Origin of the sequence: Ensifer sp. 2TAB8 (genome assembly GCF_052115125.1) — a bacterium.
In the GTDB taxonomy this organism is placed as follows: Bacteria; Pseudomonadota; Alphaproteobacteria; order Rhizobiales; family Rhizobiaceae; genus Ensifer.
The window spans coordinates 172,246-229,916 of sequence record NZ_JBFRGB010000011.1; the positions used below are offsets into that span (position 1 = coordinate 172,246).

The window sequence follows — 57,671 nt, forward strand, 5'->3', positions numbered from 1 at the left end:
GGCGCTTCAGCGCAAGAAGGATGGTGCGCCGGATGTCGAAACGGCCGTCAAATGGATGACGATCAACCCGGCGAAGCTGCTCAACCAGGACGACAAGACGGGCACGATCGAGCCCGGCAAGTTTGCCGACCTCGTCGTCATCGACACGGATATCTTCGACATCCCGGTCAAGGAGATCGGCAAGGCCGCCGTCGAAGCGACGCTTCTACAGGGCGAGCCAGTCTATGATGCGGAAGGTCTTTTCTCCGAACACTAAGCGCTAAAACGCCGTGCGTTCATTTGAACCCACGGCATCATGACTGTCGTTGCAGGGCTCTGCTTGCCGCGAGCCCTCGCGTGAAAGCAGCGTCTTTACCCGCCTGTACCGCCGAGYAGGAGCGAGAACAGCTCGCCCTGCGAGGAAATCTTGAGCTTGGAATAGATGCGCTTACGGTGGACCTTCACCGTCTCCGGGCTGTTGCCGAGAATGCGCGCAATGCTCTTGGTCGAATGCCCCTTCAGCATCAGCCGGATGATTTCGCCCTCGCGCGTGCTCACCTTCAACTGCGACAGCGTAGAAAAGACCATGTCGGCCGCGGGCTCGGTTGCGGCCGATCCTGTGCCCGGTTGCGGCCAGTGCTTGCGGCAAAGCTCGGAAACGACCGGCAACAGCCCATCGAGATGGGCGCGGGCCTGCGGCCCGGGACGGCAGTCCTCTGTCCGCTGGCCGAGCGAAAGCGCGATCGCAGTGCCCTCGGCGCTCGCGACCAGCATGACGATTTCGTCGTAGAGTCCGGTTTCGGCATAGAACATGCGATAGTATTCGCTCGTGCGAAAATCGTCCGGAGCACAGTCGTCGAGGCTCACCACCCGGTCGCCGGGATCGCTCAAATAGAGGCTGTAGAACGGATCGAGCAGATAGGCGAAGCTCAAGTAAGGCCCGATCGTGCGCCGGGTCGCCTCCGGATCGAGGTCGCTATAAAGCTGCAGCGGCGGCTGGTCTGTGGAAAAGACCGAAACGAACAGGCTGTCGAAGCCATAGACGTCGAGGCAGAGTTGCCTCAACGCATCGGGAAAGGCCGGGCTGCCGATCGCAGCCACGGCCTTGCCGATCAATGTCATCTGTTCAAAYGGAAATCCCGTCATTCCCCGCCTTGTCGTCAAGTTACCCTCGACGATCAAAGCGGTTCCTGCTGGGTAATGCAATGGATGCCGCCGCCACCGATGGCAATGGCATCGATGCGGACCTCACGGACCCGCCTTTCCGGAAACAGCGACCGGAACATCTGCCTTACGACCGTGTCGGACTCAATACCGTAGCACGGCATGATCACGCCGCCATTGACGAGGTAGGAATTGACGTAGGAGCGGCAGAACTTCGGATGATCCGACGGCGCATCGACGGCTTCCGGAACCGTGACGATACGGATCGGCCGTCCCTTGGCGTCAGTCTGGCCCTGCATCGCCTCCAGGTTCAGGCGGATGTAGTGGTTCCACTCATCCTCCTCCTTGCTCCCCCCCTCACCAGGTCTTTCCATCAACACGACGCCGGGCGCGACGAAAACGGCGATGCCGTCCACATGGCCGTCCGTCTCGTCCTCGATCGGATTGCCGGGCAGCCAGATCACCTTTTCGCCTCCGAGCATGTCGAGAAGCTCGCACTCGATGTCGTCGCGGCTCCAGCCGGGATTGCGGTTGCTGTTCGGGAAGCAGGTCTCGGTGGTGATGATCGTGCCTTCGCCGTCGACGCTGACGCCACCGCCTTCGGCAATGAGGTTCGACACGAACCCCGCAACATCAGCCTTCTCCAGTACCAGCCCGGAAAAAGCGGCATCGCCGTTGAACGGATGATACTTGCCGCCCCAGGCGTTGAACTTGAAGCGCGCGCCGGCACGCCGGCCGTCGGCCGCCATGAGGAAGCAGGGGCCGGCATCGCGCGCCCAGCTGTCGTCGATATCGGCTTCGACGAGATCGATCGACGGGTCGAGGATGGCGCGGGCTTCGGCCATATCCTCCGGCCGCGCAGCCATCGTCACCGGCTCGAACTCGCGGATCGCGTGGGCGACGGCGGCATAATCGCGGCGGGTCGCGGCGATATCGTCCCAGACCTCGTGACGGCACGGCCACATCATCCAGGTGCGGCGGTGCGGCTCCCATTCGGCCGGCATGCGAAACCCGGCTTCGCGTGGTGTCTGGTTTTTCATGATTTTATATCCTTCCGCTCGGCCCTGGCATCTGCGACATCGCAGACGACCGAAGACCCGGCTCTTCCTGTTGTCGTTGAGAAATTTGCAGGCGACCGTCAGCCAACCGCCGTCTGGCCATCAAGGGTGCGAATGGCGCCGTAAAGGTCCGGCCTTCGGTCGCGATAGATGCCCCAGCTGCGCCGGAAGGCGCGGACCGCATCAAGATCGAAACGTGCCGTCAGATAGGTTTCGTCGGTCCGGGTCGCCTCCGCAACGATCGCCCCTGTCTCATCGGCAATGAAGGACGTGCCATAAAACAGCGCCTCGCTGTTGCCGGTCGCCTCCCTGCCAACCCGGTTGGAGGCGATCACCGGCACCATGTTAGCGGCCGCATGCCCCTGCATCGTGCGACGCCAATGGCCGGAACTGTCGATCTCGACGTTCTGTTCGCTGCCGATCGCCGTCGGGAAGAACAGAAGTTCCGCCCCTTGCAAGGCGAGCGCCCGGGCGGTTTCCGGGAACCACTGGTCCCAGCAGATGCCGCAGCCGATCCGCGCGTATTTCGTATCGACGGCCCGAAAGCCGGTATCGCCGGGGCTGAAATAGAACTTTTCCTCATAGCCCGGCGCCTGCGGGATATGGGACTTGCGGTAGTTCCAGAGGATCTTGCCGTCGGCATCGATGATCGCGAGCGAGTTGTACTGCGCCGGCCCGGCCTTCTCGTAGTAGGAAATAGGCAGAACCACGCCGAGCTCTTTCGCAACCGTGCGAAAATGCCTGATGGCGCGATCCTCGCCGAGGCTCGCCGCCAGGTCGAGATGGTCGATCGTCTGCTCCAGGCAGAAATAAGGTGTCTGGAACAGCTCCTGCAGAAGGACGATCTGCGCGCCATCCTCGTGCGCAAGCCGCACCAGTTCCTCGGCCTTTTCAATGTTCTCGTCGATGTTCCAGTTGCAGGCCATCTGCGTCGCTGCGACCGTGACTTCGCTCATCTCAGATGCTCCTCAAGCGCGGGATGCCATGAAAGCGGCGATCGATTCCGACAGGGCAGAGACGATCGAGTCGCATTCGGCTTCCGTGACGATCAAAGGGGGCGATACGATGAGCCGGTTGCCGACCGGGCGGACGATGACACCGCGGGAAACGCAGCCCTGGAAGATCACCTCGCTCGCCCTCTCGTAAACCGGCAGCGGCTGCTTTGTTGCCTTGTCGGCGACGAGATCAATGCCGAGCATCAGCCCCGCGCCCCGGACATCGCCGACGATGTCATGGGCGAGAAGGACCTTTGCCCGGCTCTGCAGGTAGGCACCGGTTTTCGCCGCATGCGGCAGCAGCCGCTCCCGCTCCATGATATCGATGTTGGTGAGCGCTGCGGCACAGGCAACCGGATGGCCGAAATAGGTCAGCCCCATCGAGAACACCCCGCCCTCGCACTGCGGACGGCTGATCACGTCGTAGATTTCGTCCGAAATCAGCGTCGCGCCGAGCGGGATGTAGCCCGAGGTAATGCCCTTGGCCGAGACCAGAATGTCCGGCTGGGTGCCGTAGATCGCATCAGACGCGAACCACTCGCCGAGACGGCCGAAACCGGTCACCACCTCGTCAGCGATGTAGAGGATATCGTTGCGGCGGCAGACCGCCTGCATGCGTTTGTGATACCCTTTCGGCGCTACCAGAACGCCCCCTGCCCCCATGATCGGCTCGGCGATAAAGGCAGCGACGTTCTGCGGTCCGAGTTGCTCGATGCGCATCTCGAATTCGCGCACCAAAAGGTCGCAATAGACTTCCTCCGACATGCCGTCCGGGCGGGCGTAACAATCGGCAGCCGAGATGTGGTGGATGAAGTCCTCGCCGACCTGGGCAAAGCCGTACTTGGTGCCGTGGATGCCGGTCAGCGCCGCCGCCACGTAGGTTGCGCCGTGATAGGCATTATTGCGCGAAATAATCTTGCGTTTGCCCGGCTTGCCGCGCATCGCGAAGTAGTAGTGCACGATGCGTATCGCCGCATCGTTGGCCGTCGAGCCGCCGCAGGTGTAGTAGACGTGGTTGAGGCTGCCGGGCGCGAGCTCCGCGAGCCGCGCACCGAGCTCGGCTGCGGGCACGTTGCCCGACGCGCCGAAGGGATTGTAGTAGTCCATGTCGAGCACCTGGGCCGCAATGGAATCGGCCATTTCGCGGCGGCCATGGCCGATGTTGACGCACCAGAGGCCGGCGATGCCGTCGAGCAGCCGACGCCCGGTGCTGTCGACGACATAGGCACCCTCGGCCTTCTCGATGATCTGGCTGCCGGTCGCGGCGAAGGTCGAGAAATCGGTATAGGGGTGCWGGATGTGATCCCGGTCCTTTTCGAAGGCTGAACGGTTGTTCGGCCGGTCGGAGCCGACGGCGGCGACGGATTGAACGATGGTCATTGCTTTCTCCAGAATGGCATGAGGCGTGGTTTCCGCGGGACCCCGGTCAACGCAGAAGTTTGGTCCAGACGCGGTCGTAAAGTTTGGTGACGGCGGGCGTGCAGGCGGTCAGGAACTCCGGCGCCGGTGCACTCTCGGGCGGGCTGAGTTCGGGTGCACCGGCGAGCGCCTTGTCGACGAAGGCTTCGGAACCCTTGATGCCGTTGGCGTAGCGGGCGTAGTTGGTGATCATCGCCGCGTTCTCGGGATCCATGATGAAGTTGATCCAGAGCTTGGCGTTCTCGAGGTCGGGCGCGCCCTTCGGCACCGCGACATTGTCCATCCAGCCGGTGTAGCCTTCCTTCGGGTAGATGTATTCAATCGATGGTCTTTCGTCGCGGGCGCGCATGGCGTAGCCGTTCCAGCTCATGGAAACGGCCGCCTCGCCCGAAACCAGCAGTTCCTTGGTCTCGGAATTGTAGCTCTTGACGAACTGCTTCTGCGTCGAGAGCAGGTCGAGTACCGCCTTCAGGTCCTCGGGATTGTCGTTGCAGCGCGGCTTGCCCAGGTAGCGCAGCGCCATGTTGATGACGTCGTTGACGTCGYGCAGCATGTTGATCTTGCCCTTCACCGCGTCATCCGGTTCGAACAGGATCTTCAGCGAGGTGTCGTCGCCCTTGACGATATCGCGGTCGACGGCAAGACCGGTCGAGCCCCAGGCCCAGGGTGCCGAGTAAAGGCGTCCCTTGTCCCAGAAGACGTCCCGCCACATCTCATCGACATGCTGATAGTTCGGCATCGCCGCGACATTGATCGGCTCGAGCAGCTTCTCGCCGATCAGGATCGTCATCGTATCGTGACCGGGCACGATGATGTCGTAGCCGCCAGCCCCCGACTTCAGCTTGGCGAGCATGGTCTCCATGGAATCGTAGGTATCGATATGGACCTTGACGCCGAAGGTCTTCTCGAATTTCTCCACCATCTCCGGCGGCGTGTATTCGCCCCAAGTGTAGATGAAGAGGTCTCCCTCCGCGAAGGCGTGGGCTGGCAGGATCGAGGCAAGCAGGGCAGTAAAGGCGGCAGCTTTTTTCATCTGATGTTCCCTTTCTTGTTTGATTTTCGTTGAGTTTTCGCGATGTCAGTGCTTGCGGCCCGCCTGCCCCAGCAGTCCCGAAATCAAGACCAGCATGGTCGAGGCGGCGAGCATCAGCGTCGAGATCGCATTGACCTCCGGCGTCATGCCGAGCCTCAGCATGCCGTAGATGTGGAGTGGCAGGGTCGTGGCGCCGGGCCCGGCGACGAGCGCGGTGATGATGAAATCGTCGAGCGAGATGATGAAGGCGAGCAGCCAGCCGGAGACGAGACCGGGCACCAACAACGGCAGGGTGATGCGCAGGAACGCCCTGGCCGGCGACGCATAGAGGTCGGCCGCCGCCGACGGCAGTGTCGCGTCCATGCTTTCGAGCCGTGCCTTGATCGGCAGGTAGGCAAAGGGGATGCAGAAGACGGTGTGGGCAATCAGGATGGTGGCAAAGCCGAGGCTAATGCCGACCGCGACGAAGAAGACGAGCGAGGCGACGGCGGTGACGATTTCCGGCACCATCAGCGGGAAGGTGAGAACGACATAGGCGCCCTCGCCGCCGCCCTTCTTGCGGTTGACGGTCGCAATCGCGGCACCGAGCGCAAAGACCGTGGCGACGGTCGCTGCGATGATGGCGATCACCACCGAGTTGATGGCCGCCGTCTGGATGTTCTGGTTGGCAAAGACGGTTTGGTACCAGCGGAACGAAAAGCCGGTCCAGCGGGTGACCGAGCGGCCATCGTTGAAGGAGTAGATCGCCAAAACGACGATCGGCGCATAGAGGAAGACGACGCAGCCGACGGAAAGAAGGCCGAAGCCGGGAAAGACACGCAGGTCGCGCAAGCGGGCGATGGACATGGCGGACCTCTCTCAGTGCTGCTGTTGCTGCTGGGCGACGCGTCGCGCCAGCCAGAGAAGGACGATGAGGGTGATGGTGAGCAGGATCATCGACAGCGCTGCGCCGAACGGCCAGTTGCGCGCCGCCTGGAACTGCGTTCCGATCAGGTTGCCGATCATCAGCGTCTTGCCGCCACCGAGAATGTCGGGCGCCAGGTAGGAGCCAACCGAGGGAATGAAGACGAGCAGGCTGCCGGCGATCAGCCCCGGTCGCATGACCGGCAGCACGATGCGGAAGAAGGCGACCCTGCGGCTGGCATAGAGATCGTAGGCCGCCTCCAACAGGCGAAAGTCGAAGCGCTCGAAGGCCGAGTAGAGCGGCAGCACCATGAAGGGCAGGAACGAATAGATCAGCCCGAGCGAGATGGCGAAGCCGTTGTAGCTCAGCGCCAGGGGCTGACTGATGGCGCCGAGGTCGAGCAAAGCGCTGTTGATCGGCCCGTCGTCACGCAGAACGAAAAGCAGCGCGATGGTGCGGATCAGGAGGTTCACCCAGTAGGGGATCGTGATCAGGAAGAGCCAGATGTTCTTCACCCGGTCGGTGCGGGTGGCGATGTAATAGGCGGTGGGCACGCTGATCACGAGGCAAAGCGCGGTCGCGACGGTCGCCTGCATGAGCGAGCGGGCGACGATGATCAGGTAATCGGGCGTAAAGGTCAGGCTGTCGTCGAGGAAATCCCGTTCGAACAGGATCTGCTCGTAGGCGGCGGTGGTAAAGGTCCACTCGACGCCGCCATAGGCGCCCGGCACGAGGAACGAATAGGTGAGCATGATCGCGATCGGCGCGACCATGAACACAAGAATGATACCGAGCGACGGCCAGAGCAGACCGGCATGGGCAAGCCCCGGCGGGATGCGCGAGGAAAGAGCGAGAGACCGGGCGCTCATGACAGAAGCACCTTGATCGAGCCGGGCTCGAAACCGAGGCTGACGACATCGCCCGGCGCGAAATCCTGCCGGCCACGCAGGCCGYCGCGCGGCGAGCGGGCGGTGAGCGCGTGCTTGCCGACGCGCAGGTGGTATTCGACGGCATTGCCGAGATAAGTGCGATCGGCGACCTTTGCGGGTTCCTGTCCGTCGCCGTGGCCGGCCCCAAGGACCAGTCGCTCGGGGCGGATCGAGAGCCAGACCTGCTGTCCAACGTCCACGCGCTGGCCGATCGGCGCATGGACCTGGCCGAAGCCCTCGATATCGAGAGCCGCCTCGCCGCCGGCAGTGCCTGCGACCTTCGCCTCGATCAGGTTCGATTCACCGATGAAGTCGGCAACAAAGCGGCTCTGCGGTTGTTCGTAGATTTCCTCCGGTGATCCCACCTGCTGCAGGAGGCCGTTGCTGATTACGGCGACCCGGTCGCTCATCGCCAGAGCTTCTTCCTGGTCGTGGGTGACGAAAATGAAGGTGATCCCGGTTTCGCGCTGCAGCGACTTCAGCTCCAGCCGCATCTTCTGCCGGAGCTTCAGATCGAGCGCCGACAGCGGCTCGTCAAGCAGCAGAAGCTTGGGCTGCGGTGCGAGAGCGCGGGCAAGCGCCACGCGCTGCCGCTGCCCGCCGGACATCGTGTCCGGCCGACGATCCGCACATTCGCGCATGTGCACGAGATCGAGCATGCGCTCGACGGTGCGCTCCACCTCAGCCCTCGGCTTGCCGAGCATTTCCAGGCCGAAGGCGATATTGCGACGGACGGTCATATGCGGGAACAGCGCATATTGCTGGAAAACGGTGTTGACCGGCCGCGCTTCCGGCGGCAGGCGGCTGACGTCTTCGCCGAAGATGCGGCAACTGCCCGATGTCAGCATCTCGAAACCGCCGAGGATGCGCAGCAAAGTGGTCTTGCCGCAGCCGGAGGGGCCGAGAAGCGTGAAGAACTCGTTGGCGCGAATGGAAAGATTGACGTCCTTCAGCGCTTCATGGGCATGCGGCGTGCCGGCGTTGTAGGTCTTGCGGAGGTTGCGCACTTCGGCAGCGACGCTGTTTGGATGCTGTACCAGAAGGGAGCCGGACTTGCTTGCCAGCGCAACCTTGCTGTCGGCGGACGGTGTCGGATTGGGTTCTAGGACGGCGCGCTGCATGGTTCTCCTCCACTTGAGGCCGACGGGAGCGGACGGATACCGTTCGGCATGAAAGGACTATGCGTGGGGTCGGGAGGGGGCGTTAGTCCCCCAGAGGGGGTACCACCGACGGCAGCGGTTTTCGGATGCTCCGAAACGCCGAAGGCGGCCCGTTGGCCGCCTTCGCTGGGAGGGGCCGCCGAGGGCAGCCAGATTATGTCTTTGACGCGCAAGCCACTGCTTTCGCTACCGTATTGGCAAGCGGCGGCCGCCTGCGATCCTCATGCTTCCGACTTTCGGAAAAGAATGACCAAGGTGGTTGCCACGATCATGATGACCGAGATCGCGGCGACGGCCGGGTCGAGGTCGAGCCTCAGATTGTCCCATATGCGCTTCGGTAGGGTGACGATGTTGACACCGCTGACAAACAGGGTGACGGAACTCTCCTCCCAGGACATGACGAGGCTGACGAACCAGGCAGCAAAGAGACCGAAGCGGATGTTCGGCAGGATCACCCGGAAAATCGACTGCAACTGGCTTGCCCCGAGGTTTCGGGCGGCAAGCTCGAGGTTCCGGTCCAGCCGGCTGAGCGCACCGAGGATGGCGATGACGGAGAACGGCACGATCATCACCACGTGAGAGAGCACCAGCCCCGGGATCGTGTCGAGCAACCCGAGCCGCGCAAGCAGGAAGTAGAGCGCAACCGCCGAGGTGACCGGCGGAACGATGATCGGCAGCAGAACGAGACCAATCAGGAAGCGTCCGCTCGCCGGCCGGCGCAGCCAGATGCCGATGCCAAACGACGCTGCAAGCGCCGTTGCGATGAGGCTCGAAAGAAGCGCGACGAGTGTGCTCGTGCCGATGCTCGCCAGCCAGCTATCGGGATCGAATATCGCCAGGTAATGCCTGAGCGAATACTCGCCGTCGGGCATCGACAGGAAGCGCTTGGGAGTAAAGGAAAAGGGAATGACGGCGACGAGCGGCAGCAGCAGGAAGAGCCCGGCCACACCGGCAAGAAAGCCGCCAAGACGTGATTTGCCAAACATGGGTGCCTACCGCGACATGAGTTGTTCGATGCGCATGACGCGCTGCGACAGCCAGAGGATGGCAAAGACGACGGCGAGCAACACGACGCCGAGTGCGGCACCGAGCCCCCAGTTGGCCGTCTGGAACATCTGCACGAACACCGTCTCTGCCGTCATCACCACGCGCCCACCGCCGAGGATCATCGGGGTGACGAAGAAGCCGAGCGAGAAGATGAAGGTCATCGCCAGCGCCGAGAAGACGCCGGGCATCGACATCGGCAGGTAAATCCGCCAGAAGACGCCCAGCGGCCGGCATCCGAGGCCCAATGCTGCAAGCAGCACCCGCCTGTCGATCTTGCGCATGACCGAAGCCATCGGCAGCACCGCAAACGGCACCATGAAATGCACCATGCCTGTGATCACAGACCAGACGTTCCGGCCGGTAGGAAGCCCACTGAAGCCGAACGCGTTGGCGACGTCGCTTGCAAGGCCGTTGTTGCGCAGGATCACCACCCAGCCGAAGGCGCGCACCAGCACCGAGATCCAGAACGGGATGAAGATGCAGATCTCGACCAGCCGGCTGCGGCCCGCGCTGCCCATCACCCAGTAATAGGCGAGCAGATAGGCGATCGGGATGGTGATCGCTGTGCTGACCAGACATACCCAGGCAGTTCTGAAGAATATCGCCTGGAAGTCCGCACCGGTGAAGATGCGGACATAGTTTTCGAAGCCGAACTCGGGCCGAGTGACGCTCCAGAGCGTCACGCCGGCAAAGGGAAGCACATAGGCAAAGACCAGGATCGCCGGCAACGCCCAGAGCATGACGAGAGATCCGGTCCCGGCAAATCGTCTGACAGGGGTCGAACGCGCCTGCATCATGACGCGGTCATCGCCAGGTATTTTTCGAGCGCCTGGTCGCCGCGGGCGGCGTACCAGTCCATGTCCATCAGCACCTGCTGCGACATGTTCTCGGCCGAGCTGCAATCCAGCCGTTTCAGCTCCGCCGGCACCAGGTCGTGGGCAAGCGGATTGGTCGGTCCGCAACCGAGCGTCCGCAGCAGGTCGACCTGCCGGGCCGGGTCCTGGCAATAGCGGATGAAGTCCATGGCCCTTGCGGATCCCGCCGGGTTGCCCTTGATCACCGCCCAGCCCGACGGCGCGAGAATGCCTTGCGCATAGGTCCAGCTGACGGCGCCGCCAGTATCCTTTTCCACGAGATTGGCGCGGGTGTGCCACAACAGCGCCATCGACGCCTCGCCGTCGCGCATCAGTTGCTGGCTCTCGGCACCGGAATCCCAAAAGCTGACGATATGCGGCTTGATCTCGTTGAGCTTGCGGATCGCCCGTTCTTCGTCGAGCGGATAGAGCTGGTCCATCGGCACGCCGTCGGCGAGAAGGGCGGCTTCCATGCAGCCCGACATCCACTTGTAGAGCGACCGCTTGCCGGGATATTTCTCAACGTTCCAGAAATCCGCCCAGGATTTCGGCGGATTGTCGCCGAACTGCTTGGCGTCATAGGCGATGACGTAGCTCAGGAAATAGTTGGCGACGCTGTATTCGTAGGCAAAGCCTGCCTGCACCTTTTCGCGATCGACCACCTTGTAGTCGATCGGCTCGATCATCCCCTCCTTCCCGAGCGACTTCGTTGCGCCCGGATCGGCGTCGCACACATCCCAGGAGACGGCGCCGCTTTCAAACTGCGCCTTCATCGCGCCCTTGGTCGGTCCGGATCCGTCGATTTTGACCGCAATGCCCTGCTGCTCGGCGTAGCTGCCGGTCAGCGCCGCTTCGAAGGCACCGACCGCGTCGCCGCCCCAATTGGTGACCACAAGCTGGCCTTCTGCGGCACGGGCCGCTCGGCTGCCAATATGAGGTGCGGCGCCCAGCAGGACGAGGCCCGTGAGGAACGTTCGGCGGTCAATGCGGCCTGCAAGATGACCATCCCTCAGGAGTTCAAGGCATTCCGTCTTCAGATCGTTGTTCATTGCATTTCCCCTTGTTGTTGTTTGGTTCGCATGCATTTGAAGCGCCGTCATCCGGCGAGCACCCGGCAGTCCAGGTGGCCCCAGCGCACCCAGAGCTGTTCGCCGCGCGCTGGCGGCATGCCCAGCGCGTCGCGGGCGGTCGTCACGGTCAGTCCGGTTCCCTCCGGAGCGCTGCCTTTGACGATGGTCGTTCCACCCTGGAAGATGACCCCGTCGACAGTCATCGGCAGCAGGTTGTGATCCGCCTGCGGCTTGTCGCGGCAAAGGGTCAGTTTTTCCGGACGGATGGCCAGAATGGCAGGCTTGCCCTGCAGCTGCTCGGCATCGGGCAGCATAGCCCTTACGCCGAACTCGCCGACATGCGCATGAAGCTCGCCGGCGACCGCCCGTTGCCGAGAGACCGGCAGCGTGTTCATCGTACCGAGAAATTCGGCGACGAAACGGGTATTGGGTTCGTCGTAAAGCACGTTCGGCCGGTCGAGCTGGACAATGCGGCCGCGATCAAAGATCGCGATCCGGTCGGACATGGCCATCGCTTCCATCTGGTCATGGGTGACGAACAGGAAGGTCGTGCCGGTCTTGCGATGGATGGCGACCAGTTCATCCTGCAACTGCTCGCGAAGGTTCTTGTCGAGCGCCGACAGCGGCTCGTCCAAAAGCAGAAGCTCCGGCTCGAACACCAGCGCGCGCGCAAGTGCTACGCGCTGCTGTTGGCCGCCCGACAGCGCCGAGGGGCGTTTGTGCTCATGTCCCCTAAGGCCGACGAGGTCGACCATGCGGGCTACCCGCTCGTCCGCTTCCGCCCGCGCCACCTTCCGCACGCGCAGCGAAAAGGCGATGTTTTCGGCGACGGTCAGGTGTGGGAACAGCGCATACCCCTGGAACACCATGCCGAAATTGCGTTTGTCGGCCGGTGTGTCGCCGACGTCCTCGCCGTTTTTCAGGATCGCGCCCGACGAAAGCGGTTCGAAACCGGCAATCGCGTTCAGGAGCGTCGACTTGCCCGAACCGGAAGGACCGAGAAAGGTAAGAAACTCCCCCTTCTCGATGTCGAGAGAGACGTTTCTCAGAGCCTCGAACGCCCCGAAGGACTTGCAGGCTTTGCGAATGGAAATGTGGGCTGGCATGGTTGAACTCCGCTCAGTCGACGCTGTCGCGGATCAGTGGACTCGTCGAGCAGTGGATGCCACCACCGTTGAGTTGCACCTTGTCGTAGTCGATCTCGAGCACGGTGACGTTGTTGCGCTCGAGCGCCTCGCGCGTCCTGTCCGAAAGCCCGCGCGGCATGATTACCCGGCCGGGCGCGATCGCGAGGCCATTGACGATCCACGGATTGTCGTCCTCGTTCATTTCGATCGTACGAATGCCGAGCTGGCGCAGCTTTTCCAGGAAGACGAAGGAGAGGCCACGCGGCCAGATCAGCGCAAGATCGACGTCGATCATCAGGAAATGGCCGTCGATATGAATGTCGTAGCCGCAGAGGTCGACGACCAGAAGCTCGACGCCCTGATGGCGCAGAACCTCCGCGATCTGCGTGATCCCTTCGTCGTTGATGCGGATACCGCGACCGATCGCGGCGGTACGGCTGTTGAGCCAGGCAAAGCTGCCGCCCTCGGCCATGGCAGTTCCATGCAGGGTACGAAGCACCGGCATGCCGAGCTTTGCCAGCGTCCGCGTGACGGGAAGCTCCTCGCCATGGCGCATGCGGGGCGCCAACCGCGGGACGATCGCCCCGCCCTTGACGGCAATGCAGGAGTCGCGGGTATAGACAGACTTGAAGCGGCCACGATCGACGCCCTCGACATAGATCACCTCGACCCCTTCCGCGCGTAGCAGATCCGCAAGACCGTCATGCTGGGCCTGCAGTTCCTCAAGCGACGGGATGCTGTCGCTCTGCCAGTACCAACCCGCTTCGAGGTCGCCGTAGGTGCCGATCTCTTCAATGCGCTTGGCGCGGTCGATGACGGAGAATTCGTCGCCGGGACGGTGCATCAAGACGCTGCGCAGCGTTCCGACATCGTTGTCGCATCCCCAGTTGCGGCCCCAAAGGCGGGCAAGCCGCTCCGGTGCCTCGAAGGCCGGCTCGGGAACGGAGCCGAAATACTTGATCGTCGCGGAATAGAGATCCTTTTTCTTCGGCGGTGCGGCGTTCACGTGTGGTCCCCTTTATGCGAGCCGGTGGCGACAATCGGCCCGGCCTTGTTTCGATAAAGAAGATGCTAACGTATCGTTTTCCTCCCTCATAACGAATTGATTTCCGCCCATACTTGAGGTTTTCTCAATTAAGAATCCGGAACGGGAGAACCAGGTGACGAGATTGCCGCCGCTCAATGCCCTGCGCGCCTTCGAGGCGAGCGCCCGCAACAGGAGCCTGACGAAGGCAGCAAACGAATTGCATGTGACGCCCGGCGCGGTCAGCAAGCAGTTCCGGCAGCTGGAGGACCATTTCGGCTTCGCGCTGGCGACGAAATCACGCGACAGCTTCGTTCTGACGCCACAGGGACAGGAACTCTTCTCCAAGCTCACCCAGTCTTTTGAAGCGCTCAACGATGCGGTGCTCGGACTGCAGCGGAACCCGATCGCGGGTCGGCTCGCAGTGCGCTGCATGCCGGCCTTTGCAACCCGCTGGCTCGTGCCGCGGCTCGGCAAGTTCTACGAGCGCTACGAACGCGTCGAACTGCAGATCCTTTCGATGCCGGAATGGGGCGAACCTTTTCCAGACGGCCAAGCGGATCTCGCCATCATGTTCGGCGACCCGAGCGTCGCCAAAGGAGAAACGACGCGACTGAAGCAGATGGAGTTCTTTCCAGTCTGCAGCCCGATCCTTCTCAATCGTGACGGCGACATCAAGCGTACCAAGGACCTGACACGGCACGTCCTTCTCGATGGCGTCGGCTTAACGCACTGGAACGACTGGTTCAAGCATCACGGCCAGGAGATACCGCCTACAGTGCGACGCTTGAGCTTCGAGGATTTCAACCAGAATCTTGCTGCAGCGCGCTATGGGCTGGGCATTGCAATGGGCGACAACATCACTGCCGCCGAAGAGCTTGCCCAAGGCGCGCTCGTCCGCCCGCTCAAAGGCTTCATCAAATCCGCGGCCAAGGGCTACTACGTCATCACACAGAAAAACCGGGATCACTCTCCGCTTGCCAAGGTGTTCATCGATTGGGTGGTCAACGAAGCTCAGGCCACCGTCGAATTTACCTGAGATGTCGCGCCACGACCGCGCGAGGTCGGCGACCAAGCATCCGTGAGCAACCTAGCCGCTAGCGGCCGCAGGACGTTGCCTTTTTGCGTAGAGGGATCGCAGCAGCAACGATCATGCCGATACGCAAGAGCTTTTCGAGGGGATTTTCCTGGCCCTGCATCGTCAAACCTCGTTCTGCAAACGGTGTATTCGATAATCGCCAAAACCAATCGGCCTCAGACTGACGAAGCATGGGCGCGGATCAGACGGATGCACATCCGCACCCGTCCGCGACTTTTGATCGGCGACGGACGGGCCGGGAACTGGAGCTGACTAAAGGGCAGCGCGCTTGTCGCGTCTCGCGACACGGGCAAGGAGGTAATCCACTTCTGCCCGCGCTGCCGGAGTGAGCATCTGGGCTGGCTTGCGTTGCACGTCGGTGGCGATCACGCCACGACGCTTCAAAACGTGCTTGCGAATGGCAAGGCCGATCCCAAGCTGTTGCTCGTAACGGATCAAAGGCAGGTGCGCGTCAAAGAGATCGTGCGCTTCATCCCTCTTCCCGGCTGCAAACAGCCCCATCAGTTCGGTGAGCATGTCCGGAAAGCCATAGCCGGTCATGGCTCCGTCGGCACCTCGTTCGGGCTCAAAATCGAGGAACAGGCCGCCGTTGCCGCAGAGAATGGAGAATTCACGAAGTTCTCCCGCCTTCTGCATGGCGCGCAACTTCGATATCTTTTCAAGGCCGGGCCAGTCCTCGTGTTTCAGCATCAGGCAGGACGGATGGTCGGTGACGATCCTGGCGATGACACCGGGTGTCATGACGACCGTGAGGGTCAGCGGATAGTCCTGCAGCACCCACGGCACATCGTCGCCGACCGCTTCCACAGCGCCTGCAAAATAGTTGACGATCTGATCATCCGTGCGTAGCGCCGGTGGCGGAGCGATCATCACGCCGGCAGCACCCATCTCCATCGAGTCACGCGCCAGCGAGCGCATGCTGGCAAAACCCGGAGCGGAGACCCCGACGATCACCGGAATCTTGGACCGGGAGACCACCCGCTTGACGATGGCCCGGCTTTCCTCCGGTTCGAGCTTCGGAGCCTCGCCCATGATCCCGAGGATCGTGACGCCGGTGCAGCCGCTCTCCTCATAAAAGTCCGTCAGCTTGTCGATGGAGTTGAAGTCGATCGAACCGTCCTCAAGGAACGGAGTAGTTGCGATGGCGTAGACGCCCCTGGATTGCGTGCTGAACGTCATTTCTGGCTGTCCCTCCAGGCCTCAATACCGGGCCTTCGTTTCCGTGGATGCGCGATACCGAAGGAGTCTTGGCGAGCGGCATGAAGGTATGATGCAATGGCATTGCTGCACCGCCTTCCGTCGCGGGTCTGACCTTTGTCGGAAGGCAGGAGCCGCTCACCGTACTAATCGCGGCCCGCGACGAAACGCCAGACGAAGCTGTTTTGACCGCTATTTTGCAGCCGCCTCTAGCACGCCTTCCTGCAAACCGCCTCATCGGCAAGAATGGCGGCGGCCTCGTTCAGCAAGACGTCTTTTGCGTTCTTGCGGGCGTTCTCGATGGCAATGTCCGCACTCAGGCTACGCTCGTTTGCATTGAGACCGTCATCACTGTCAGCATCGTCTCCATCACCCGCCTGTGCACGAGCCTTCCGTCGATTTTCTCGGGCGGTCAATTCCTTGCGACGTTCGGCTTCATTGAGCGAGACCTCCCCTTTCTCGCGCTGTGCCTTCACCTCCGCAATGTCTTTCAGCAGGCGTTGGAAGTCGGGATCGCTCTCAACCCGCGCGTCATGGCGGCTTTGCAGTTTCGGCAGCAACGTCGAAACGGCGTCGGCGTGGGCATACTTCGCGGGCTTGATCTGCGCCCAAGGCAGGGCATTGTCAAAGCTGGTCTCACCAAAGCTTGTCGGGTCAGAAAGTCCCGGCAGGCTGATATCGGGCGTCACGCCACGCAGCTGCGTCGTACCGCCATCGACCCGGAAAAACTGGGCAATGGTCACTTTCAGTTCACCGAATTCAGGTTTGCTGTTGCGAACCACCTCGTCGAGATTGACGACGGTTTGTACGGTGCCCTTGCCGAAGCTGGGTTCGCCGATGATCACGCCTCGGCCGTAATCCTGGATTGCCGCTGCAAAGATTTCCGAAGCCGACGCCGAGCCGCGATTGATCAGCACACCCACCGGACCCTTCCAGACAGGCGCTGGAAAATCAGCGCTTCTGACTTCGACCTTACCGTCGCTATCGCGCTGCTGGACGACAGGACCTTTGCCGATGAACAGGCCGGTCAAATCAATCGCCTCGTCCAGTGAACCGCCGCCGTTGTTGCGCACATCGATGAGAACGCTTTCGACTTTTTCCCGCTTGAGCTCGTCGAGAAGCTTGCGGACATCGCGGCTCGCGCTTCTAAAATCCTTGTCGCCTTTGCGCCGGGCTTCAAAATCCTCGTAGAAGGCCGGCAGCGTAATCACACCGATCTTGCGCGTGGCGCCGCCCACTTTCACGTTGAGAACAGTCTTCTGGGCGGCCTGCTTTTCAAGGCTGATTTTGTCTCGCACCAGGGTGACGACGCGGTGGGTGGCATCTGCTCCGGCATCTGCGGGCAAAATGTCCAGGCGCACGACAGAGCCCTTTTTCCCGCGTATCAGCTGCACGACTTCATCGAGCCGCGTGCCGACCACTTCCTTGATCGCTCCATCCTTGCCCTGACCAACACCTGTAATGCGGTCTCCGACCGAGAGCTTGCCCGACAGCTGCGCCGGCCCGCCGGGTACGAGTTCACGGATCGTCGTGTAGTCGTCGCGTTCCTGCAGCACAGCACCGATCCCGACCAGCGAAAGCTTCATGGCGATGTTGAAATCTGCCGAAGCAGCCGCGCCGAAGTAGTCCGTGTGCGGATCGACAGACGTGGTGTAGGCATTCATGAACGACTGGAAAACGTCATCGCTCTTGTATTTGTAGGCGCGATCGAGCGCGTTCGTGTAGCGCTTGGCGAGCGTTTCGCGAATGGCCGCGTCGGTCTTGCCGCCCAGCTTCAACCGCAGCCAGTCGCTCTTTACGCGTTTGCGCCAGAGGTCATTGCTTTCGGCTTCGGATTGCGGCCACGGTGCGTTCTCACGCAGCACAGAATAGCTTTCCTGCGTGCGGAATTCGAAGTCCTGCTTGAGCAAGTCGCGCGCGTAGCTCATGCGGTCGACAACGCGTGTCCCGTAGACGTTGAAAATCTCAAACGGGATCGTCAAATCCTTCTGCCGGATGGCGTCGTCGATCTCGCTGCGTTCGGACATGAACTTGTCGATATCGGCCTGCAGGAAGAGCACACGATCCGGATCCAGCGACTTGATGAACCGATCCATGATCTTGGCCGACAAGGCATCGTCGAGCGCGACCGGCTTATAGCTGAAGCGCGTCAGAAACTGTGCACTCAACTGCGCAGCTTGTGCCTGCTGCTTCAGCGGTTCCAGGACTGGCGGTGGAGCGACTTCAGCATATGCGGACTGCACGATTGCAAGAAATGCACCAAGGAAGACGTATGATATGCGCATTCAGCTTTGATCCATTTCCTATTGCCGAGTGTCGATGCCAATCTAGGTGAAGCAATTACGGTTTTTTGGCAACCGCGTCGATCATGCGTGCCAAATGGTACGCCTCTTTGGCTCCAGAGCGGATGGCGTAACCCTGTGGGAGGCGAAGGACCAGCGAACGCCACTATCGGCAGTCGTCCCCCTTACCTTGCGCGACCAGTTCACCTTTGCGAAGCCTCAAGCAATCGATCGTGCTGCCTGCATTCAGAATGTGGACACGATATGGCGTCGACATGATACTGATCATCATTCCTCCAATGGGCCGATTACACAGGTGCGCCGAACCGGTCCACATGCAGTTCATCTCTTCGGCACTTTCGAAAATGGTGTAGCCATTGGCCTGAAGCGCGCGCTGAACGTTTTGCCGCACGTTTAGTGAAACAGAGTTTTCCGTCGGTCCGTTCGTGCCGCTCCCTTCGTCTGCGGAAGCCCTTGCCTCCGCCTGCTCCCGTTGCTGCTCCTTGAGAATTGCAATCTCTGCCTTTGCCCGCTCTGCCGCAGCTTCTGCCGCCACCGCTCGCCGCTCTGCCTGCTCTGCCCTAGCGGCTTCGCTTTCAGCACGGGCAACCGCCTCTCGCTGCGCGTTCGCTGCGGCCTCAAGTTCGTTGGCGCGGCTTGTCTCAATTCCATTGAATATCGTCTCGGCCGCGCTCGTTTGCACTAAGCACTCTTCGACAAGCGCCGACACTCGGGACCGAGCCTGCATCGGATTGTCCAAGAGATCTGCCGCAAAGTCGCGCTTCGCCGCCTGGGGATCATCCCCCACAGGTTCCGTCGGGCCACCCCTGTTGCGCATGAATTCGAGCGCACCACTCACAACTTCCTGTGCGTGGGCAAATCCAACGACATAGCTCTCGTAGCTGCTGGCTGCTTCCAGCCGGGCAGCGCAAGATTCAAGCTTGGCGACGATCTCCGCCTCTGCCGTTGAAGCCGATACCGTTTTGGGAAGGAGAAAGGCAGCCACGGCAAGTATTGCGACGCAGACGCGAGTACCACTGGTCGTCAATTCAGGTCACCCTTGTGGTTCCACACCGATATCGGAAAACCATAGTGTGTGAGGATAAGGATCTACAATCAAAATCGGAGCCTGGAGCCAAACACAAACGCGTGGATGCGGACGACCTGCTTCTGGCGCCCCAACCTGCATCCTGTTTCCGTCATCGCCCATCCGCACCTCACTTCCAGATTATATCGAGATCGGAGAGGACTGGGCCTCAGCCCAGTCATGGCGCGGCGGACCCTGGGGTATCGTGCGGGATCATGACGAAGCAAAATGACATCAAAACAATTTGCCATGCAGCAATTTATACAATTGTATAGCAATGGCCTTGCGAGGCGAACGCGCCCGGCTATGCTGGGCGCATCAAGCCCGGGCGGCCCGTGCCGCCTCAAACAGAATTCTATTCATGGTAGTGACGATGTCCCGAGACCCTCGCTTCGACATTCTCTTCGAACCCGTCAAGATCGGCCCTGTAACGGCGCGCAACCGCTTTTACCAGGTGCCGCACTGTTCCGGCATGGGCTACCGCTATCCGAACGCAGAGGCCCATCTGCGCGGCATGAAGGCGGAGGGTGGCTGGGCGGTGGTCTCGACCCAGGAGGCGGAAATCCATCCGACCTCGGACCTGACACCGGCCAACGAAGCGCGCCTTTGGGACGAGGGCGATCTGCCCGCACTCTCCGCCGTCACCGAGCGCATCCATCACCACGGGAGCCTGGCGGCCATCCAGCTCGTGCATAATGGCCTGCATGTCGCCAACCGCTTCAGCCGGATGATCCCGCTTGCCCCATCGCACGCCATCAGCGACAGCCTCGACCCTGTCCAGGCGCGTGCCATGGACAAGACGGATATCGCCGACATGCGCCGCTGGTATCGCAACGCCGCCTTGCGCGCCAAGAAAGCCGGTTTCGACATTATCTATGTCTATGCCGGCCACGACATGAGCGTGCTGCAGCACTTCCTGTCACGCCGCCACAATGACCGCAGCGACGAGTATGGCGGCTCCTTCGAAAATCGACTGCGGCTTTTCCGGGAAATCATGGAGGACACCCGCGAGGCGATCGGCGATACCTGCGCGCTTGCCGTGCGCCTCGCAGTCGACGAGTTGATGGGGCCTTCCGGCATTACCAGCGAAGGAGAAGGCAAGGACATCATCTCGGCCCTCGCCGAATTGCCCGACCTCTGGGACGTCAACCTTTCCGACTGGTCCAACGACAGCCAGACGGCCCGCTTCTCCGAGGAAGGCTATCAGGAGCCCTATATCCGCTTCGTCAAATCCGTCACGACAAAGCCCGTGGTCGGCGTCGGGCGCTATACCTCGCCGGACAGCATGGTGCGGGCAATCCGCCAGGGTATTCTCGACTTCATCGGTGCCGCCCGGCCTTCGATCGCCGATCCGTACCTGCCGAAGAAAATCGAGGAAGGTCGCGTCGACGACATCCGCGAATGTATCGGCTGCAACATTTGCACGTCCGGCGACAATACCAACGTGCCGATGCGCTGCACGCAGAACCCGACCATCGGCGAGGAGTGGCGCAAGGGCTGGCACCCGGAAATTATTGCGTCGTCGCCGGCGCTCGAGCCGGCACTCATCATCGGCGGCGGCCCGGCGGGCCTGGAAGCAGCGCGTGCTCTTGCCCAGCGCGGCGTCGACGTCGTGCTCGCGGAAGCCGGTGGTGAATGGGGCGGTCGGGTCGCGCGCGAATGCCGATTGCCCGGGCTTGCGACCTGGGGCCGGGTGCGCGATTGGCGCGTCGGCCAGCTGAGCACGCAGGTGAATGTCCAACTCTATCTGCACAGCCCGCTGAGCGCCGACGACGTTCTGCAATACGGCATTTCTCATGTCGCCATCGCCACCGGCGCGCGCTGGCGATGCGACGGCGTCGGCCGCACGCACCGACAGCCCCTCGACTTCCTCTCCGAGGGCGCCCTTGTTTCGCCCGACGCCCTTCTTGCCAACGGCGCCGCGGCCGTTTCCGTTGACGGACCGGTCGTCGTCTTCGATGACGATTGTTTCTATATCGGCAGCGTGCTCGCCGAGTTGCTGGCCAGGACCGGCAGGGCCGTGACCTTCGTGACGCCTGAGTCCCAGGTTTCACCGTGGAGCAAGAACACGCTGGAACAGGGGCGGGTACAAAGGCGGCTCATCGAGCTCGGCGTCGAGATCATCCCCGCGATGGCGCTTGCGGGCCGCACGAAGGACCGGCTCGAACTCTCATGCGTCTACAGCGGAAAGACGCGGCAAATCGCCTGCGGCACACTCGTCCCGGTCTCGGCGCGGCTACCCGATGAAATACTCTGGCTTGATCTCAAGGCGCGGGAAGCGGAATGGGCTGATGCCGGCATCAAGACCGTTACCCGCCTGGGCGACAGTCTGGCGCCCGGCCTGATCGCTGCCGCCGTCTATTCGGGCCACCAATATGCCCGAACCTATCAGGAGCAAGGCGATCGGGACCGCGCCCCCTTCCTGCGCGAAGACATCGCAATGCTTTACGGCACGTCGGCGCGATTGGAACCGGCTTCAGTCCGGCAAGAAGAGGCCGCCGTCTGAACGCGAAGCCAGGGAGGTGCGCCGACAACGGGTGCCAGAGCGCGGCGCGCCCGATCGTACGTGTGCGGTGCATTTGCGCTTGAGAAGGCTTGCTGTGTGCAGCTGAGCCCTGTGAGGAACGCAGCACCTTGGAGCGCGCTCCTGCCCGGCCGCGTCGGCGACCGGGCGATATCGTTCTTTGGCGGCCAGCGGTCGACCTTGAGATCGACGCCACCGGCGACCCATGGCGGGTATTGCCGAAGCCGGGCGACCACAAGCGAACTCATCATCGCCCGTGCAAAGCTAGGCAGCTTGCAGTTCCACCCGTGCATAACGCTCTTCGAGGAGGGCAAACAGCCGGTCGTGATCAACCTCCGTCATGACCAGGCAGTTCGGTGCGCGACCGGCGAGTTCCCGCTTGGTGACGCTGACGACACTCTGTCCGATTGCCAGGGGAGAGCTGCAGTCCACCTCGACGAAACCTTCGACGCCAGAGAAGATCTCAGGCTCTATAAGGTAGGCGATAACGCAGGGATCGTGCAGGCAAGGATCGCCCGCGCCGTAGGCGTTCAGCATGTCGGCGATTGTGCCGCTGATCTTCCCCAAACGCTTCAGCCGTTCCGTCCGTTCCTTCGTGATAATCGCCTTGTGGGTGACGTCGAGACCGAACATCACCATGGGAATGCCGGACGCGACAACCGCCTGCGCAGCGTGCGGGTCAAAGTAGAAGTTGAATTCCGCCCGTTCCTTTATGTTGCCCGGGCAGAAGGCCGCGCCGCCCATGAAGACAATGCGCCTGATCAGCGGCGCAATGCCCGGATCGATCGAAAGAGCCACAGCGATGTTGGTCATGGGGCCGAGCACCGCAAGCGTCACCTCGCCAGGCGCGGACCGCACCTGATCGATGATGAACTGGACGGCGCTGCGGTCCGCCGGCGCTGACGTGGGCTTTGGCAGGCCGATGTCCCCCAACCCGTCATTGCCGTGCACGGTGACGCCAGCGCGGTCGGGATAGAGCAGCGGCCGGCCGCAGCCCTGGAAAACGCGGATATCCGTCCGGCTGGCCAACTCGCAGATCAGCCGGGCATTGGCCTCCGTCTTCTCCAGGGGGATATTGCCGGCGACCGCAGTGATGCCGAGTATCTCGACTTCGCTCGACCCGAAAGCGAGCATGATAGCTGCGGCATCGTCAACGCCAGGATCGCAATCAATGATAATACGTTCAGTCATTCAACGCTCTTTCGTGTAAGGTATGCCGCCCGCTTTGGGGGGGATGGCGCGGCCCATGAAGCCGGCCAGCAGAACCACTGTGAGGACATAGGGGAGAGACTGTACGATCTGCGTCGAGAGCGCCGACCCCAGTCCGAAATCGAACGCCTGAAAGCGAATCGAAAGGGCTTCCAGGAAGCCGAAAAGAAGGCAGGCAAACAGGACGGGCACCGGGCGCCATTTGGCGAAGATCAGCGCCGCCAGCGCCATGTAGCCCTTGCCCGCGGACATTTCCCGGACGAAGCCTGCCGACTGGGCGATGGACAGATAGGCCCCGGCAATGCCGCACAGGATCGCGCCACAGAGCAACGCCCGATAACGAAGCCAATCCACGGATATGCCGGCGGTATCAACCGCAGCGGGATTTTCACCCACGGCGCGCAGGCGCAGGCCGAACCGCGTCTGGTGGAACACCCACCATGTGACCGGCACTGCCGCGAAGGCGACATAGACGAGGATATTGTAGCCGGAAATCAGGTCGGCATAGATCGGACCGATGACAGGAACCGAGCGCATCTCCTCGGCGAAGGGAAGCACCACCGTCGGGAAGCGCGCCTCGGGCTGAAGCTGTGGAGTCCTGCCGCCGAGCGCGAACCAGCCGACCGCCAGGAGAACCGTCAGGCCCGATGAAATGAAGTTGATCGCCACCCCGGAGATGATCTGGTTTCCCTGGTGCGTCACGGAGGCAAAGCCGTGAATGAGGCTCAGGAGAACGGCAACGAGGATCGCGAAGAACAACCCGACCCAGGCTGAATCGAACTGATAGGCGGCGGCAGCAGCAGCAAAGGCGGCAAACAGCATCTTGCCTTCAAGGCCGATGTCCCACACCCCAGAACGTTCGGAGTAGAGGCCTGCCAGTCCGCACAGGATCAACGGTACCGACAGGCGGAGCGTCGAACTGAGCAGAAGAATGGTCGTGGACATGAACTCTTGCATTGCTCAGGCCTCCGGTTTCGAGAAGCGCAGGAGATCGGCCAGCGAATAGACCGACTTCCGGAACATCAGGCTCAGCGCGCCGGCAAAGAGAATGACCAGTCCCTGGATGAGCATGATCAGCTCCCTCGTGACGTTCGGCATCCAGAAGGAGATTTCCGCACCGCCCTGATAGAGGACCCCGAAGAGGACCGACGCGATGGCGATCCCGACCGGATGGCCGCGCCCCATGAGGGCGACGGCAACCCCGACCAGGCCGATGCCGGCCGGGAAATCAAGCTGCAGCTTGCCCAGGTCGCCCATCAGGATGTTGATGCCAGCAAGCCCCGCGAGGGCGCCCGATATCAGCATGCAGACGATGGTGATCTTGACGTAACTGATGCCGGCGTTCCGGGCCGCGGCCGGATTGGCACCCGTCGCCCTGATTTCGAAACCGAGCTTCGTCTTCCAGATCAGGACCCAGACGAAGACCGCGGCCGCGATGGCAATGAACAGGCTGACATTGAGCGGTGCGGTGCCGATGTTGACCGGCAGGATTTCCCCGAGCTTCGGCACGAGACCGCCGCTGTCGAAGAGGCGCGTCTGCGGCGCCATGCTGCCCGGTTCCTTGATCAGATTGACCAGCACGTAGATCATGATCGACGAAGCGATGAAATTGAACATGATCGTCGTGATGACGAGGTGGCTGCCGCGCTTGGCCTGGAGATAGGCCGGGATGAAGGCCCATGTCGCGCCAAACAGCATTCCCGCCGCCGCCGCCGGAACGAGCGTCACGTACCATGGGACGATGCGGTCAAGCGACAGGCAGACGAGCGCGATACCGAGACCACCGAGATAGGCCTGTCCCTCGGCTCCGATCGTGAAGAGGCCGGCATGGGACGCCACCGCAACCGCAAGCCCCGTGAACAGGAAGCTGGTGGCGAAGTAGAGCGTGAAGCCGATCCCCTCACCCGATCCCAGCGATCCGCTGATCAGATAGCCCACCGCTTCCAACGGGTTCTGACCGACGAAGAGCACCACAAGTCCTGAAATCAGGAGCGCAACGGCGACATTCATGAGTGGCAGGACCGCGAAATCGACGATCCGCCTTACATTGAGAAAGCTGGCCACTTAGCCTCTCCCTTGATCTTCTTGCGTAATGCCAGCCATGAGCAGGCCCAGTTCGCGCTCCGAGGCGTCCGGACTTGCCTCCCCGACGATCGCGCCATCGAACATGACGAGAATGCGGTCGGAGAGCGCCCTGATCTCGTCAAGCTCCACCGACACGAGAAGGATCGCCTTGTTCTCGTCGCGCAGTTCGATCAGCCTTCGATGGATGAATTCGATGGCGCCGATATCGACCCCACGCGTCGGCTGGCCGACCAGCAGCATTGCGGGGTCGTGCTCGATCTCGCGCGCCAGCACGATCTTCTGCTGGTTCCCGCCCGAAAAAAGCGATGTGCGAAGATCGGGATTGGGCGGGCGGATGTCGTAGTCGGAAATGTAATCCTGCGCATTTTGCTGGAGCTGCGACCGCTTCAGCATCGGGCTCGTTCCGAATTCCGGACGCCGGTGATAGCCGAGGCTCGCGTTTTCGCGCAGCGGGAACGACAGGATAAGGCCGATTGCGTGCCTGTCCTCGGGCACATGGGCAACCCCTGCCGCCCGGCGTTTGAATGGGTCTGACGCAATCTCCGCACCGTTGAGGAGAACCGTGCCCGATTCCGGCACGCAGTTTCCCGCCAGCGCTTCGAGAAGCTCTGTCTGGCCGTTGCCGGCCACGCCGGCGATCCCGACGATTTCCCCCGCGCGAACCGAAAGGGAAACGTCCCTGACCATGCGCACGCCGCGCTGGTCGCGGACGTTCAAGCTCCTCACGTCGAAGACGACCTCCCCTGGCGTCGCTGGCGACTTGTCGACGCGCAGAAGCACCCGTCGGCCGACCATGAGCTCGGCAAGGCTCTCCTTCGTCATAGACGACGTCGGGGCGGTGGCGATCAGCTCTCCGCGCCGCATGACCGACACCGTATCCGTCGCATCCATGATTTCGCGCAGCTTGTGCGTGATGAGGATGACGCTCTTTCCTTCGTCGCGAAGGCGACGGAGAATGCGGAACAGGTGGTCGGCCTCGCTCGGCGTCAGAACGCCCGTCGGCTCGTCGAGGATGAGGATCCGCGCTTGGCGATAAAGCGCCTTGAGAATTTCCACGCGCTGCTGGACGCCGACCGGCAGGTCTTCCGTGATCGCTTCCAGATCGACCTGCAGCTCGTATTCCCTGGCAAGGCKCTGCAGTTCGAGACGCGCCTTGCGCCTGCTGGAGGGCAAGAACGCGCCGTCTTCTGCACCGAGAATGATGTTCTCCAGGACAGTGAAGTTCTCGACCAGCTTGAAATGCTGGTGGACCATGCCGATGCCGTGGGCGATCGCCGCCCGGCTGTCTGCGATCCCAACCTCTTTGCCGTCGATGCGTATCGCGCCGGAATCGGCCTGATAGAAACCATAGAGAATGGACATCAGGGTCGACTTTCCGGCACCGTTCTCGCCCACGATGCCGTGAATGCTGCCGGCCTTGACCGCGAGATTCACGTCCTTGTTCGCAACCACCGAGCCAAAGCTCTTGTTGATGCCGGCAAGCTCCAGCACGTTTTTCGGGGAGCTGTTTTCCGCTTTCATGAGCCTCCTCCAGGCAAGGCTTGGACTGGGCGAGCGCTCACGCACTCGCCCCACCGTCACTTAGAGAGGGCACTTGTCGTCGGACATGTAGTCGTGGACCTTGAGGGTGCCTGCGGCGATGTCTTCCTTCGCCTTCGCGGCGGCCGCCTCGACCTCCGGGCTGATCAGTTTGCGATTGTTCTCATCGAGCGCCCAGTCGACGCCGTTTTCGGCCAGGCCCAGCGACTGGACGCCGCCGGTGAAATGGCCTTCCTTGGCATCCTTGAGCGCATTGTAGACGGCGACGTCGACGCGCTTGACCATGGAAGTCAGCATCACGCCCGGATGCATGTAGTTCTGGTTGGAATCGACGCCGATCGCGAACTTCCCGGTATCGGCGACTTTCTGCAGAACGCCGATGCCCGTGCCGCCGGCTGCGGCGAAGATCACGTCCGCTCCCTGCCCCATCTGGGATGCGGCAATCTCACCGCCCTTGACCGGATCGTTGAATGCGGAATTCGTCGTGCCCGTCATGTTGCGGATGATGTTCGTAGCACCGCCAGCTGCCGCGCCCTGCGCATAACCGCAGCCGAACTTGCGGATGATCGGGATATCCATGCCGCCGATGAAGCCGACGGCCTTGCTCTTCGAGGTGAGCGCGGCGATCAGACCAACCACGTAGGAGCCTTGCTCTTCCTTGAAGGTGACAGACCGTACGTTGGGAAGATCGACCACGTCATCGAGCATCACGAAGTCGATGGCGGGAAATTCCTTGGCAACCTTGGCCAGCTGATCCTTGTAGCCGAAATTGGTGACGATGACGGGGCTAAATCCGCGGCTTGCGAAGTTGCGGATGCCCTGCTCGGCCTGCGAGTCAGCCTGCGCCTCGAAATCGCGATAGCCGGATCCGGTATCCGCCTTGAACTTCTCCGCGCCAGTATAGGCCATCTCGTTGAACGACTTGTCAAACTTGCCGCTCGTTCCATAGACGATCGCCGGATTGAAGTCGGCCGCTGCCGCACCGGCACTCATCGCCGCCAAAGCAACCGTCGCCATAAATAGTTTCCGCATTGTCATTCCCCTCCCTGGGTGCCGGAACACGCGGCGCCGGCCAATTGATCTTTAATGTCTATACAAATGACGACATGACGTTCCGCTGTCAATCGGAATTCCGTCGATTTCGCGTTAGTTAAACGTGTACCTAAGCGCAGGTAAACGTGTACCTTGGCGAAAACTGCCACGTCAAGCCTCATCACAGAGGTCGCTAAAAAACGTTGTCTCAGACAAAAAGAGGCCGCGCGATTTCACGCTCGCGAGAACCGCCAGGAGATCGGTAGAGCGGCTTGGCGTGAGACAAAACGCGCACGATGGCAGCGTCGCCATCGCATTCCAGTTAGGTCGTCGTGCGGCTGACAACCGTCGGCATGATCGTGATGGCAGTGCCCCTGCGATCCGCGTCCTCGAGGAAATCGATCAGGGCATTCGTCGCCACGCGTCCCGAATGGGCAATGCGCCGATCCACAGTGGAAAGTGGATGCTCCAGCAGAGGGGAGAGGTAGATATTATCGAAGCCGATCACGGCACAGTCTTCCGGCACACGCCGGCCGCGCTCCCGCAAGGCCACCATCGCGCCGATCGCCAGCATGTCATTCATGCAGCAGATTGCCGAAAAATCCGTGCGGTCGAGGAGGTCCAGTGTCGCCTCATGACCGAACCGGTGCTGGAATTCCTTGCACCGTATCAGTTCCGGATCGAAGGGAATGCCCGCTTCGGTCAGTGCATCCGTGTAGCCCGAAAGACGGATCTGGGTATTCGACCGATGCGGTGCGCCGCTCAGAAAGGCGATACGGGTGTGTCCCTTGCCGATCAAATGGCGCGTCGCCTGGTAGGCGCCGCTTCGGTAGTCCGTATCGACGGTCGCGACGAGTTGCGCCACCGCGCCGATCTCCCGATCCATACAGACGATGGGGATTCGCAGGGCATCGAGAAGCTCCGTGTCGGGAACGACGTCACTCGCCGCCAGCAATATGCCATCCACGCGGTGCCCCCCGAAGGAGGTCAGGTGCGCCGTCTCGATCTCCGGTATCCCCTCTGAATTGCAGACGAGCGTCGTATAACCGCGCAGCCGGGCCGCATCGTCGCACGCCCTTACGAGTTCGGTGAAATAGGGATTGAGGATATCGGGAACGATGATGCCGATGACATGAGATTTTCTCGTGACAAGCGAACGCGCCAGCGAATTCGGCGTGTAATTCAACTCACGGGCAAGCGACAGAACCTTCTGGCGCGTCTCATCCCCGATCACCGAATCCTTCCGGTTCAGGACCTTCGACACCGTCGCAGTCGAGACCCCGGCTCTTCTAGCAATATCCTTGATCGTGGCTGCCACGCGTTCTCACCGCTGAATGCCCATTGCTGTCGTCGGCACATCTAATCGTCCCCGTCTAGCGTGCAATCGGCTCGAATGTCTACACGTCTGTCAGACCCCGGGGGTGTTCCGTGGCCAGAGGGAGCCCCCACGCAGCAGCCACGATCACCGAGACGATCCTGAGAGGCCCCTTTCGGCAAGCCTGGACCGATTCGGCATCGGGAAACGCAACGCCATTGGTCACCAGATCGGCTCCTCCGAGCGATTTCGGCATCGGCACGCCCATCTCAACCGTCCGGCAAACGCTCCTTTGTCCCCGCCAGTTAACGGGAAATTCCTGCGGGTCTTCACGTTTTGAAATGAACGGTCACGTAATATGACTTCCTATTCTGGGCCAGTGTGGTCATGTGACGATCAAAATTCGTCTGAGTCATCGCTCGACGACTAACGGACCAAAGAGCTGACAGTATGGAAAACCCGATCGCATTGAACCGACTTGCCGAGAACAGCGTCTTTCGCAAAGGAGATGTTTTCGTCCTCTTCGGCGAATTGTTCGGTCGCGGATACGCGACTGGCCTGCTTGACGAAGCCCGCCGGGCTGGCATGGAAATCGTGGGGATCACGGTCGGACGGCGCGACGAGAACAACGCGCTGCGGCCGCTGGACGCCGAGGAACTCGCCGCCGCCGAAGAGCGACTGGGCGGCAAGATCATCAATATCCCTGTGATGGCCGGCTTCGATCTCGACGCTCCGGCCGGCGGCCCAACGCCGACCGACCTGCTCGCGGACATGACGCTGGAGAGCTGGCAGGACGACAAGCTCGACTGGGACTACATCAAGCAGTGCCGGGACATCGCCACCCAGCGGTTCACGAATTCGCTCAAGCAGGTCATGGCCGTTCTCGATGGAATGATCGCCGCCGGCCGCAACGTCTTTTTCGCGCATACGATGGCCGGAGGCATCCCGAAGGCAAAGGTCTTCCTGGTCATTGCCAACCGGATCTACAAGGGTCGTGGTGCCCGCCACATGTCCTCGCAGGCCCTGCTCGACAGCGATATGGGCAAGCTCATCCTGCAGAATTTCGACGAAGTCTCCGCGATCACCTTCCGGCATCTCATCGAATCCAGCGCAGCGATCCGGGAACGCGTAGAGGCATCGGGCGGCCAGGTCCGCTATACGGCCTACGGGTACCATGGAACGGCCGTGCTGATCGACGGAAGCTACCGCTGGCAGACCTATACGAACTACACGCAAGGTTATGCCAAGATGCGGCTCGAAGGCTTCGCGCAGGACGCCTGGGCAGCGGGCATCAAGGCAACCGTCTACAACTGCCCCGAAATCCGGACCAATTCCTCCGACGTTTTCACAGGTATCGAACTTCCCCTGATACCGCTGCTGCTTGCCTTGAAGAAGGAGAACGGCGGCCAATGGGCAGAGCACCAGTGGCAGGCCTGCGAACAGCTTCTGGCAGACGGTTTCACGATGAAGGACGTGTTCCAGAAGATCACCGACATGCAGGCTAACGAGGTCATGCGTCCGTTCTACGACTTCTCCGCGTGGCCGATGGCAAACAGCCAGGCACAGTCCGATCTGACGATCGGCACGTCCAACGAAATCACGCAGATGCATCGCGACGGCAAGGTTATGATCAGCGATCTCCTCAGTGCGCTCGTCGTAGAAGCCACGGGGCAGCTCATTTTCGGCGAGTCTTCGGAACCTTCCGGCCCCACCCAGTGGCTCAACCACGACATCGTGGCGCGCCGCCTCAATGCTTCCCACCTACAGTGGAAGCCTTCTGCGCCGTCGATCGCGGAAGGCTCGAAAGACTCTCAGCTCGAAGTGGCCTGAGAACTTCCCAGCCTGGCGCGCAAGCCAGCAACTCCCGGACCTGCAATGGCCCGGGAGTATTGTGCCAATATCAGCACATGTGTCTCTATTCCCGGGAAGGGCATGATCATCTCGGTCTGGTTCTCCCAGGCAGATAGATTTCGCTGAATTCCGGAGCATGAATTCTGCAAGCAATTCCGACGGACATTACATGGTCCGCACTCGGCAGAGGCATGATCCCTCGGTATTAGTTCGGAATGACTATAGGCCCGCTTCCTCCATCCGATGTAGATTAAGCATCTACTAAAACAACGGAGGATCGCAGCATGTCGAAGACTACCCTGTGCGTCCTGACGGTGCTGACCTTCTCCACATGCGCGATCGCCCATGCGGAAGCGAACACCGCACGGATTGCGGGCCACAAATTCCGAACCTCCGAAAATTGTGTACGCCAGGCGCCTGTCGGCGAGTTTGATCGAAGATGCGACATTCCGGCTGCCGGATGGCGTGGCGCCGAAGGCATCTGGTTCCCAAATGTTTCCCAAGGCGCCGGGTAAGCGAACCCCAAATAACACCGTTATCACCGACGCTTTCGGGGTTGCCGACCCAATGGCCCGCGATTGCTGCTTGGTCGATCGGGGCGCCAAAGGTCCCACTTGTGGGCTGACATAGCCGATCCACGCGGTTCGGTGACGCCCCTCCCTGACGAACCAAAAACCGCCTATGATAGTTCTCCGCCAGTCCATTCCGGAGGTCTCCAATGATACAGCTTGAGGCGCCGGTCCGCGTTGCCAGCGAGGCTGATGCAAGGGCGTTGGCCGATCTTGTCAACTTCGCCGGTCAAGGCTTGCCTCTGTATATCTGGGAAGGACTTGCAAAAGACGGTCAGGACCCTTGGGAAGTCGGTCGCGGCCGGCAAGCAGAAAGGGTGCGCGAAGGCCAGATCGTGGTCGTGGACTTTGGAGGTGGCGCCGTAGCCAGCCTGACGGGCTACCCAATCGGCTCCGAACCCGAGCCGATTGCCGATGATTTCCCCGCACTGTTCCGGCCGCTTCAAGAATTGGAAAACCAGGCATCTGACAGTTGGTATGTCAATGTGTTGGCCTGCTATCCCGAGCACCGAGGACAAGGGCTTGGTTCACGTCTGCTCAAGCTGGCGGAACAGATAGCGCGGGATCAGGCACTCCCGCGGATGAGCGTCATCGTCGCCGACAACAATGTCGGTGCCAGACGGCTGTACGAGCGGAATGGCTACGAGGAAGTGGCAACGCGCGCCTGCGTGAAGGAAGGCTGGAAGGCCGACACGGAAAATTGGGTGCTGCTGATCAAACCGCTTCATCCCTCGGATAACCGCTAGGGCCGCCGGCGGGAGCCGCCATGCTTCCGCTCCAGTGGTGCCAGGCTATTCCCGACAGGTCGGCAACGCATAAATGCAAGCCACGGGTGGCGCGAACAGGCCCCACGCCCGAACAACACGGTTCAATGGGTCTCAAGCCACCCGCTCCTCGCGGTAGCGCAGGGCCTCGACAAGAAGCCCGAAGGCAGGCGATGCGAGCCTTCGGCTCGGATAATAGAGATGGTATCCCGGGAATGGCGGCGTCCACTCCTCCAGCACCTTGACCAGCTTCTTCGCACGCACCAGCGGCTCCAGATGATCGTCCGGCAGGCATGTCAGTCCAAGGCCGCTCAAGGCCGCATCGATGATCATGGGAACGTCATTCGAGGTGAACTGGCCGTCGACCCGGACGTTCAAGGGTCGCCCATCCTTCTCGAACTCCCAGGCATAGAGACCGCCGAGCGTCGGCAGGCGCAGGTTCAAGCAGGCATGGTGCATCAGATCGTGGGGCGTCTGAGGCTTCGGACGGTGTTTGAAGTACTCCGGCGAGCCGGCAACGACCATGCGAAGATCCGGCCCGATCCGGACCGCGATCATATCCTTCTCGACACGTTCTCCCAAACGCACGCCCGCATCGAACCGTTCAGCGACGAGATCGACCAGTCGCTGCTCGATCGAGAGTTCGACATTGATCTCAGGGTAGTCGGCCATCAGGCGCTTGACGGCCGGCAGCACTATCGTCTCGGCCGCATGGCGGCTTGACGTGATGCGGATCGTGCCGCCGGGCCGCTGACGCATCGCGCTCAAGGCGTCGATCCGGCTGCGGATGTCGCTGAAAGCCGGACGCAAGGTTTCGAGGAGTTGTTCGCCGGCATCCGTCGGCGAGACGCTGCGTGTCGTGCGCCTCAGAAGTCGCACGCCCATCCGCTCCTCCAGGCGCCGCACCGTGTGGCTCAAAGAGGATTGCGATGTGCCGAGCTGCGCTGCGGCGCGCGTGAAGCTTCGCTCTTCCGCAACCGCCAGGAACGCCATGAGATCGCCGAGTTCGTCCCGTTTCATTCATGAATCCAGAACATAGGTTCATGCAGAACTTAGCATCTAATGGATTTCTATCGCCAGAGCTAACTTGTCGATGACGGGGCGAAAGCCCGAGGCATGACAGGAGCCAACATGAAAGACGTCGTCGTCGTCATCGGCGCCGGTTCGATCGGGCAGGCGATCGCTCGCCGTGTCAGCACCGGCAAGCATGTGTTGCTCGCGGATCTGCGCCAGGAAAACGCCGATCTTGCCGCGACGGTTTTGAGCGATGCCGGTTTCGATGTGAGCACGGGCATCGTCGACATCTCATCGCGTGCCTCGGTGCGAGCGTTGGCCGAGGCTGCCACACAGATCGGCAGCGTTACCGGCGTCATCCATGCAGCCGGCGTCTCCCCTTCGCAGACATCGCCCGCGACTATCCTCAAGGTGGACCTCTACGGCACGGCCGTCGTTCTGGAAGAATTCGGCAACGTGATCGCGACAGGCGGTTCGGGCGTCGTCATCGCCTCGATGTCCGGTCATCGCCTGCCCGCATTGACCACCGACCAGGACAAGGCGCTGGCGACGACGCCAGCCGACGAACTGCTGGACCTGCCCATGCTTGCGGCGGAACGGATCGTCGATCCGCTGGCCGCCTATCAGATCTCGAAACGCGGCAATGCCCTGCGCGTGAAGGCAGAGGCGGTACGATGGGGAAAGCGCGGCGCGCGGATCAATACGATCAGCCCCGGCATAGTCATCACACCCCTTGCCAAGGACGAACTGAACGGTCCGCGTGGTGAAGGTTATCGCCGCATGATCGCCCTGTCACCGGCTGGCCGTGCCGGAACGCCGGACGAGATAGCCAACCTGGCCGCAGTGCTGATGGGACCGGAAGGCGCCTTCATCACGGGCAGCGATTTCCTGATCGATGGCGGCGTGACCGCATCCTACTGGTACGGCGAACTCGCGCCGAGAACTCCCGATCCATCCGCTTAGACACAAGGATTATCACCAATGCGCGCAACCATTCTTTACGGTCCCGGCGACGTCCGTTGCGAGGAAGTGGCGGAACCGAAGATCCTCAAGCCGACCGATGCCATCATCCGTCTGTCCGCCACGTGCATCTGTGGCTCTGATCTCTGGCCTTATCGGGGTGCGAACGAGGTCACAGCACCCTTGGCCATGGGCCATGAATATTGCGGAATCGTCGAAGAGGTGGGCAGCGCGGTAAGGACCGTGCGGCCAGGCCAGTTCGTCGTCGGCTCCTTCTGCCTTTCGGACAACACCTGCCCGCATTGCCGCTTCGGCTTTCAGTCTTCCTGCGAGCAGCGCGAATTCATGACGGGGGCACAGGCGCCGCTGGCGCGCGTCCCGTTGGCCGACGGAACACTCGTCGCCACGGCCGAGCTTCCCACCGACGACCTGATCCCGAGCCTGCTTGCGACCTCGGACGTTCTCGGCACCGGCTGGTACGCGGCCTTCGCCGCCGGCGTGCAGGAGGGCTCGACCGCCGCGGTCGTCGGCGACGGTGCAGTCGGCCTCATGGGCGTTCTTGCCGCCAAGCACATGGGTGCGGCCAGGATCATTGCAATGAGCCGACACAAGACCCGACAGGATCTCGCTCTCGAGTTCGGCGCAACGGACATCGTTTCCGAGAGAGGCGATGATGGCGTTGCCCGCATCAAGGAACTGACCGACGGCGTCGGCGCCGAGGCGGTGCTCGAATGCGTCGGCACTCAGGAGGCGATGACGCAGGCGATGAACTGCGCCCGCCCTGGCGGCAGGATCGGTTTTGTCGGCGTGCCGCACGGGGTGCAGCTCGACGGGCAAAAACTGTTCTTTGCCCAGAAGAGCCTTCTTGGAGGCCCCGCCCCTGTCCGCCGCTTCCTGCCCGACCTGATGGACCTCGTCCTCGACCGGACCATCAACCCCGGCAAGGTCTTCGATCTCGAACTCCCGCTTGCCGACGTCGCAGAAGGCTACCGCGCCATGGACGAACGCCGTGCCATCAAGACCCTGCTGCGGGTTTGACAAAACAAGGACGTTTTCATGAAAAAGGTTGCTGCCACCCTCGCAATCTCTGCCCTTGCGGCTACGGGCGCCGAGGCCGAGGACAAGCGACGCCCACGCGTCGCGCCCGAGAGCGTTTACAACATCGCACCTGGCCTCGGCATTTTCACCGATGAGGTTTTGTTCGGAGACATATGGACGAGAGCCGATCTCGCTCCGCGCGATCGCAGCCTGATCACCGTCGCCGCCCTTGTCGCCACTGGAAAGACGGCGCAGATCGGCCATCACGTTGGCCGGGCGCTGGACAATGGCGTGAAGCCCGAGGAGATCGGCGAGCTCATCACCCAGCTCGCCTTCTATACCGGCTGGCCAAATGCGATGTCGGCCGTCACAGAAACGAAGAAGATCTTCGACGAACGCAAGATCGCACCGGTGGAAGGCAGCGATGCGACGCGCCTCGAACTGGACCCTGAAGCGGAAGCCGCCCGGCGCGATACGGTTCAGGCCAACGTCGAGCCGACTGCGCCGGCGCTCGCCGAACTGACGAACCGCGTGCTGTTCGGCGACCTGTGGACCCGTCCGGACCTGAGCGCCCGGGACCGCAGCCTCGTGACCATGGCTGCGTTGATCGCCATCGGCCAACCGGACCAATTGCCGTTTCATGCCAACCGCGCCATGGACAACGGACTGAGGCGCACCGAAGTCGCCGAGGTCGCCACCCATCTCGGCTTTTATGCCGGCTGGCCGCGGGCGATGTCGGCGGTTCCGGTGCTGGAGCGGGTGTTCGCCAGTCGCGCTGCTGCGAGCGGCAATACATCGGCGGATCTCAAGGTCGTCAGGGCAAACTCCACTCCAGCAACGGGATCGAGCGACTACTTTTCGGGAGAGGTGCAGATCTCCGGCCACTACCAGGGCCAGGCACCTGCGCGGATCGGGGGCGCAACGGTATCGTTTGCGGCTGGCGCCCGAACGGCCTGGCACACGCATCCACTGGGACAGACACTCTACATCGTCTCCGGCCGCGGTTGGGTGCAGAAGGCGGGTGAGCCCGCCACAGCGATCGGTCCCGGCGATGTCGTCTGGATCCCGCCATCGGTGAAGCATTGGCATGGCGCATCCGCCACTGAACCGATGACCCACTTTGCGGTGGCCGAAGCACTGAATGGCGTTGCGGTCACCTGGATGGAAAAGGTTACGGACGAACACTACCTCGCTGGGCAGGCCACGGATTGAAGCCGCGCACGACCCGCAGCCTGCGATACCGGGCTGCGGTCATCCGTAACGATAAATGCCCCCCGTTTGCATCGTCGAGGAAGCCGATCCTGGTTCGGTGCGCAGCGACTGGGCCTTCCTCAAGGCTAGGTTGCGCTGCGCATCCATAGCCCCGCCGTTCAAAAGCACTGCATTGACGGTCTCATCAAGGCGGGATTGCCGGTTCGCAAGTATCCCGCGGGCGGCACGGCGATCGAGCAGCGCGAAAAACATCATTCAACGGTATCGACGGATGCCTACGTGATACTACCACCTATGCTTTCCTCTTTTTCTATATTAGTTATCACTGAGAGGAGAGGATGCTGCTGCCCCCAAAGGAAGCACATGGGAGGCAGGCATGGACACGCCTTCGAACTGAGCATGCACTCACGCATATTGGGGGAAACATGAGAACTTGCCGCATTCCAATTCTGGCAGCCATCGGGACCTGTCTGCTAGCTGGCAGCGCCATGGCCGCGGACATCTATTCGCCGATGACACCTGAGCTCAAGCAGGTCACGACCGAGAGCGGCTGGACCTTCGCATTCTCGCCCTATTTCTGGGCAGCCGGACTTTCGGGAGACGTTGCGCAGTTCGGCCTGCCGGAAGCCCATATCAACGCGAGCTTCAGCGACATCTTCGACCACCTCGATTTTGCCGCGATGGCTATCGGGGAGGCCCGCTATGGCGACTACAGCATCTTCACTGACCTGATGTACACGAAGATATCGGGTCAACGCGGTACGCCCAGAGGCATTCTCGCCAACAGTGTCGACCTCTCGACCCAGACTTTTGCCGGGTTCCTTGGGGCGGGATACACGATCTATGAAGACAGCCAGGCGCGCGTGGACATTGCGGCCGGTTTGCGTGTCTGGTCGGTCGAAAGTGAGTTTTCCTTCCACGGTGGGGTTCTCGACGGCGTATCCAGAAAGGATGACGCGACCTGGGTCGACGGCCTGGCCGGCTTTCGCGGCACCTATTCACTTACGCCGGAAATCTATCTGACGGGGTGGGGCTTGGTCGGCGCCGGCGGAGCGGACCTCGACTGGGACGTCGCGGCAGCAATTGGCTACCGGTTCAGCGACACGATTTCGGCCGAGGCGGGTTATCGGGCGCTCGGCGTCGACTACAGCAAAGACGGCTTCGTGTTCGACGCAGTTCAGCAGGGCCCTATCCTGGGTCTCACCGTACGGTTCTAGCCGGCCGAACTGAACGCGATTTGAGCGAGCGGCGATCTAGATGATGGTCGCCCGCGTGGCGAAGCTCGTCCGGAAAAGCGCCTCGTTCGCTGCTGTGTCTGGGTCAAAACAGCAATCACGCGCAATGTAGATCTTGTAATCTGCATCGCTTGCCCATCCCACGCTGGAGAACAGGACGCCGCTGCTCGCGATCCCGGCCATGATCAGCGTCTTGACGCCCTTTGCCTGCAGATCGTGGTGCAAAGTGGTGCTATGAAACACGTTGGCGCGCGGACAGGCGTATCGCCAGTCGCCTTCAGCCACATCAAGCCCGGCTGCAGGCGCGGGGTCGCGAAAGAATCCGGTCTTCTTGATGTTGCTGATCAACATATTGTTTTCGCAGGGCGCCTCATAGTCGATGGCGAAGTTTGCGAAGATCGTGGGGTTCTGAGTGCTACGCCATTTCGCAATGAGCGAGTTGGTACGGTCGAGCAGATCCGCTGGAATATCGTTTGCCAGGATCGAAAAGACGTCGGCCTGGTAGTGCATGATCAACAACGCGGCATCCGCGACGTCCAAATCAACTGTGTAAGACACTCTTTGTCCCCTCCTCTTCCGGCCTGACGGCGAGACAATAGTCGTCGTCCACCTGCCGTTACAACCTCCACATTTTTGCATTCAGAAGCCGATGTTTCCGCGAACCCGCAGTCGGGCGAACCGCGCTTCACCATCGAACAGACCAGCGCGCTAGCGACCCACCGGGATTCTGGGCGCGTTGACCCGTCGAAGAAGCGGCATCATCAAAGAGAACAGTTCGGCTTGAGAGGATATGCCGCATCGCTGGTAAAGCTGTTTGCGGAACACCTTTACCGTTTGTGCACTCAAGCCGAGTTGTAGTGCGACCGACGGCGAGGAATGTCCCTGCAGGATAAGCAGGGCAACCTCTGCCTGCCGAGGACTGAGGCTGATATTGTGATGTCGGTGCACCTCATCGCGCAGACTCTCGGTAATCGATGTCGCCTGGGCGATCTGCACCGCCGGCGCATCCAATGCGGCCCAGTGCGCCTTCAATAAAGCGACGATCACGCGCTGGTGCTGCCGCAGATGGTCTTCGGCCTTTTGCGAAAACGAGGTGCCCGACAATCCATCCTTGCCCATCGATACGGTGATGGTGGCGTTGGCGCTGATGGGCAGAAAGACGGATATCTCGTCGGAAATGCCGATCCGACCGTAATACCATTTGTAATAGCGGCTGCTGCGGAACTGATCGGGCGCGACGTCCAGAAGCCTGTAGAGGCCCTCCTCTCCCCGCTTCAAATGGAAATGGTAAATTGGGTCGAGCAGATAGGCGCCCGAAAGATATTGCTCGGCGACATAGCGAAAGACATCGGAGCCGTAGGCCTTGGAATAGGCGACGTGGGGGACATTCGTTCCCACGAAGACGATGGCGATTACATTGTCGAATTCCAGGCATTGCCGCAGGTACTCGCACATCGCCGGATAGAAGTCGTCCGAGCCGACGGCTTCGAGCGTCGCAGCAAGAGCGTTCAGAAGGGAGTTTTTCATGCCCTGTACCCCCACCGGGGTATACATGCCCCTCTCAAGGATAGTTTATTGTCCAAAACCATAGACGGAAGGGTTATGGACGCCAAGCTCTCATAGAAGATCCGGATGCTATTCAAGCGTCCTGATTTTGACGAAGAGCCGGCCACGTGCCCAATCCGCAAAAAGGCACGGCGAAAAGTGCCAACCATCCAAGGGGTAACGCCATGAGACGAACGCTGAACCATTCAGCCATGCCCGCCGTCGGATTTATCGAGCCGTGGTCGGTGAAAGCCGGCGCAGAAACGAATGTCCACGTCTCCTGTGTCGATGCCGAGGCGGCGATACGCATCGTCTCCATTGATCGCGACGATCACGAAGTCATGGCTTGGCCGATCCGGAAGCATTGTGACGGTTTTGCCGTTCGCAATTACGATCTCGGTTCATGGATCGAATTGCCAGCAATGCCGGTTTCGCAAGCGGCAGAATTGCGGTTCGAGGTACTTTTCACACAAAATCAGGGTGAAAAGCCCGTCTGCCGTTTCGCAGATGTCTCGGTTTGGCTGGACGAAGCTGGCGTACTCAGCATTCACACGGGTAAAGGCAGCCATCCGTTTACGGCGGTTTCCAACGAATGCTGGTACGAACTCAGCCTCCGCACCCTCGGCAACGAGATCGAGGCAACGCTTTTTGCCGGGGATGGACAGGCCCTTGCCCGTATCGTGATGCCGCGCGGCGAAGGCGCGGGGCCCGTGGCCATCGGGTCCGATGGTTCACACAACGAAAAAACCCTGAACGCCCGTGTCGGCCGCATCGGACTTCTCGTCGATGGACAGGGACACCATTGGCAGTTTCCGGCCCGCGGTCCGATCGATAAACTCGGCTCCCTCGAAGACGCCGATCGTGTCCTGACTATCCATAACATGCCGACCTTCGCCGTCGCCTCGCGCCGGTTCACCTCGGAGATCCATGACCCGAGGCTCGATCCATCGCAGTTCGACGCGATCCATCTCCATGATGACGATTTCGGTGGCTTCGACTGGACCGCCGATCTTACGGTGACGATTCCTGCGGAGGCACGCTCCGGCATCTTTGCGGTCGAGATCTCCACCCGGCAGGGCGTCGAACGGCTACCGTTTTTTGTCAGGCCAAGCCGAACAGCGGCAAAACTCGCCTTCCTGGTGTCAACCGCGACCTATCTTGCCTATGCCGACGAGCGCCTCCCGCCCGTTCGGTACCCGTGGCACGGCACCGATCGTGGGCACCGGTTCGCCATCGATAACGATTTCCTTTGCCTCTACGACGTGCACAGCGACTTGAGCGGCGTCAGCCTGACATCGGCGCGGCGCCCGAAGGCAACCGTGCGCGACGACTATCACTACCCGCTTTCCAATAGCCCACATCTTTTGCCCGTCGATCTGCAACTGCTCAAGTTCTACGCGAGAGAAGGCATCGCCATCGACGTCATCACCGACAGAGACCTGCATGAAGAGGGATTGAACGCGGCTGCGCCCTACCGGGCAATGCTGACCGGAAGCCATCCGGAATATTGGTCGACGCCCATGATGGCTGCGATACGCCATTACCTCGATGCAGGCGGCAACCTCGCCTATCTCGGCGGGAACGGGTTCTATTGGGTTGTCGCCTATGAGGGCGAAGCGATGGAACTCAGGCGCGTAAAGAGCGACATCTGGAGCGGTCGCCCGGGCGAGGCCCACATGTCGATCACCGGCGAGCCCGGAGGCGCCTGGGAGGACCGTGGCCTCATGAATCCGCAATCCTATCTGGGCGTGACCTATCTCATCATGAGCTTCGGTGCTTCCCGTCCCTACCAGAGGATGGAAGGCAGTCACGACCCCCGCTACGCCTGGCTGTTCGAGGGCATTGGCGACGAGCCGATCGGAGACGACGGGACGGTGCTGGGAGGCGCTGCGGGATATGAAGTCGACGCGGTGGTCCGTTCACAGGAGACGCCGCCGAACCTCGTAGTGCTCGCGACTGCCGATGGTTTCGATGACAGCTTCCAGGTTCGCCCCGACGTCTGGCTCGCCGATGGCGACGTCGAACGCAAAACCCTTCGCCGCGCCGACATGACGATCTATCGTCACAAGGGAGGCGGCCACGTATTCTGCACCGGTTCGGTGGCCTGGCTCGGCGCACTGCCAGGCCCGGGCCTTCAGAACGCCGTCGGACAAATCATGAAAAACCTCGCCGCGGGATTCGGCAAATAGCCCCACGCACGGCCCGAGAATTGGCGCTCCGGCCGGGTTCAAGCAACAGCCAACATAAAAGGGAACGAAAGAATGAACATCTCCCGACGCAACCTCATGATGCTGATGGGCGGCGCCGTCGCCGCACCCTACGTCATCACTTCGAAGGCCTTTGCCGCCGCTACCGTCGAACCCGGCGTCTTCAAGATGTCGATCCAGCCATGGATCGGCTATGGCATGTGGTACGTGGCCCAGGAGAAAGGCATCTTCACAGCCAATGGGCTCGAAGGCGTCGAGTTCGTGCCCTATGTCGACGATGCGGCGGACCTTGCAATCCTTGCCAGTGGCGAAGTCCAGGCAACGAACGCCGCAACGCACAACGTGCTCCAGCACCTGCAGCAGGGCGCCCACTACAAAATCGTGCTTCTCGAAGATTTCAGCTCGACGGCCGATGCCGTCGTCAGCCCGAAGAGCATCGCCAGCATTGCAGACCTCAAGGGCAAGTCCATTGCCTATGAGCAGGGCTCGACCAGCCACCTTCTTATTGCCGACGCGCTGAAGAAGGCAGGCCTGACACTGAACGACATCACCACAATCAACACGCCGGCGGCGCAGGCCGCGGCCGCAGTCCTTTCGGGCTCTGCCGACGCCATGGTCACCTACGAGCCCTATATCTCGGCCGCGCTCAAGGCCGACCCTGGCCTCTCGCTGCTCTACACGGCCGCTGAAAGCCCCGGCCTCATCAGCGACTGCTTCGTCGTGACGGAGGAAACGCTCAAGGGACGGCCCGGCCAGGTCCGCGCCATGGTAAAGAGCTGGGGAGACGCGGTGGACGCCTACAACAAGAACCCGGCGGAATGCCAAGCGATTATCGCCAAGGGCGTCGGCTCCGATGCAAGCGAACTCGGAACGACATTCGCAGGCGTCCACTACTACACGCTTGCCGAGAACAAGGCGCTTCTGACCGGGGATTTCGCAACGAAAACCTTCCCCGCCGTCAATGTCGCCAGCACGGACCTCGGCCTCATCACCAAGTCTTTCGAAGCCAAGGACGCGATCGATACGACAGCCCTTTCCTCGCTCTGATGACGAAAGCTCTGTCGGCTCCGCCGACAGAGCTTCCTCGCCGGGCGAAGGGCGAAATTTCAGAAACGCAAGACAGGTTGCCGCGAGCCCACGGGCTTGCCGCGTTTAGCGGCGTGGAGCCGCCCGATCGCCACGATAACCTCTGGGCAATTGTTGCCTGCAAGTAGAAACGACAGGAGCGCGGCTATCCATGGCCAAGCCAAGAAAGAAGTCCATTCTCAGCATGCAGGCTGAGATCTCACCCGCCACCTATGCGACCATCTCGCTATGTTCGTTCGCAATCTTCTTCGCGCTCTGGTGGGGCATCGCGGAGGCCGGGCTGATACGGCCAATCTTCCTCCCCTCGCCAGGTGCCATCGTCGCCCGGCTCTGGAGCCTTGCCGCCGATGGCACGCTCGCAGGCGACGTCGCAAGCAGCGTCTACCGTATCGGTGTCGGCTTCATCGCCGCTTCGGTCACGGCACTCATCGTGGGTGTGCTCATCGGCAACTACAGGTTCTGGGACGCTGCGATCGAACCGTTTCTCGATTTCATTCGCTACATGCCCGTCGTCGCTTTCGTTCCGCTGACCATCCTCTGGACCGGGACATCCGACACCCAGAAATTCCTGATCATCTGGATCGGCACATTCTTTCAGCAGGCGCTGATGTTCATGGACAACATCAAGCGCGTACCGCCGGATTTCATCGGATTTGGGAGAACCGTGGGCCTGAGTGACTTCAAGATCGTAACCAGGATCATCCTGCCCTCCGCCGCGCCGCAGATCTGGGACACGCTCAGAGTATCGCTCGGCTGGGCCTGGACATGGGTCGTCCTTGCGGAACTTGTCGCTGCCAACAGCGGCCTTGGCTACCGCATCACCGTGGCACAACGCTATTTCCAGACAGACACGGCCATCGGCTACATCGTGGTGCTCGGCATCCTCGGGCTGATCAGCGACCAGGTCATGAAATTTCTCGGCAAGCGCATGTTCCGCTACGAGGGGAAACATTGATGGAAAAGCTTCTCATTCGTGACCTCACGAAAACCTTTGCCTCCAGCGGCTCCAAGAAGGAACGCCTGACAGTTCTCGACAATGTCTCCTTGGCCATCCAGGAGAACGAATTCATCTCACTCGTCGGCGCGTCGGGTTGCGGCAAGAGCACGCTGCTCTCCATCATCGCCGGCCTGCAAACTCACGACGAGGGCGAGTTGAAGGTCGACGGCACGGACATTCTCGGACCCGGTGCCGACCGCGGAGTGGTGTTCCAGAGCTACACGCTGCTGCCATGGCTGACGGCGAAGAAGAACGTCGAGTTCGCACTCGAGGCCACCGGCCATCCGAGATCGGAAACCGGCGACATGGCGATGGCACAATTGAAGCTGGTCGGCCTCGAAGCCTTCGCCGACCGCTATCCGGCCCAGCTTTCCGGCGGCATGAAACAGCGGGTGGCGATCGCCCGTGCGCTCTCCTACAAGCCGAAGCTCCTTTTGATGGACGAGCCCTTCGGGGCCCTGGATGCCCTGACGCGCGTGCAGATGCAGGAATTGCTGACCAGCGTCTGGGAGCGTGAGAAATTGACGGTCATCTTCGTGACGCACGACGTGGAGGAAGCCGTCTTCCTGTCGGACCGCATCTTCGTGATGGCTTCCAACCCCGGGCGTATCAAGAAGATCTTCGATGTGCCCCTTCCGCGCCCGAGAAGCCCGGAAACGCATCGGCTCGCCGAGTTCGCGGCCCTGCAGGCCGACGTCCTCGGCAGCATCCGGTCGGAAATGCGCGACCACTGACCAGGGGTGCCGGCGGCTAAGCCGGCGTCCCTGACCCAACGACATTGCTGGCGAAGTCCACTCAGGGATTCTTGAGGCGCTGGCGCTTACCCTCAAATTCCAAGGAGCCTGTCATGTCCACCTCCAAGATCTCGATGTATCGGCTGTCAGACCTGACGCCGGACCAGCGCAACGACCTACTGCAGCGCACCGAGAGCGACATCACCGCCTTCACCGACCGCGTCGTTCCGATCATCGAAGACGTACGCGTAAGAGGCGATGAAGCCCTTGCCGATTTCGCCCGGACGCTGGACAAGGCAAACCTGTCGCCGAAGGACATCAGGGCAACACCACAGGAATTCGCCGCAGCACGATCGCTGGTCGATCCGGAACTGATCGAGACGCTCCGCTTTGCCGCCGACAACATCCGGCATTTCCACGAAAAGCAATTGCCCGACACCCTGTCGCTGCACGAGACGCACCGCGGTGTGATTGTCGGCGATCGCTGGACACCGATCGATTCGGTCGCCTGTTACGTCCCCCGCGGCAAGGGTTCGTTTCCAAGCTCCGTGCTGATGACCGCAATTCCGGCGAAGGTCGCAGGCGTCGAAAACGTCGTCGTCATCACCCCGCCGGGCCCGGACGGTTCCGTCGATCCCGCGACACTGATCGCCGCCGAAATCGCCGGGGTCGAAGCCGTGTTCAAATGCGGCGGAGCACAGGGCATCGCCGCCGTGGCATACGGTACGCAGACGGTGCCCAAATGCGCCAAAGTCGTCGGTCCAGGGAGCCCTTGGGTCGTCGCTGCCAAAAAGGTCCTCTCCTCGATCATCGACCCCGGCAGCCCGGCGGGGCCTAGCGAACTGCTTATCTTTTCGGATTCGACGGTTTCGGCGGATCTGGTGGCGATGGATCTCTGTGTCGAATCCGAGCACGGCCCCGACTCCTCGGTCTTCCTGGTGACGGCAGACGCGCAGTTCGCCGATGCGGTGGCACAGCGAATTCCTGAGCACTGGGCAAGGATGGCCGCCAATCGCGCTGCCTTCTCGCGTACCGTGCTGACCGGCGCCAAAGGCGGCATTGTCATTGCTTCGAACGAGGATGAGGCCTTCGCCTTCATCAACGACTATGCCGCCGAGCATCTCGCCGTGCTCGCCGAAAACGCCTGGCAGTACCTGCCGCGCATCCGCCATGCGGGAGAAATCCTGCTCGGGCCTCATTCGGCCATCGGTATTGCCAACTTCGTCCTGGGACCGAGCCATGTGTTGCCCACGGGAGGCGCCGCCAAGACCGCCTCTCCGCTTGCCGTGTTCGACTTCATGAAGCGCACGTCGATCGCCTCCATATCACAGGAAGCCTACGGGCATTTCGCACCGCATGCCGAAGCGCTCGGCCGCTACGAAGGCTTCGACGGCCACGCCAATTCTGTTTCACCGGCGCGCTTGACCGCAATGACCTGATGTCGGCCGGCAGCCAGTTCCCGCACGAACAGGCTGCCGATGCCCTTGGCTATCGTCGCGGCAAACCCGCCGCGTGCAATGCAGAGCCTCACGGCTCGTCCACCTCAAGAACGTAGGCACCCGGCAGAATGCGGTTTGCGACAAGCTCGGCGATATCTGCCGGCAATGCCTTTGATTCAGGCGGGAAAAGACCTGCCCCTGCCAGCGCCTTGCGCAGATCGATATCTTTGCCGAGATAGTCCAGCGCGACCTTCGAAGCACCCGGTTTGCGGCCGCGACGTGTAGGACCACCGGTCTGGATACCGATCAACCGGAACAGGCGGTGCTGATGGCTCGGGTAAAGCGTCACTTGCGTGATCGAGGTGAAATCCAGGCTCTCATATTCGACGATATGGATGCGGTCGGCGAGGTAGAGGAGTGTCCCTGCGTATTTGCTGAAGCCGATCGTCTTGCCGGTATCCGGATGGCGCGCGACTTCGATGTTCTTCCAGTAGTACTGGTTGCCTTCTCGCCGTATCGAGGCAAGCGACTTTGTGATCAAGCCTTTGTTTCCAAATGAATAAAAGTATCGATAATAGAAGCCGACGTATTTTTCGAGCGATTGGCTGCGTCGATACRACGCCTCGACATGCATCAGCGGTCGACGCAACTGCGGCATGGGTTCGGGCTTGCGGCGCAGGGCAACGATCTGCTCCAACTGCGCCGGCTCCATCAGCATCTCGGCTTCGGTAACACCAAAAAAATCGCACATCCTGCGCATGTTGCGCCGCGACGGACGTGTGTGGCCGCTTAGATACTTGTTGAATTGCTGGCGGTTTATCCCCAGCCGACGGCAAGCATCGGCAATGGAGGCGTGGTAGCTGCAGAGCAGCGCCAGGTTGCGGGAAAAATCATCATCCATGAACGACATCGCAATACGAAGCAGAATTCGCGTCAAGTCGCGAATGGTCACTCTGTAGCGAAAAAAGCTGTCCTGTGCTCAATTTTCTCAAAAGCGAACCAAAGGGAACGGACCACATGACGCAGATCACCCTCTCCAGAAGAGGATTCCTCGCCTCGAGTACTGCCTTCACCGCCCTTGCATTGGCAGGAAACCTGCCCACGGCCGCGCAAGCGCAGGCCGAGAAGGTGCTGCGGCTGCGCATGGACGGCGACATCAAGATACTTGATCCCGGCTACATGATCGGCGGCATCGAAATCGAGGCACAGAAGCAGTGTCTGCCGTTCCTTGCCCAATACAAACGCGACGGCAATACGATTGGTTGGGAGCCAACCTACTACGTCAGGAAGCTCGAGCAGCGTGATGCCACGCACATCGACTTCGAATTGGCCGAGGGCCTCAACTGGTCCGGTGGTCACGGCCCCCTGAGGGCCTCAGACGTGAAGTTCTCCTACGAGCGGATGAAGGGAACCGAGTGGGAGGGCTATTTCGAGGTGCTCGACCGTGTCGAAGTCACAGGCGAACGCACAGGAACCATCGTTCTGACCAAGCCCTTCGCGCCGTTCTTCCTAGTCACGCTCTGCCACGGGCCGGGCGCCATCCTGTGTGAAAAGGCGGTAACCGAAGCCGGCGGGCGCTTTACCACGCAGTTTCCCGCCGTCTGCGGTCCCTACCTCTTCAACAACGCGCCGGGCCAAGCGGCCAATTTCCTGCCCAACCCGGAATGGACCGGCCCCAAACCCGAATTCGACCGCGTCCAGGCCAAGATCATCACGCAGGTCAAGGCAACTGAACTGGCCTACGAGGCCGGCGAACTCGATTGCACGCAGATCGATTCCGATGCCGTCGCGCGCTATCAGGCCGGTCCCCCGGCCGGCAGCGAACTGACCAAGGCAGGCGAACTCAACTTCATGTGGCTGGGGATGAATACCGAGCATCCGAAGCTGCAGGACGTCCGCGTGCGCCGCGCGATCCAGCACGCCGTCGACGTCGATTCGATCATTGCGGCCGCCTACTCGAATGTGGCCACCAAGTCCTGCGGTATCGTCTGCCCCGGGCTCATCGGGCATCGCACCGCGACCAAATTCTATACCTATGATCCGGGCAAGGCGCGCGCGCTTCTGTCCGAAGCCGGAGTAAGCGGTCTCAAACTGACCTTGCGCACGCTCAATACCCAGCAGCCGATGCTGGTGGCCCAGATCATCCAGGCGAACCTCGGCGCGATCGGCGTGACGCTGGACGTAGTCCCCCTCGATGCTGGCCCGTTCTGGGAAATGGGCATGGAATCCGCCGGCGAGACCTGGAAGGATCTCGAGCTCTGGACCATGCGGTTCGGCAGCGTGCCTGACCCCTACGAGGCATCGCAGTGGTTCGTATCCTCGCAGGTCGGCAACTGGAACTGGGAGCGCTGGACCAATCCGGAATACGACACCCTCGTCGAGCAGGGCATCGCGGAAAGCGATCCGGAAAAGCGCAACGATATCTACCTGCGGCTTCAGGACATCATGGAAGAGACCGGCGCCTATGTCTGGCTTTGCCACGAACCGCGCTACTACGTTCACCGCTCAGGCATAAACGTCAATGTCTCTCCATCCGGGCAGCAGGACTATCGCCTGTTCACCTCGATCTGATCCCCGTTCGTGCCCCGCCAGCACGCGGGCGGGGCATTTCAACATCCGACTGGTTGGAAATGTCTGGTTACATACTGAAGCGGTTGGGGCTTTCGGCAGCTGTCATCCTGACCGTGCTCCTCATACTGTTCTCACTTCTCCGCTTGATTCCCGGAAACCCCGTAACGATCGCCCTCGGGCCGCAGGCGACGCCTGCAGCGATCGCGAACTACTCTGCGAAGATGAATCTCGACCAGCCGGTCTGGGTTCAGTTCGCCACCTATGCCCGAAACGTGGTCACAGGGGATCTCGGCGAGGACATTTTCACGGGTCGCAAGGTCTCCACCATCGTCGGCGAGCAGATCGGGCACAGCCTGATGCTGATGGTCGCGGCAATGGGTTGGGCCATTGTGCTTGGGATCCCTCTTGGATGTCTGGCCGCCGTCAGACCGAATACGTGGCTTGACCGTATCACAGGGGTTCTGTCCGTCGGTACGATCGCCATCCCCTCGTTCCTCATGGCGATCTGGGCGCTTCTGATCCTGTCGGTCCAGTTACGCTGGTTGCCCGCCATGGGTGCCGGCGAGCCCGGAGATATCGCCGACCAGGCAGTCCATCTCATTCTGCCTGCCTTCGCGGTCGGCCTGGGCTGGGTCGGCTATTTGGCCCGCATGGTCCGCGCATCAATGCTCGAAGTCCTCGGAGAACCGTTCATCCGTTCGGCGCGCGCTTTCGGGCTCATGCCCCGGAGTGTGATCTTCAGATATGCCCTGCCCGTTGCGATACTTCCGACCATTACGTTGATCGGCATGGGCTTCGGCGGGCTGATCTCTTCCGCAGTCTTTGCCGAGATCATCTTCGCGCGTCCGGGTGTCGGCAAACTCATCTACGATTCCGTACAGGCACGGAACTTTCCCATCGTGCAGGGCGCCGTCGTCGTCACCACCGCCTTGTACATCCTTGTCGTGCTTCTCTCAGACCTTCTCGTGAGCTGGATTGATCCCCGTGTCCGCCATATCCTCTGAACCGGCCCGCGCTCCAGGTGCCACGGCGCGCAACGAACGCCGCGCGAAACTGCACGCATTCGTCACAAACTGGCAGGCCATGCTGGGCTTGGCGCTAGTGCTAATCTTCTTTGCAAGCGCCATTTTCGCTGCCCAAATAGCGCCCTACGATCCCAACGCGATGGACATTCCCGCACGCCTGTCCGGGCCGACCTGGCAGCATCTGGCAGGCACCGACCAGCTCGGGCGTGATACGCTTTCGCGCATTCTCCATGGCGGTCGGGTAGCGCTGACGATCGCAGCAGTCGGGGTGTCTCTGTCGCTGGCGATCGGGCTTGCGCTTGGCATGCTGGCGGCCTTTGGTCCGCGCTGGCTCGATTCGCTGCTTCTGCTGGCCTTCGATTCGGTCCGGTCCTTTCCGACCATCATCCTCGGGCTCGCCACTGTGGCCTTGACAGGACCAAGCCTCGGTCTCGTCATGGTGATCGTGGTCGTCACCTCGATCCCGCAATATGCCCGCGTCACGCGCACGGCCGCACTTGTGTTGCGGGGAGCGGATTTCATTCTCGCCGAGCGCTCGCTAGGCGCTTCGACGCTTCGCATCCTGTGGCATCACATCCTGCCCAACGTCGTCGGGCCTCTCCTGATCCTCGCCGCAATGGATGTCCCCGTCGTGGTTTCTCTCGAGGCCGGCTTGAGCTTCCTCGGCCTTGGGGTCACGCCCCCCACGGCGAGCTGGGGCACTCTGCTGAATGAAGGCTATCTCGTTATCCGCAACTCGCCATGGATGGTGATCATGTCCGGGCTACCGCTGGTACTGACGACGATCGGGTTCACCTTCCTGGCCGAAGGGCTGCGCGACACGTTCGATCCGCGCATGAGCAAGGGGCGCTGACCATGGATAATCTTCTGGAAATCAAGGACCTGTCGGTCAACTTCCGAACGTCCCACGGCCGCATGAGAGCACTTCGCAACGTATCGTTCGGCGTTAAGAAGGGCAGGATACTGGGTATCGTCGGCGAAAGCGGCTCCGGCAAGAGCACCGTGCTGTGGTCGATTATGGGTCTGCTCGCACAGAACGCCGAGGTTGCCGGCGGCAGCATCCTTTTCCAGGATCGTGACCTGCTGAAGCTGCAGGAAACGGCGCTAAGGGCGCTGCGGGGCGAAGAAGTCGCGGTTGTCTTTCAGGACCCCATGACCTCGCAAGCACCTCTTCTGAGCTACGGCCGGCAGATGGCCGACATTCTCTATCGCCGCCGCGGTATGTCGAAGAGCGAAAAACGTAAGGCGGCAATCCAGATGCTCGGCAAGGTCGGAATTCCTGACCCGGCGTTCCGCCTCGACCAGTACCCCCACGAATTCTCCGGGGGCATGCGGCAGCGGGCCGGTATCGCGATGGCGTTGCTGACCGGACCAAACCTGCTTGTGGCCGATGAGCCGACGACCGCTCTTGACGTCACGATGGAGGCCCAGATCATCCATCTGCTGCGGGACCTGCAGGCAGAGACAGAAGCCACCGTCGCCGTCGTCTCGCACAATCTGGGCCTGATCGCCGAGCTTTGCGACGATGTCGTCGTCATGTATGCGGGCGAAGTCATCGAGACGGGCACAGTTCGCCAGATTTTCCACGCCCCCCGCCATCCCTACACGCAGGCGCTTCTGGATTGCGATCCGGCCCGCATTCCAGAGCGCTCGGCGCGCCTGCCCGTGATTGCCGGCGATCTGCCCGATCTCGTCATCCCGCCACCCGGCTGCATCTTTGCGGAGCGCTGTCCCCACCGCATGCCCGTCTGCCTGGCAGAAAGGCCTCCTGCGATGATCGACGAGGACGGCGGAATGGCGCGATGCCACATCCAGAGCGGTGTGGTCACGCCCAAGGCACGCAATGCGCGGGCACGAGCAGAACCTGCTGGGCGGACTGACGTGGAAAAGGCGGAACCTCTGCTCGAAACGCGCGAGCTGAACGTCAGGTTCGCGACGGAAAGTAGGTTCCTGGCAAGCATTCAAGGTCGCATGCCCAGAGGGCTTGATGCGGTACTTGATGTCAGCCTCACGGTCCGCCCCGGAGAAACGCTCGGGGTGGTGGGCGAAAGTGGGTCGGGCAAAAGCACGCTTGGCCGGGCAATCCTCAATCTTGTATCGGTTACCAGCGGGCAAGTGCTTTTCGAGGGCAACGAGATCCATTCCCTCTCCGAACGCGCGTTCAAACCATTGCGCCGCAATATGGCGATGATGTTCCAGGACCCGAACGGCTCGCTCTCGCCACGAATGACCGTGCGTGCGCTGATTACCGAACCGCTTCTCATTCATGACTTGGGCACGCGCGACCTGGATCGCGAGGCCGAGCGGCTGGCCGATATGGTCCGGCTGCCCCGCCCACTTCTCTCGCGTTTCCCCAATCAGCTCTCAGGCGGTCAGGCACGGCGCGTCGGCGTGGSGCGGGCACTTGCGCTCAGCCCGCGCCTGATTGTCGCCGACGAACCGACAGCAGGGCTCGATGTGTCGGTTCAGGGCGAGATCCTGAACCTGATGGCCGATCTTCAGGCCGAACATGGACTGGGATATCTCATCATCACCCACAACCTGCCGGTGATCCGCCATATCAGCGACCGGATCGCAATCATGTATCTGGGGCGCATCGTCGAACAGGGCCCGGCGGACGAGATCTTCCGGCATCAGTATCACCCCTATACGGCTTCCCTCGTACAGGGTGTTCCCCAACCGGACCCGGACCTTAGGCGTACGCATGTCGGCCTGCAGGGAGAGGTTCCGAGCCTGCTCGACCGACCGCGCGGCTGTGACTTCGCGTCACGCTGTCCGGTCGCCAGGCCGCACTGTCATGATGTGAAGCCGCCGCATCGCGACGTTGGCCGAAACCGCACCATCGCCTGCCACTTCCCGCTCTCGTAAGCGGCACCGCATCGTACAAGGAATACAAAGTGAGCTACGGACTCTACATTGGACGAACGCATACGGCGGACGGCCTTCCCTATCTCGCCGGTTATGGCGATGAACCGTCTAGCCATTGGCTTGAGATCGTACCGCGCCGCACCCATCCGAAAGGCGCGACAATCACTGTCGGCGTGACGCCACAGGCCCACATGCCCGGCTTGCTGTCCGAGATCCCCCAGGCGGCCGAATGCGCTCGGCATTTGCGGGTCAACTATTCGCACTATCTCGGCGTGCCTGCCCCGCTGACCAATGGCGGCCTCAATGAGTACGGCGTCGCCGTGCGCGACATCTGGTCGACTTCCTGTGCTGCGCTGATCGAGATGACACCCAAGGATCAGACCGGCCCCAACTATTCCGATCTCGCACGGATCGTCCTTGAGCGCGCACGCTCGGCCCGTGAGGCCGTGGAGATCGTCGCTGCGCATATCACAGAGTACGGCTACTCCACCTATGGCGGAAACTCGCATATTTTCGCCGATCCCGAAGAAGCCTGGGTGATGATCGAGTTCGCAGGCGGCAAGGGCCTCTGGGTCGCGGAGCGCCTGAACGAAACAAGCATTCGCGCTTCGCGCCCCGGCTACATCGGCGTGATTCCCGCCGAGCCCGACGAAACGTTCCTCTTCCCCCCGCATTTCATCAAAACAGCTGAAGATCTGGGCTGGTATGATCCGTCGCAGGGAGCCTTCGACGTCAATGCGGTCTACGGAGACGGGAAAGGTCGGTGGGAGGGGGTGCAATGGATCGAAGAAGAGATGCGGCGGCGCGCCAGCCGCCCGCAGAAGATCACTTTCGAAGATGTCATCTGGTCTATCGCGACGGAGAAGCTGACTGGCGATACCGCCGGCTACGGTCAGATCGTTCCCCTGGCGCGTCCGCCTCATCCTGAATTACAGGTGATGTGGCATGCACCGATCGGCGCCGTCACGGCACCGCTGACCCCGGTTTTCATGGGGATGGACGATATCCCGGCGCCCTATGGCCAGCACCGCTATCTGACCGACGGCGAAAGCTCGCGGTTCCTCGATCGCCGGAAGGAGTTGAAGTCACCGCAGGTCGTGTGCCGCATTCCGCAAGGCGTCGAAACAGGCGAAAGCGCCGTCTACCGCTTCAAACAGTTGATGCATCTGGCGTTTCAAGGCCAGACGACGATCCTGCCTGAAGTATTCGAGCATTGGCGTCTCGTCGAAGCACGGATCCTTGCCGAGCTTCCCGCCGTAGAGCGGAGCGCCCTGCTCCTGATCGAAGCTGGAGAACCCGCACTCGCAAAACGGCTGCTCACGGAATTCAGCCACCGGTGCCTGGCCGAGAACCTTTCCGACTGCGAAGCTTTGTCCCGCGCCGCCTATGTCCGTTTGCGGGCCCGAGGAGAACTGAACCTCAGCGATCAGCCGCAGTCGCCGACACAATTGTGGTGACCTGTATCCGGCGCGCCCACCGCGGGCGTGCACAGCTAAACCATGACCGGCGTTCGCCGCTCGTTCCGGCCGACTACCGCGAAATCCACCGGAGGGATCACGCTTGACCCGGCTGATTCAATATCCACGGAGCAAACGCGACGTCGTACTCGTCCGCCTGGTCAATCGGCCCTGCTAATGCTCTCGGCAAACGCCATCATAAGCGGCCCGACTCCTTTCGGATCGTCGGCAACCAAGTGCTCGGTGAGGTAGTAGCCGGGCGTGCCGTCCCGGTAGGTGCCCTCGAAACCGCCGAGACCGGCCACGCAGACGATCGTCGTCAGTCGGGTCACACCCTCTCGGTCGGTCATAAGCCGTGTGGAGAGCAACGCATCAAGTGCCCGCTCTCCGGCCGCGCTAGTCTGCGGCACGCGATCGGGTTCGACGAGCCCGAGGCGCGCGGCGCGGAGCAGCGCATAGGCAAACATCGCGGAGGCCGAGCTTTCCTCGTAGTTGCCTTCGAGGGCCGGTGCGTCGAGCACCTGCATCCAGAGACCGGACGGTTGCTGGCGCGCGATCAGTTCATCCAGAAGCTGGCGCGCCAGCAATCGGTGCGGACCGGAGGCACTGTCATTGGGCAGAAGGGCCAGCGCATCGACCAGCGCCATTGCCAGCCAACCGACGGCGCGCGCCCAGACGGCGGGCGACCTGCCGGTGTCAGGGTCGGCCCACCGCTGCTCCCGACTGTCGTCATAACCGTGGACGTAAAGCCCGGCCGGTGTCGCAGTCAGCGAAAGCGCCGTCGAAAACTGCCGAAGCGCATCGGCAACCAGCGCCGGCTTATCCGTGGCCAGCGCATATTCGATTTGAAACGGCAGGCCCATATAGAGTCCATCCAGCCAGACCTGGTGTGGGTAGCGTTTCTTGTGCCAGTAGTTGCCCTGAGGGATGCGCGGATGGCTTTCGAGTTGGCCGGCCAGACGTTCTGCCGCCGCGAGATAGCGGGCGTCGCCGGTGTCCCTGGCCAAAGCAAAGAGTGATCGCCCAGCGAGAATGTGGTCGATGTTGTATTCTGCAGGGTCGTAACCGAAGAGCGTGCCGTCCGCTGCGATCTGCCGGTCGGCGAGCCGGTGCAAATGGTCCCTCCAACGTTTCTCGCCCGTCGCCTCGAACAAGAGCTGCAGGCCTCGGTAGAGGCAACCGTCCTCGTAGCACCAGCTTCCGCCCTTGTAAGGCCGGTAGCGTTGCGCGAACTGGTCGAAATAGTCGGTCGGGTTCATGGGATGTCTCACTCGAAGGATGTTGATATTGCGGCCGCGCTCAGGAGCGCTGGGTCGTCGCAATCGACCTCCGCCTGTTCCGAGACGATCGTTTCGTGCCGCATCGGACGGATACGGTCGGCCATGATGGGAGGGGCAACCGCCGCCTCCGGGTTGAAGGACGCAATCTTGAGGCGCCGAATTTTGATGTTGCGGATCGGGGCCTCCGGCAGGCCGAGGAAGGCGCCTGCTGCATGGGCGAGATCACGAATCTCGACATCCTCGATCGTGACGCCATCGATGACGGGTGTGCCCGCATCGACCGGAGCCGGCCGACGGGATTGCACCCAGGCGTCGTGGCCATCCGCATCGCAATGGTAGTGGGCGTTGGAGGAGAGCGCGGTCTCGACGCCATCCATAAGAACGTGGCGCATCGCGATATCGGTAATTGCGCCGCCGCGCCCACGCCGCGTCTTGATACGCAGGCCGCGATCCGTACCGACCATCGCACAATTCTCGACGGCGACATCATGCACGCCGCCTGACATTTCCGAACCAATGACGAGACCGCCGTGACCGCGCTCCATCAGGCAATGGCTCACGCGCACGCCCCGCGTTTCGCTAAGGTGGTCGGCCTCGCCGTTCTGGCCGCGCTTGCCGGCTTTCACGGCAATGCAATCATCCCCGACGGAGAAGCGCACGCCGGCGATCGTCACGCCCTGGCAGCTTTCGGGATTGAAGCCATCGGTATTCGGGCTGTCGGGCGGAGCGGAGACGAAAAGCCCTGCCGCGGTCAATCGTCTGCAGCCCTGCGGGTGGATCGTCCAGGACGGCGCATTGCGGATGGTGAAACCAAGAAGCGTGACATCGGAACAGGAGACGAGATGAAGGCCGCGCGGCCTGCGCGCACCGTCACGCGTTTCCTTTGGCCAGGTCCACCAGTCCCCCCTGTCGCCGGACCCGTCGAGCGAGCCTTCTCCCTCGATGACCAGGTCTTTCGCGCCAATGGCATGGAGCGGGGCTGCGAAACAGTCAGCCGGAAGGCCTTCCCAGCTGCCCAACATTCCGCCGGACGCGTTGCGGGCAGGCAGGATCGGCCATCCGAGCCGTTCCGACGGCGCCCGCAAGACCGCCCCTAGGGAAAGATGGAAGGTCATGCCGCTCTTGAGTGCGAGGGGAAATGCCGTCCAGACCCCGGCCGGCAGCCTGAGCGTACCGCCCTCGGGAACCGCGGCAACAGCCTCTCGAAGGGCAGCGGCGTTGCGGCGTGCGCCCTCGATATCGTCAAGATGGATATCGCGAACGAGACCGAAATCGCCTGCGTCGACGAGCCCCGCGCAGGACGCGGTGTCAAACTCCACCGTTTCGAACCCCTCCGCCTCGAAGCGATAGCTTCCGCCAGGTTGAAGATCGTGCAGTAGCGACACGGCAAGCGAGGTCTCGCCCTGCCGCATCTGATCATCCCCGTCGAGCGACGAAAGGCGCCACTTCGCCTTCCCCGGCAGGAGGTAGCGTGCTCCGCGTGCCGGCAGGCAAAGCGCCGCCGTTCGCGCCGACAGCGCGATGATGGAAGGTCGGGTCATGATCTCTTCTCGTTTCGGTTTCCCGCTGGGTGCGGGGCGCCCGCCGCGAGAAGCCGCGGCGGGCAGATTTAGCGATCAGTCGAACTTGGCGAGCACGTCGTTCACCGTGTCGATGATCTGCTCCGCCGCTTCATTGGCGCTGAGCTGCCCGTAGGCATATTCCTCGAGCGTATCGATAAAGGCGGCGCGGATCTCCGGATGCTCGTTGAACGGCGAAACGGTCGGCCCACCAGCGGCGAGCACGATGGCGTTGGCGGCGCGCACTTCGGGCTCGCCCTTTTCGCCAAGTCGGGCGGCAGCAGCCTTGGACGCCGGCAGGCCGCGAGAGGTGCCGAGCGCATCGATGCCTTCCGGTTCGTTCAACAGGCAGTTGACGATTTGCGCCGCCGCCGCCGGGTCCATCGAGTTCTTCGAGATCGAGAACACCATGGACGGCTTACGGTAGACGCCTTCCGTTACCGCGTCAGCGAGCTTGAGCATCGGCACAGGCGTCAGCACCTGACCGTCCTTCAACGGATCGGCATATTTGGAATAGGTCGAGTCCCATTCATAGGAACCGGCGACCTTTCCCTCGGCCCAGGCGGGCTTCTCGAACAGATTGACGTTGCCGTCAGCGGCCTCTTCCTTCTGGGAACGGATAGCGCCGGTCTCGACCAGCTTGCCCAGGAAGGAGATGCCTTCGGCCAGCTCCTCCGGTGTCCAGGCGACACGATTGGTTTCGGGATCGACGAGGTCCTTGCCGGTCTTCTGGACGACGGCCAGCGTCGTCAGGAGTTGCGCGGTCTCCTTGACGGCGTTGAAGGTGTAGTAGTCCTTGCCGAGCTTCTCCTTGATCGTCGCCGTCGCGGCAAAGAACTCGTCCCAGGTTTTCGGGATGGGCACGCCAGCCTTTTCGAAGGTCGTGGCGTTGAAGAAGAAGACGCGGCCCGTGGTCGAGACCGAAAGCCCCTGCAGGACCCCGTTCATGGAGCCTGCCGCGAGATCGGCATCGCTCCAGTTGGAAAGATCGATCGCCTTCAGCGCGCGCAAATCGGCGAAACCGTCGCCATTTTTTGAAAACAGCGGCAGCCACGGCCAATTGACCTGCACGATGTCCGCCTCGGTCTTGCCGGCCATCTGGGTCGTCAGCTTTTCGAGGTAGCCGTC

General features: G+C 61.6%; 47 protein-coding genes and 1 pseudogene (2 of these 48 only partly in view). 19 read left to right on the forward strand and 29 right to left on the reverse strand.

The window, feature by feature from the left end; genetic code table 11:
• Positions 1-256: the final stretch of an amidohydrolase gene (locus AB4Z53_RS19350; protein WP_441597233.1), read on the forward strand. 1,454 nt of this gene lie to the left of the window's left edge; only the last 256 of its 1,710 coding nucleotides appear in the window; its start codon lies off the left edge, out of view; its stop codon occupies positions 254-256.
• A 95-nt stretch (positions 257-351) separates the two neighbouring features.
• On the opposite strand, the gene AB4Z53_RS19355 is transcribed toward AB4Z53_RS19350, so the two are convergent.
• The 13 genes from AB4Z53_RS19355 to AB4Z53_RS19415 form a co-directional block, all read right to left on the reverse strand.
• Positions 352-1,125, reverse strand: a complete 774-nt coding sequence (locus AB4Z53_RS19355) for a helix-turn-helix transcriptional regulator (protein ID WP_441597235.1) — start codon at positions 1,123-1,125, stop codon at positions 352-354.
• 32 nt (positions 1,126-1,157) lie between these two features.
• On the reverse strand, positions 1,158-2,183 hold the full coding sequence (locus AB4Z53_RS19360) for an agmatine deiminase family protein (RefSeq protein ID WP_441597237.1): 1,026 nt from the start codon (positions 2,181-2,183) through the stop codon (positions 1,158-1,160).
• Positions 2,184-2,281: 98 nt separating this feature from the next.
• Positions 2,282-3,157: an N-carbamoylputrescine amidase gene (gene aguB / locus AB4Z53_RS19365; RefSeq protein ID WP_441597239.1), complete on the reverse strand. Its 876-nt coding sequence runs from the start codon at positions 3,155-3,157 to the stop codon at positions 2,282-2,284.
• Positions 3,158-3,169: 12 nt separating this feature from the next.
• On the reverse strand, positions 3,170-4,576 hold the full coding sequence (locus AB4Z53_RS19370) for an aminotransferase (protein ID WP_441597240.1): 1,407 nt from the start codon (positions 4,574-4,576) through the stop codon (positions 3,170-3,172).
• 46 nt (positions 4,577-4,622) lie between these two features.
• On the reverse strand, positions 4,623-5,648 hold the full coding sequence (locus AB4Z53_RS19375; RefSeq protein WP_441597242.1) for an extracellular solute-binding protein: 1,026 nt from the start codon (positions 5,646-5,648) through the stop codon (positions 4,623-4,625).
• Positions 5,649-5,693: 45 nt separating this feature from the next.
• Positions 5,694-6,494 (reverse strand): ABC transporter permease, encoded by an 801-nt coding sequence (locus AB4Z53_RS19380; protein WP_441597244.1) that lies wholly within the window; start codon positions 6,492-6,494, stop codon positions 5,694-5,696.
• A gap of 12 nt (positions 6,495-6,506) precedes the next feature.
• Positions 6,507-7,421, reverse strand: a complete 915-nt coding sequence (locus AB4Z53_RS19385) for an ABC transporter permease (protein WP_441597246.1) — start codon at positions 7,419-7,421, stop codon at positions 6,507-6,509.
• Positions 7,418-8,602, reverse strand: coding sequence for an ABC transporter ATP-binding protein (locus tag AB4Z53_RS19390; RefSeq protein ID WP_441597248.1), 1,185 nt, complete (start codon positions 8,600-8,602; stop codon positions 7,418-7,420). Before AB4Z53_RS19390 ends, AB4Z53_RS19385 begins: the two co-directional genes overlap by 4 nt.
• 260 nt (positions 8,603-8,862) lie before the next feature.
• Entirely contained in the window at positions 8,863-9,627 is a 765-nt protein-coding gene (locus tag AB4Z53_RS19395; RefSeq protein WP_441597250.1) for an ABC transporter permease, read from the reverse strand.
• A gap of 6 nt (positions 9,628-9,633) precedes the next feature.
• Positions 9,634-10,485, reverse strand: a complete 852-nt coding sequence (locus tag AB4Z53_RS19400; RefSeq protein ID WP_441597252.1) for an ABC transporter permease — start codon at positions 10,483-10,485, stop codon at positions 9,634-9,636.
• Positions 10,482-11,591, reverse strand: coding sequence for an ABC transporter substrate-binding protein (locus AB4Z53_RS19405; RefSeq protein ID WP_441597254.1), 1,110 nt, complete (start codon positions 11,589-11,591; stop codon positions 10,482-10,484). Before AB4Z53_RS19405 ends, AB4Z53_RS19400 begins: the two co-directional genes overlap by 4 nt.
• A gap of 47 nt (positions 11,592-11,638) precedes the next feature.
• Positions 11,639-12,718: an ABC transporter ATP-binding protein gene (locus AB4Z53_RS19410; RefSeq protein ID WP_441597256.1), complete on the reverse strand. Its 1,080-nt coding sequence runs from the start codon at positions 12,716-12,718 to the stop codon at positions 11,639-11,641.
• 13 nt (positions 12,719-12,731) lie between these two features.
• Positions 12,732-13,745, reverse strand: a complete 1,014-nt coding sequence (locus AB4Z53_RS19415; RefSeq protein ID WP_441597258.1) for a dimethylarginine dimethylaminohydrolase family protein — start codon at positions 13,743-13,745, stop codon at positions 12,732-12,734.
• A 154-nt stretch (positions 13,746-13,899) separates the two neighbouring features.
• On the opposite strand from AB4Z53_RS19415, the gene AB4Z53_RS19420 reads away from it, so the two are divergent.
• Positions 13,900-14,802 carry a LysR substrate-binding domain-containing protein gene (locus AB4Z53_RS19420; RefSeq protein WP_441597260.1) on the forward strand — a complete coding sequence of 301 codons (903 nt, stop codon included), beginning with the start codon at positions 13,900-13,902 and terminating at the stop codon, positions 14,800-14,802.
• A gap of 312 nt (positions 14,803-15,114) precedes the next feature.
• Here the strand turns inward: AB4Z53_RS19420 and AB4Z53_RS19425 are convergent, their stop codons facing one another.
• The 3 genes and pseudogenes from AB4Z53_RS19425 to AB4Z53_RS19435 form a co-directional block, all read right to left on the reverse strand.
• Positions 15,115-16,041, reverse strand: a complete 927-nt coding sequence (locus AB4Z53_RS19425) for a dihydrodipicolinate synthase family protein (protein ID WP_441597262.1) — start codon at positions 16,039-16,041, stop codon at positions 15,115-15,117.
• A 210-nt stretch (positions 16,042-16,251) separates the two neighbouring features.
• A pseudogene (locus tag AB4Z53_RS19430) lies at positions 16,252-18,344 on the reverse strand (carboxy terminal-processing peptidase).
• A 163-nt stretch (positions 18,345-18,507) separates the two neighbouring features.
• A complete protein-coding gene (locus AB4Z53_RS19435) occupies positions 18,508-19,389 on the reverse strand; it encodes a hypothetical protein (protein WP_441597263.1) in 882 nt (293 codons plus the stop codon).
• A gap of 412 nt (positions 19,390-19,801) precedes the next feature.
• Here AB4Z53_RS19435 and AB4Z53_RS19440 point away from each other — a divergent pair, with 412 nt between their 5' ends.
• Positions 19,802-21,934 (forward strand): oxidoreductase, encoded by a 2,133-nt coding sequence (locus AB4Z53_RS19440; RefSeq protein ID WP_441597265.1) that lies wholly within the window; start codon positions 19,802-19,804, stop codon positions 21,932-21,934.
• A gap of 282 nt (positions 21,935-22,216) precedes the next feature.
• Here AB4Z53_RS19440 and AB4Z53_RS19445 read toward each other — a convergent pair whose 3' ends face one another.
• The 6 genes from AB4Z53_RS19445 to AB4Z53_RS19470 form a co-directional block, all read right to left on the reverse strand.
• The gene (locus AB4Z53_RS19445) at positions 22,217-23,143 is read right to left on the reverse strand and encodes a nucleoside hydrolase (RefSeq protein WP_441597267.1); all 927 of its coding nucleotides are present in this window, start codon (positions 23,141-23,143) and stop codon (positions 22,217-22,219) included.
• Entirely contained in the window at positions 23,144-24,118 is a 975-nt protein-coding gene (locus AB4Z53_RS19450) for an ABC transporter permease (RefSeq protein ID WP_441597269.1), read from the reverse strand.
• 3 nt (positions 24,119-24,121) lie between these two features.
• Positions 24,122-25,171, reverse strand: coding sequence for an ABC transporter permease (locus tag AB4Z53_RS19455; protein ID WP_441597324.1), 1,050 nt, complete (start codon positions 25,169-25,171; stop codon positions 24,122-24,124).
• A gap of 54 nt (positions 25,172-25,225) precedes the next feature.
• Positions 25,226-26,767, reverse strand: coding sequence for an ABC transporter ATP-binding protein (locus AB4Z53_RS19460; RefSeq protein WP_441597271.1), 1,542 nt, complete (start codon positions 26,765-26,767; stop codon positions 25,226-25,228).
• A 60-nt stretch (positions 26,768-26,827) separates the two neighbouring features.
• A complete protein-coding gene (locus AB4Z53_RS19465) occupies positions 26,828-27,817 on the reverse strand; it encodes a BMP family lipoprotein (RefSeq protein WP_441597273.1) in 990 nt (329 codons plus the stop codon).
• Positions 27,818-28,139: 322 nt separating this feature from the next.
• On the reverse strand, positions 28,140-29,135 hold the full coding sequence (locus AB4Z53_RS19470; protein ID WP_113538154.1) for a LacI family DNA-binding transcriptional regulator: 996 nt from the start codon (positions 29,133-29,135) through the stop codon (positions 28,140-28,142).
• A 447-nt stretch (positions 29,136-29,582) separates the two neighbouring features.
• Between AB4Z53_RS19470 and AB4Z53_RS19475 the strand changes: the two genes are divergently transcribed.
• Positions 29,583-30,962, forward strand: coding sequence for an enoyl ACP reductase FabMG family protein (locus tag AB4Z53_RS19475; RefSeq protein WP_441597274.1), 1,380 nt, complete (start codon positions 29,583-29,585; stop codon positions 30,960-30,962).
• Positions 30,963-31,701: 739 nt separating this feature from the next.
• Positions 31,702-32,298, forward strand: a complete 597-nt coding sequence (locus AB4Z53_RS19480; RefSeq protein ID WP_441597276.1) for a GNAT family N-acetyltransferase — start codon at positions 31,702-31,704, stop codon at positions 32,296-32,298.
• Between the two features lie 132 nt (positions 32,299-32,430).
• Here AB4Z53_RS19480 and AB4Z53_RS19485 read toward each other — a convergent pair whose 3' ends face one another.
• Positions 32,431-33,336, reverse strand: coding sequence for a LysR family transcriptional regulator (locus tag AB4Z53_RS19485; RefSeq protein ID WP_441597278.1), 906 nt, complete (start codon positions 33,334-33,336; stop codon positions 32,431-32,433).
• 111 nt (positions 33,337-33,447) lie between these two features.
• Here AB4Z53_RS19485 and AB4Z53_RS19490 point away from each other — a divergent pair, with 111 nt between their 5' ends.
• The 4 genes from AB4Z53_RS19490 (at position 33,448) to AB4Z53_RS19505 (ending at position 37,757) form a co-directional block, all read left to right on the forward strand.
• On the forward strand, positions 33,448-34,293 hold the full coding sequence (locus tag AB4Z53_RS19490) for an SDR family oxidoreductase (protein ID WP_441597280.1): 846 nt from the start codon (positions 33,448-33,450) through the stop codon (positions 34,291-34,293).
• Positions 34,294-34,311: 18 nt separating this feature from the next.
• Complete coding sequence (locus AB4Z53_RS19495) at positions 34,312-35,328, forward strand: zinc-dependent alcohol dehydrogenase family protein (protein ID WP_441597281.1); 1,017 nt, start codon at positions 34,312-34,314, stop codon at positions 35,326-35,328.
• Between the two features lie 18 nt (positions 35,329-35,346).
• Entirely contained in the window at positions 35,347-36,540 is a 1,194-nt protein-coding gene (locus AB4Z53_RS19500) for a (R)-mandelonitrile lyase (RefSeq protein WP_441597283.1), read from the forward strand.
• Between the two features lie 425 nt (positions 36,541-36,965).
• Positions 36,966-37,757 carry a hypothetical protein gene (locus AB4Z53_RS19505; protein ID WP_441597285.1) on the forward strand — a complete coding sequence of 264 codons (792 nt, stop codon included), beginning with the start codon at positions 36,966-36,968 and terminating at the stop codon, positions 37,755-37,757.
• A gap of 36 nt (positions 37,758-37,793) precedes the next feature.
• Here the strand turns inward: AB4Z53_RS19505 and AB4Z53_RS19510 are convergent, their stop codons facing one another.
• Positions 37,794-38,285 carry a cysteine hydrolase family protein gene (locus tag AB4Z53_RS19510; protein ID WP_441597326.1) on the reverse strand — a complete coding sequence of 164 codons (492 nt, stop codon included), beginning with the start codon at positions 38,283-38,285 and terminating at the stop codon, positions 37,794-37,796.
• A 198-nt stretch (positions 38,286-38,483) separates the two neighbouring features.
• Positions 38,484-39,329, reverse strand: coding sequence for a helix-turn-helix transcriptional regulator (locus AB4Z53_RS19515; RefSeq protein WP_441597286.1), 846 nt, complete (start codon positions 39,327-39,329; stop codon positions 38,484-38,486).
• A gap of 176 nt (positions 39,330-39,505) precedes the next feature.
• Here AB4Z53_RS19515 and AB4Z53_RS19520 point away from each other — a divergent pair, with 176 nt between their 5' ends.
• The 5 genes from AB4Z53_RS19520 (at position 39,506) to hisD (ending at position 45,783) form a co-directional block, all read left to right on the forward strand.
• Positions 39,506-41,509, forward strand: coding sequence for a N,N-dimethylformamidase beta subunit family domain-containing protein (locus AB4Z53_RS19520; protein WP_441597288.1), 2,004 nt, complete (start codon positions 39,506-39,508; stop codon positions 41,507-41,509).
• Between the two features lie 72 nt (positions 41,510-41,581).
• Positions 41,582-42,574, forward strand: a complete 993-nt coding sequence (locus AB4Z53_RS19525; protein WP_113538165.1) for an ABC transporter substrate-binding protein — start codon at positions 41,582-41,584, stop codon at positions 42,572-42,574.
• A gap of 190 nt (positions 42,575-42,764) precedes the next feature.
• The gene (locus AB4Z53_RS19530) at positions 42,765-43,568 is read left to right on the forward strand and encodes an ABC transporter permease (protein WP_113538166.1); all 804 of its coding nucleotides are present in this window, start codon (positions 42,765-42,767) and stop codon (positions 43,566-43,568) included.
• Positions 43,568-44,344, forward strand: a complete 777-nt coding sequence (locus AB4Z53_RS19535) for an ABC transporter ATP-binding protein (protein WP_113538167.1) — start codon at positions 43,568-43,570, stop codon at positions 44,342-44,344. Before AB4Z53_RS19530 ends, AB4Z53_RS19535 begins: the two co-directional genes overlap by 1 nt.
• 113 nt (positions 44,345-44,457) lie before the next feature.
• On the forward strand, positions 44,458-45,783 hold the full coding sequence (gene hisD, locus AB4Z53_RS19540; RefSeq protein WP_441597291.1) for a histidinol dehydrogenase: 1,326 nt from the start codon (positions 44,458-44,460) through the stop codon (positions 45,781-45,783).
• Between the two features lie 88 nt (positions 45,784-45,871).
• Here hisD and AB4Z53_RS19545 read toward each other — a convergent pair whose 3' ends face one another.
• On the reverse strand, positions 45,872-46,684 hold the full coding sequence (locus AB4Z53_RS19545; RefSeq protein WP_441597293.1) for a helix-turn-helix domain-containing protein: 813 nt from the start codon (positions 46,682-46,684) through the stop codon (positions 45,872-45,874).
• Positions 46,685-46,800: 116 nt separating this feature from the next.
• Between AB4Z53_RS19545 and AB4Z53_RS19550 the strand changes: the two genes are divergently transcribed.
• From AB4Z53_RS19550 to AB4Z53_RS19570, 5 genes are all read left to right on the forward strand, one after another.
• Positions 46,801-48,354, forward strand: coding sequence for an ABC transporter substrate-binding protein (locus tag AB4Z53_RS19550; protein ID WP_441597295.1), 1,554 nt, complete (start codon positions 46,801-46,803; stop codon positions 48,352-48,354).
• A 59-nt stretch (positions 48,355-48,413) separates the two neighbouring features.
• Positions 48,414-49,358, forward strand: coding sequence for an ABC transporter permease (locus AB4Z53_RS19555; protein ID WP_113538171.1), 945 nt, complete (start codon positions 48,414-48,416; stop codon positions 49,356-49,358).
• On the forward strand, positions 49,339-50,232 hold the full coding sequence (locus AB4Z53_RS19560) for an ABC transporter permease (RefSeq protein WP_441597297.1): 894 nt from the start codon (positions 49,339-49,341) through the stop codon (positions 50,230-50,232). The genes AB4Z53_RS19555 and AB4Z53_RS19560 overlap by 20 nt, the downstream gene beginning before the upstream one ends.
• A gap of 2 nt (positions 50,233-50,234) precedes the next feature.
• Positions 50,235-52,247 (forward strand): dipeptide ABC transporter ATP-binding protein, encoded by a 2,013-nt coding sequence (locus AB4Z53_RS19565; RefSeq protein WP_441597299.1) that lies wholly within the window; start codon positions 50,235-50,237, stop codon positions 52,245-52,247.
• Positions 52,248-52,438: 191 nt separating this feature from the next.
• Positions 52,439-53,704 (forward strand): C69 family dipeptidase, encoded by a 1,266-nt coding sequence (locus AB4Z53_RS19570; protein ID WP_441597328.1) that lies wholly within the window; start codon positions 52,439-52,441, stop codon positions 53,702-53,704.
• 161 nt (positions 53,705-53,865) lie between these two features.
• Here AB4Z53_RS19570 and AB4Z53_RS19575 read toward each other — a convergent pair whose 3' ends face one another.
• From AB4Z53_RS19575 to AB4Z53_RS19585, 3 genes are all read right to left on the reverse strand, one after another.
• The gene (locus tag AB4Z53_RS19575; protein WP_441597301.1) at positions 53,866-54,963 is read right to left on the reverse strand and encodes a glycoside hydrolase family 88/105 protein; all 1,098 of its coding nucleotides are present in this window, start codon (positions 54,961-54,963) and stop codon (positions 53,866-53,868) included.
• An 8-nt stretch (positions 54,964-54,971) separates the two neighbouring features.
• On the reverse strand, positions 54,972-56,525 hold the full coding sequence (gene pglA / locus AB4Z53_RS19580; RefSeq protein WP_441597303.1) for a polygalacturonase PglA: 1,554 nt from the start codon (positions 56,523-56,525) through the stop codon (positions 54,972-54,974).
• A gap of 75 nt (positions 56,526-56,600) precedes the next feature.
• Positions 56,601-57,671: the 3' portion of an ABC transporter substrate-binding protein gene (locus tag AB4Z53_RS19585; RefSeq protein ID WP_441597305.1), read on the reverse strand. 195 nt of this gene lie beyond the right edge of the window; 1,071 of the gene's 1,266 nt are visible here — the last part of the coding sequence; the start codon falls outside the window, past its right edge; its stop codon occupies positions 56,601-56,603.

What these genes read in the sequence shown, in the direction of transcription:
- AB4Z53_RS19395 (WP_441597250.1), bottom strand. Translation starts at nt 9,627, where the DNA reads ATGTTTGGCAAATCACGTCTTGGCGGCTTTCTTGCCGGTGTGGCCGGG.
- AB4Z53_RS19510 (WP_441597326.1), bottom strand. Translation starts at nt 38,285, where the DNA reads ATGCACTACCAGGCCGACGTCTTTTCGATCCTGGCAAACGATATTCCA.
- AB4Z53_RS19555 (WP_113538171.1), top strand. Translation starts at nt 48,414, where the DNA reads ATGTCTGGTTACATACTGAAGCGGTTGGGGCTTTCGGCAGCTGTCATC.
- AB4Z53_RS19485 (WP_441597278.1), bottom strand. Translation starts at nt 33,336, where the DNA reads ATGAAACGGGACGAACTCGGCGATCTCATGGCGTTCCTGGCGGTTGCG.
- AB4Z53_RS19400 (WP_441597252.1), bottom strand. Translation starts at nt 10,485, where the DNA reads ATGATGCAGGCGCGTTCGACCCCTGTCAGACGATTTGCCGGGACCGGA.
- AB4Z53_RS19410 (WP_441597256.1), bottom strand. Translation starts at nt 12,718, where the DNA reads ATGCCAGCCCACATTTCCATTCGCAAAGCCTGCAAGTCCTTCGGGGCG.
- AB4Z53_RS19385 (WP_441597246.1), bottom strand. Translation starts at nt 7,421, where the DNA reads ATGAGCGCCCGGTCTCTCGCTCTTTCCTCGCGCATCCCGCCGGGGCTT.
- pglA (WP_441597303.1), bottom strand. Translation starts at nt 56,525, where the DNA reads ATGACCCGACCTTCCATCATCGCGCTGTCGGCGCGAACGGCGGCGCTT.
- AB4Z53_RS19425 (WP_441597262.1), bottom strand. Translation starts at nt 16,041, where the DNA reads ATGACGTTCAGCACGCAATCCAGGGGCGTCTACGCCATCGCAACTACT.
- AB4Z53_RS19525 (WP_113538165.1), top strand. Translation starts at nt 41,582, where the DNA reads ATGAACATCTCCCGACGCAACCTCATGATGCTGATGGGCGGCGCCGTC.
- AB4Z53_RS19500 (WP_441597283.1), top strand. Translation starts at nt 35,347, where the DNA reads ATGAAAAAGGTTGCTGCCACCCTCGCAATCTCTGCCCTTGCGGCTACG.
- AB4Z53_RS19440 (WP_441597265.1), top strand. Translation starts at nt 19,802, where the DNA reads ATGTCCCGAGACCCTCGCTTCGACATTCTCTTCGAACCCGTCAAGATC.
- AB4Z53_RS19455 (WP_441597324.1), bottom strand. Translation starts at nt 25,171, where the DNA reads ATGAATGTCGCCGTTGCGCTCCTGATTTCAGGACTTGTGGTGCTCTTC.
- AB4Z53_RS19380 (WP_441597244.1), bottom strand. Translation starts at nt 6,494, where the DNA reads ATGTCCATCGCCCGCTTGCGCGACCTGCGTGTCTTTCCCGGCTTCGGC.
- AB4Z53_RS19505 (WP_441597285.1), top strand. Translation starts at nt 36,966, where the DNA reads ATGAGAACTTGCCGCATTCCAATTCTGGCAGCCATCGGGACCTGTCTG.
- AB4Z53_RS19450 (WP_441597269.1), bottom strand. Translation starts at nt 24,118, where the DNA reads ATGCAAGAGTTCATGTCCACGACCATTCTTCTGCTCAGTTCGACGCTC.
- aguB (WP_441597239.1), bottom strand. Translation starts at nt 3,157, where the DNA reads ATGAGCGAAGTCACGGTCGCAGCGACGCAGATGGCCTGCAACTGGAAC.
- AB4Z53_RS19515 (WP_441597286.1), bottom strand. Translation starts at nt 39,329, where the DNA reads ATGTATACCCCGGTGGGGGTACAGGGCATGAAAAACTCCCTTCTGAAC.
- AB4Z53_RS19490 (WP_441597280.1), top strand. Translation starts at nt 33,448, where the DNA reads ATGAAAGACGTCGTCGTCGTCATCGGCGCCGGTTCGATCGGGCAGGCG.
- AB4Z53_RS19480 (WP_441597276.1), top strand. Translation starts at nt 31,702, where the DNA reads ATGATACAGCTTGAGGCGCCGGTCCGCGTTGCCAGCGAGGCTGATGCA.
- AB4Z53_RS19475 (WP_441597274.1), top strand. Translation starts at nt 29,583, where the DNA reads ATGGAAAACCCGATCGCATTGAACCGACTTGCCGAGAACAGCGTCTTT.
- AB4Z53_RS19535 (WP_113538167.1), top strand. Translation starts at nt 43,568, where the DNA reads ATGGAAAAGCTTCTCATTCGTGACCTCACGAAAACCTTTGCCTCCAGC.
- AB4Z53_RS19530 (WP_113538166.1), top strand. Translation starts at nt 42,765, where the DNA reads ATGGCCAAGCCAAGAAAGAAGTCCATTCTCAGCATGCAGGCTGAGATC.
- AB4Z53_RS19520 (WP_441597288.1), top strand. Translation starts at nt 39,506, where the DNA reads ATGAGACGAACGCTGAACCATTCAGCCATGCCCGCCGTCGGATTTATC.
- AB4Z53_RS19575 (WP_441597301.1), bottom strand. Translation starts at nt 54,963, where the DNA reads ATGAACCCGACCGACTATTTCGACCAGTTCGCGCAACGCTACCGGCCT.
- AB4Z53_RS19550 (WP_441597295.1), top strand. Translation starts at nt 46,801, where the DNA reads ATGACGCAGATCACCCTCTCCAGAAGAGGATTCCTCGCCTCGAGTACT.
- AB4Z53_RS19405 (WP_441597254.1), bottom strand. Translation starts at nt 11,591, where the DNA reads ATGAACAACGATCTGAAGACGGAATGCCTTGAACTCCTGAGGGATGGT.
- AB4Z53_RS19570 (WP_441597328.1), top strand. Translation starts at nt 52,439, where the DNA reads ATGCCCGGCTTGCTGTCCGAGATCCCCCAGGCGGCCGAATGCGCTCGG.
- AB4Z53_RS19495 (WP_441597281.1), top strand. Translation starts at nt 34,312, where the DNA reads ATGCGCGCAACCATTCTTTACGGTCCCGGCGACGTCCGTTGCGAGGAA.
- hisD (WP_441597291.1), top strand. Translation starts at nt 44,458, where the DNA reads ATGTCCACCTCCAAGATCTCGATGTATCGGCTGTCAGACCTGACGCCG.
- AB4Z53_RS19445 (WP_441597267.1), bottom strand. Translation starts at nt 23,143, where the DNA reads ATGACTGAACGTATTATCATTGATTGCGATCCTGGCGTTGACGATGCC.
- AB4Z53_RS19465 (WP_441597273.1), bottom strand. Translation starts at nt 27,817, where the DNA reads ATGCGGAAACTATTTATGGCGACGGTTGCTTTGGCGGCGATGAGTGCC.
- AB4Z53_RS19360 (WP_441597237.1), bottom strand. Translation starts at nt 2,183, where the DNA reads ATGAAAAACCAGACACCACGCGAAGCCGGGTTTCGCATGCCGGCCGAA.